Annotated in this window: 43 protein-coding genes (1 of these 43 only partly in view); 18 read left to right on the forward strand and 25 right to left on the reverse strand. The window is 60.6% G+C overall.

Annotated features, from left to right (window positions below):
• A protein-coding gene (locus AEQ67_RS27485) for a sensor histidine kinase (RefSeq protein ID WP_059406903.1) crosses the window boundary here: on the forward strand, nt 1-381 show its end. It extends 669 nt beyond the left edge of the window; the window shows 381 of its 1,050 coding nt (coding positions 670-1,050); the start codon falls outside the window, past its left edge; its stop codon occupies nt 379-381.
• Nucleotides 382-518: 137 nt separating this feature from the next.
• On the opposite strand, the gene AEQ67_RS27490 is transcribed toward AEQ67_RS27485, so the two are convergent.
• The 10 genes from AEQ67_RS27490 to AEQ67_RS27535 form a co-directional block, all read right to left on the reverse strand.
• Nucleotides 519-1,574 carry an AI-2E family transporter gene (locus AEQ67_RS27490; RefSeq protein WP_059406904.1) on the reverse strand — a complete coding sequence of 352 codons (1,056 nt, stop codon included), beginning with the start codon at nt 1,572-1,574 and terminating at the stop codon, nt 519-521.
• Between the two features lie 69 nt (nt 1,575-1,643).
• Nucleotides 1,644-2,450, reverse strand: a complete 807-nt coding sequence (locus AEQ67_RS27495) for a DUF4892 domain-containing protein (RefSeq protein WP_059406905.1) — start codon at nt 2,448-2,450, stop codon at nt 1,644-1,646.
• 8 nt (nt 2,451-2,458) lie between these two features.
• Complete coding sequence (locus tag AEQ67_RS27500) at nt 2,459-3,118, reverse strand: glutathione S-transferase family protein (RefSeq protein ID WP_059406906.1); 660 nt, start codon at nt 3,116-3,118, stop codon at nt 2,459-2,461.
• A gap of 50 nt (nt 3,119-3,168) precedes the next feature.
• On the reverse strand, nt 3,169-4,023 hold the full coding sequence (locus AEQ67_RS27505) for an alpha/beta hydrolase (RefSeq protein ID WP_059406907.1): 855 nt from the start codon (nt 4,021-4,023) through the stop codon (nt 3,169-3,171).
• Nucleotides 4,020-4,826, reverse strand: coding sequence for an alpha/beta fold hydrolase (locus tag AEQ67_RS27510; protein ID WP_059406908.1), 807 nt, complete (start codon nt 4,824-4,826; stop codon nt 4,020-4,022). Before AEQ67_RS27510 ends, AEQ67_RS27505 begins: the two co-directional genes overlap by 4 nt.
• A 257-nt stretch (nt 4,827-5,083) precedes the next feature.
• Nucleotides 5,084-5,527: a hotdog fold thioesterase gene (locus AEQ67_RS27515; protein ID WP_059406909.1), complete on the reverse strand. Its 444-nt coding sequence runs from the start codon at nt 5,525-5,527 to the stop codon at nt 5,084-5,086.
• A 32-nt stretch (nt 5,528-5,559) separates the two neighbouring features.
• Nucleotides 5,560-7,227, reverse strand: coding sequence for an AMP-binding protein (locus AEQ67_RS27520; RefSeq protein ID WP_059406910.1), 1,668 nt, complete (start codon nt 7,225-7,227; stop codon nt 5,560-5,562).
• A gap of 172 nt (nt 7,228-7,399) precedes the next feature.
• Nucleotides 7,400-7,852 carry a phosphohistidine phosphatase SixA gene (gene sixA / locus AEQ67_RS27525; protein ID WP_059406911.1) on the reverse strand — a complete coding sequence of 151 codons (453 nt, stop codon included), beginning with the start codon at nt 7,850-7,852 and terminating at the stop codon, nt 7,400-7,402.
• Complete coding sequence (locus AEQ67_RS27530; protein WP_059406912.1) at nt 7,849-8,196, reverse strand: DUF4389 domain-containing protein; 348 nt, start codon at nt 8,194-8,196, stop codon at nt 7,849-7,851. Before AEQ67_RS27530 ends, sixA begins: the two co-directional genes overlap by 4 nt.
• Before the next feature lie 43 nt (nt 8,197-8,239).
• Nucleotides 8,240-9,265: an NAD(P)H-dependent glycerol-3-phosphate dehydrogenase gene (locus AEQ67_RS27535; RefSeq protein ID WP_059406913.1), complete on the reverse strand. Its 1,026-nt coding sequence runs from the start codon at nt 9,263-9,265 to the stop codon at nt 8,240-8,242.
• A 196-nt stretch (nt 9,266-9,461) separates the two neighbouring features.
• On the opposite strand from AEQ67_RS27535, the gene AEQ67_RS27540 reads away from it, so the two are divergent.
• From AEQ67_RS27540 to AEQ67_RS27565, 6 genes are all read left to right on the forward strand, one after another.
• Nucleotides 9,462-11,585: a TonB-dependent receptor plug domain-containing protein gene (locus AEQ67_RS27540; protein ID WP_059406914.1), complete on the forward strand. Its 2,124-nt coding sequence runs from the start codon at nt 9,462-9,464 to the stop codon at nt 11,583-11,585.
• Nucleotide 11,586: 1 nt separating this feature from the next.
• Nucleotides 11,587-12,519: an ABC transporter substrate-binding protein gene (locus AEQ67_RS27545; RefSeq protein ID WP_059406915.1), complete on the forward strand. Its 933-nt coding sequence runs from the start codon at nt 11,587-11,589 to the stop codon at nt 12,517-12,519.
• Nucleotides 12,516-14,423 carry an ATP-binding protein gene (locus AEQ67_RS27550; protein WP_059406916.1) on the forward strand — a complete coding sequence of 636 codons (1,908 nt, stop codon included), beginning with the start codon at nt 12,516-12,518 and terminating at the stop codon, nt 14,421-14,423. The genes AEQ67_RS27545 and AEQ67_RS27550 overlap by 4 nt, the downstream gene beginning before the upstream one ends.
• Nucleotides 14,424-14,670: 247 nt before the next feature.
• Nucleotides 14,671-15,186, forward strand: coding sequence for a 3-hydroxyacyl-[acyl-carrier-protein] dehydratase FabA (gene fabA / locus AEQ67_RS27555; protein WP_042560484.1), 516 nt, complete (start codon nt 14,671-14,673; stop codon nt 15,184-15,186).
• A gap of 11 nt (nt 15,187-15,197) precedes the next feature.
• The gene (fabB, locus tag AEQ67_RS27560) at nt 15,198-16,418 is read left to right on the forward strand and encodes a beta-ketoacyl-ACP synthase I (RefSeq protein WP_059406917.1); all 1,221 of its coding nucleotides are present in this window, start codon (nt 15,198-15,200) and stop codon (nt 16,416-16,418) included.
• A 424-nt stretch (nt 16,419-16,842) separates the two neighbouring features.
• Entirely contained in the window at nt 16,843-17,031 is a 189-nt protein-coding gene (locus AEQ67_RS27565) for a hypothetical protein (protein WP_059406918.1), read from the forward strand.
• 69 nt (nt 17,032-17,100) lie between these two features.
• On the opposite strand, the gene AEQ67_RS27570 is transcribed toward AEQ67_RS27565, so the two are convergent.
• The 7 genes from AEQ67_RS27570 to AEQ67_RS27600 form a co-directional block, all read right to left on the reverse strand.
• Nucleotides 17,101-17,643: a DUF2058 domain-containing protein gene (locus AEQ67_RS27570; RefSeq protein WP_059406919.1), complete on the reverse strand. Its 543-nt coding sequence runs from the start codon at nt 17,641-17,643 to the stop codon at nt 17,101-17,103.
• A gap of 28 nt (nt 17,644-17,671) precedes the next feature.
• Complete coding sequence (gene mazG, locus AEQ67_RS27575; RefSeq protein WP_059406920.1) at nt 17,672-18,505, reverse strand: nucleoside triphosphate pyrophosphohydrolase; 834 nt, start codon at nt 18,503-18,505, stop codon at nt 17,672-17,674.
• A gap of 111 nt (nt 18,506-18,616) precedes the next feature.
• Nucleotides 18,617-20,860: a GTP diphosphokinase gene (relA, locus tag AEQ67_RS27580; protein WP_059406921.1), complete on the reverse strand. Its 2,244-nt coding sequence runs from the start codon at nt 20,858-20,860 to the stop codon at nt 18,617-18,619.
• A 123-nt stretch (nt 20,861-20,983) separates the two neighbouring features.
• Nucleotides 20,984-22,336 (reverse strand): 23S rRNA (uracil(1939)-C(5))-methyltransferase RlmD, encoded by a 1,353-nt coding sequence (gene rlmD, locus AEQ67_RS27585; protein WP_059406922.1) that lies wholly within the window; start codon nt 22,334-22,336, stop codon nt 20,984-20,986.
• Entirely contained in the window at nt 22,336-23,238 is a 903-nt protein-coding gene (gene cysM, locus AEQ67_RS27590) for a cysteine synthase CysM (protein WP_059406923.1), read from the reverse strand. The genes rlmD and cysM overlap by 1 nt, the downstream gene beginning before the upstream one ends.
• 368 nt (nt 23,239-23,606) lie before the next feature.
• Nucleotides 23,607-25,013, reverse strand: coding sequence for a sensor histidine kinase (locus tag AEQ67_RS27595; protein ID WP_059406924.1), 1,407 nt, complete (start codon nt 25,011-25,013; stop codon nt 23,607-23,609).
• On the reverse strand, nt 25,000-25,728 hold the full coding sequence (locus AEQ67_RS27600) for a response regulator transcription factor (RefSeq protein ID WP_059406925.1): 729 nt from the start codon (nt 25,726-25,728) through the stop codon (nt 25,000-25,002). Before AEQ67_RS27600 ends, AEQ67_RS27595 begins: the two co-directional genes overlap by 14 nt.
• A gap of 214 nt (nt 25,729-25,942) precedes the next feature.
• Between AEQ67_RS27600 and AEQ67_RS27605 the strand changes: the two genes are divergently transcribed.
• From AEQ67_RS27605 to AEQ67_RS27620, 4 genes are all read left to right on the forward strand, one after another.
• A complete protein-coding gene (locus tag AEQ67_RS27605; protein WP_059406926.1) occupies nt 25,943-28,696 on the forward strand; it encodes a response regulator in 2,754 nt (917 codons plus the stop codon).
• Nucleotides 28,697-28,870: 174 nt separating this feature from the next.
• Nucleotides 28,871-29,869 carry a 2-hydroxyacid dehydrogenase gene (locus tag AEQ67_RS27610; protein ID WP_059406927.1) on the forward strand — a complete coding sequence of 333 codons (999 nt, stop codon included), beginning with the start codon at nt 28,871-28,873 and terminating at the stop codon, nt 29,867-29,869.
• Between the two features lie 71 nt (nt 29,870-29,940).
• The gene (locus tag AEQ67_RS27615; protein WP_059406928.1) at nt 29,941-30,375 is read left to right on the forward strand and encodes a hypothetical protein; all 435 of its coding nucleotides are present in this window, start codon (nt 29,941-29,943) and stop codon (nt 30,373-30,375) included.
• Nucleotides 30,375-30,779, forward strand: a complete 405-nt coding sequence (locus AEQ67_RS27620) for an META domain-containing protein (RefSeq protein ID WP_059406929.1) — start codon at nt 30,375-30,377, stop codon at nt 30,777-30,779. Before AEQ67_RS27615 ends, AEQ67_RS27620 begins: the two co-directional genes overlap by 1 nt.
• Before the next feature lie 174 nt (nt 30,780-30,953).
• Here the strand turns inward: AEQ67_RS27620 and AEQ67_RS27625 are convergent, their stop codons facing one another.
• Nucleotides 30,954-31,421, reverse strand: coding sequence for a TlpA disulfide reductase family protein (locus AEQ67_RS27625; RefSeq protein WP_059406930.1), 468 nt, complete (start codon nt 31,419-31,421; stop codon nt 30,954-30,956).
• A 114-nt stretch (nt 31,422-31,535) separates the two neighbouring features.
• Here AEQ67_RS27625 and arsC point away from each other — a divergent pair, with 114 nt between their 5' ends.
• The 3 genes from arsC to AEQ67_RS27640 are packed head-to-tail and all read left to right on the forward strand — an operon-like array spanning nt 31,536 to nt 32,909.
• Nucleotides 31,536-31,889: an arsenate reductase (glutaredoxin) gene (gene arsC / locus AEQ67_RS27630; RefSeq protein ID WP_059406931.1), complete on the forward strand. Its 354-nt coding sequence runs from the start codon at nt 31,536-31,538 to the stop codon at nt 31,887-31,889.
• Complete coding sequence (gene wrbA / locus AEQ67_RS27635) at nt 31,886-32,482, forward strand: NAD(P)H:quinone oxidoreductase (RefSeq protein WP_059406932.1); 597 nt, start codon at nt 31,886-31,888, stop codon at nt 32,480-32,482. The genes arsC and wrbA overlap by 4 nt, the downstream gene beginning before the upstream one ends.
• A 1-nt stretch (nt 32,483) precedes the next feature.
• A complete protein-coding gene (locus AEQ67_RS27640) occupies nt 32,484-32,909 on the forward strand; it encodes a DUF2069 domain-containing protein (protein ID WP_059406933.1) in 426 nt (141 codons plus the stop codon).
• 114 nt (nt 32,910-33,023) lie between these two features.
• On the opposite strand, the gene AEQ67_RS27645 is transcribed toward AEQ67_RS27640, so the two are convergent.
• Nucleotides 33,024-33,698, reverse strand: a complete 675-nt coding sequence (locus AEQ67_RS27645; protein WP_059406934.1) for a DNA-3-methyladenine glycosylase I — start codon at nt 33,696-33,698, stop codon at nt 33,024-33,026.
• 126 nt (nt 33,699-33,824) lie between these two features.
• Nucleotides 33,825-34,649, reverse strand: coding sequence for a tRNA 2-thiocytidine(32) synthetase TtcA (gene ttcA, locus AEQ67_RS27650; RefSeq protein ID WP_059406935.1), 825 nt, complete (start codon nt 34,647-34,649; stop codon nt 33,825-33,827).
• Between the two features lie 282 nt (nt 34,650-34,931).
• Here ttcA and AEQ67_RS27655 point away from each other — a divergent pair, with 282 nt between their 5' ends.
• Together AEQ67_RS27655 and AEQ67_RS27660 are read left to right on the forward strand one after the other, a co-directional pair.
• Nucleotides 34,932-35,534, forward strand: a complete 603-nt coding sequence (locus AEQ67_RS27655; RefSeq protein ID WP_010457124.1) for a Yip1 family protein — start codon at nt 34,932-34,934, stop codon at nt 35,532-35,534.
• Nucleotides 35,535-35,680: 146 nt separating this feature from the next.
• Entirely contained in the window at nt 35,681-36,175 is a 495-nt protein-coding gene (locus tag AEQ67_RS27660; RefSeq protein ID WP_008011643.1) for a SprT family zinc-dependent metalloprotease, read from the forward strand.
• 135 nt (nt 36,176-36,310) lie between these two features.
• Here the strand turns inward: AEQ67_RS27660 and AEQ67_RS27665 are convergent, their stop codons facing one another.
• On the reverse strand, nt 36,311-37,492 hold the full coding sequence (locus tag AEQ67_RS27665; protein ID WP_059406936.1) for a CaiB/BaiF CoA transferase family protein: 1,182 nt from the start codon (nt 37,490-37,492) through the stop codon (nt 36,311-36,313).
• Between the two features lie 144 nt (nt 37,493-37,636).
• A complete protein-coding gene (locus AEQ67_RS27670; RefSeq protein ID WP_059406937.1) occupies nt 37,637-38,971 on the reverse strand; it encodes a dicarboxylate/amino acid:cation symporter in 1,335 nt (444 codons plus the stop codon).
• A 339-nt stretch (nt 38,972-39,310) separates the two neighbouring features.
• Between AEQ67_RS27670 and AEQ67_RS27675 the strand changes: the two genes are divergently transcribed.
• Complete coding sequence (locus AEQ67_RS27675; RefSeq protein ID WP_059406938.1) at nt 39,311-40,312, forward strand: AraC family transcriptional regulator; 1,002 nt, start codon at nt 39,311-39,313, stop codon at nt 40,310-40,312.
• A gap of 146 nt (nt 40,313-40,458) precedes the next feature.
• On the opposite strand, the gene AEQ67_RS27680 is transcribed toward AEQ67_RS27675, so the two are convergent.
• From AEQ67_RS27680 to AEQ67_RS27690, 3 genes are all read right to left on the reverse strand, one after another.
• Entirely contained in the window at nt 40,459-41,805 is a 1,347-nt protein-coding gene (locus AEQ67_RS27680) for an ATP-binding protein (RefSeq protein ID WP_059406939.1), read from the reverse strand.
• Nucleotides 41,802-42,479 carry a response regulator gene (locus tag AEQ67_RS27685; RefSeq protein WP_059406940.1) on the reverse strand — a complete coding sequence of 226 codons (678 nt, stop codon included), beginning with the start codon at nt 42,477-42,479 and terminating at the stop codon, nt 41,802-41,804. The genes AEQ67_RS27680 and AEQ67_RS27685 overlap by 4 nt, the downstream gene beginning before the upstream one ends.
• A gap of 208 nt (nt 42,480-42,687) precedes the next feature.
• Nucleotides 42,688-43,290 (reverse strand): hypothetical protein, encoded by a 603-nt coding sequence (locus AEQ67_RS27690; RefSeq protein WP_059406941.1) that lies wholly within the window; start codon nt 43,288-43,290, stop codon nt 42,688-42,690.
• A 146-nt stretch (nt 43,291-43,436) separates the two neighbouring features.
• On the opposite strand from AEQ67_RS27690, the gene AEQ67_RS27695 reads away from it, so the two are divergent.
• Nucleotides 43,437-44,228 (forward strand): dienelactone hydrolase family protein, encoded by a 792-nt coding sequence (locus AEQ67_RS27695; RefSeq protein ID WP_059406942.1) that lies wholly within the window; start codon nt 43,437-43,439, stop codon nt 44,226-44,228.
• Nucleotides 44,229-44,366 lie beyond the last annotated feature (138 nt).

Here is a 44,366-nt window from a genome sequence, read left to right on the forward strand (position 1 = left end):
CAGGACCAGGGCGCCGACGTCCAGGCCAGCGGCCACTGCGCACCGCTGCAAGTGCAGCCGATGGCCCTGCGCTCGTGCATCAACAACCTGCTGGACAACGCTTTGCGGTACGCCGGGCAAGCGCTGATCACGCTCGAAGACCATCGCGAATACCTGGTGATTCGGGTCATCGACCATGGGCCGGGTATCGCGGCGGACAAACGTGAAGCGGTGTTTGAACCGTTCTTTCGGCTGGAAGGTTCGCGCAATCGCAATTCCGGTGGCGTCGGGCTGGGGATGACCATTGCCCGCGAAGCGGCGGAACGGCTGGGGGGGCAATTGAGCCTGAAAGAGACGCCCGGTGGTGGGCTGACGGCAGTGATCCGCCTACCCCGCACCTGATCAATATACAAATCCCTGTGGGAGCGGGCTTGCCCGCGATTGCGGAGTATCAGATACATGGATGTTGGCTGATACCCCCTCATCGCGGGCAAGCCCGCCCCCACAGTGATTGAGGCGCTACCTGAAATGCCATCCACTCAAGGCCGGCGGTCTTCAACCCGGGCCTGCCCCTTGCTGAAATCAGTCAGCAGGCTGTACGCCACCGCCAGCAATGTCGGGCCGATGAACAAACCGATGAGCCCGAACGCAAGCAACCCGCCGAACACGCCCAACAGCACAATCACCAACGGCAAATTTCCACCGCGACTGATGAGGTAGGGCTTGAGCACGTTGTCGACGCCGCTGATGATGAACATCCCCCAGATCCCGAGGAACACTGCCATCCCGTATTCGCCCTTCCAGGCCAGCCAGGCCGTGGCCGGAATCCACACCAACGGAGGGCCCATGGGAATCAGGCTGAGCAGGAACGTCACGATGCCAAGCACCAACGCTCCCGGCACCCCGGCGATCAAGAACCCGATCAACGCCAGGACCGCCTGGGCCGCCGCTGTGCCGATGACGCCGTTCACCACCCGCTGAACCGTCCCCGCCACCAACTCGATGTAATAACCGGCGCGGTCACCGATCAGCCGTTCCAGCAACCCATGGACAAACGCCGCCAGTCGCGGCCCGTCACGGTAGAAAAAGAACACGAAGACAATGCTCAACGTCAGTTCGAGAATCCCGCCGCCAATTTGCGCGCTGCGCGCCAGCAACCAGTTACCGACCTGACCCAGATAAGGTTTGACCGCCACCATCATCGCCGCGCCTTGCTGGTCGATGCTGTTCCAGATGCCAACCAGCCGCTCGCCGACCAAGGGAATACTGCCCAGCCAGGCCGGTGCCTCAGGCACGCCATCGACCTGCACATCCTTGATGAATGCGGTCGCATCGCGCACATGGTCCGCCAGGTTGAACCCCAGCCACACCAGCGGCACGGCCACCAACAACATCCAGCCCAGGGTCAGCAATGCCGCCGCCAGAGACTCGCGGCCATTGAGCCAGCGGGTCAGCAAACGCATCAGCGGCCAACTGGCGAACGCCAGCACGGCGCCCCAGAACAACGCCGACCAGAACGGCGCCATCACCCAGAAGCTCGCGCCAAACAGCACCAGGAGCAGGATCTGCACCAACAGCCGATCGTTATTGATCATCCAAGTCTCGAAAAAAGTCAGTCAGCAAAAGAGTAGGCGAACGCGGCTCGCGCGTTCGCCGGGTACAGCTTATCGCAACAGCTCGATGTGCAGGCCAGAGCCTTCGGCGCTGCCGGTTTCCATCCGCGCCGCACGTACGCCCTGCCCGATCAGTGCCTGACGCCAGGCTTCGGCCTTGGCCCCGGAAACACTGACCCGCAACGTGGTGTCCAGGTTCAAGCCACGAGAAATCAAACGCAGCCACATGTCGTCAGGATCGGCACTCAGTTTGGGAAAATCCAGTTCGCCGGTGCTTTTAAGCTCTCGCAACAGCGTCGCCGAGGTTGGCAGCACATCGCCCAGCGGCGCGGCGGCGTCGAACTGTTCGACATGCAGATAGGCTTTGCGATTGCCGCGAGTAATGCTGTAAAGCGCTACCAGCGTGTTGTCCTGCGGCGCGGCCAGTCGCAGCAGCAAGTAGGCCTGCTGATCGTCGGCGCCATAGAGCTTGGCGTTGCTGAATACTTCATTGGCCCACAGGCTGCTTTCGCCGCAATCACGGGCCTGGCACCAGAACAGCAACTGGGCGCCCTGCTTTTGCAGGGCTTCACGTGCAGCCGTGAAGGCTTCGGTGGAGGAATGTTCCGGCGGCAGCTCGTAGGTCACCGAAGTGGTTTGCCCACGGGCGCTGACCTGACCGTCGAAACGCAACTGGCCGCTGATCTTGCGGATCGAACCCAGCGGGTAGATCCGCTCGAGCTCGGCCACCGGGCGATAGTCGACGATCTGCGCATCGGCCATACGCGGCACGATCGGCAAGTCCTGACTGCCCGGGACATCGGCGGCAAACAACAAGGGACTGAAACAACACAGCGCCAGCAGACTGAGTGAACGCATGGATAGGCTCATCGGATCAGCATGGCCTGGGCACCCTTGACGACGCTGGCATCGTCGATGCGTTCGGGTATCAGCAAACCACGTTGTACCGCCGGGCGCGCCTCCATGGTTGCCATCCAGCGCTGCAAGGCCGGCAAGCCGTTCACCTCGACGCCGGACCACTCATGGCCACGCACCCACGGAAAAGTAGCGATGTCAGCAATGCTGTACTCACCGCCGAGAAACTCGACGTCTTGCAGACGGGTGTCGAGCACTTCGTAGAGGCGACGGGTTTCATGCTGATAGCGGTCGATGGCGCCCTGGAGCTTTTCCGGGAAATAGCGGAAAAACACATTGGCCTGGCCCTGCATCGGGCCGATGCCGCCCATCTGGAACATCAGCCACTGCAACACCACCGAACGCCCCTTGGGGTCGGCGGGCAACAGTTTGCCGGTCATTTCAGCGAGGTAAATCAGGATGGCGCCGGATTCGAACACGGCGAAATCGCCGTTGGCGCGGTCGACAATCGCCGGAATCCGGCCATTGGGATTGATCTTGAGGAAGTCCGCAGACTTCTGTTCCTTTTTGTCGAAACTCAAGGCGTGCACCGTGTAGGGCAGGCCGAGTTCCTCGAGCACGATAGAGACCTTGTGGCCATTCGGGGTCGCAGCGGTGTAGAGATCTATCATGGTTGTCTCCCATTTCAACCCGCCCAGCCTCGACAGTTGCCCGGCGCAAGTCAAGGAACGGCGAAGAACCGATTGAAACAGTCTGCGACAAGGTCGGCACCGGGCTCGTCATTCAGGTGCAAATGATGGCCGCCAGGCAGCTGTTCACGGCTAAAGGGTAGACGCTCCAGCAACTCAGGATGTTTGGCGAGCATGCCGTCGGCAGCGACCACCAATTTTGCCGGACAACAGACCCGCTGGACGAAGGCCATCGCCTGTTCAGTGGTCAGACGCAGCGGCGATGGCAGCGTGAGGCGGTTGTCGGTGCGCCAGGTGTAACCGCCCGGCACCGGCATCAAGCCGCGCTGGGCCAATAGTTCGGCGGCTTCGCGACTGACTGCCACCAGACCTTTCATGCGAGCTTCGATCGCGCGGTCGAGGGTGTTGTAGACCGGTTTGCGTTTTTCTCGCAGGTCCAGCTGCGCTTGCAGGGCCATGCCCATACGCTCGGCAGCGTTTTCGCCTTTGTCTGTAGGAGGAATGATGCCGTCGATCAACGCCAGATGCGTGACTCGCTCCGGCATCGACCCGGCGATGATCAAGGACGCGATCGCCCCCATGGAGTGCCCCATCAAGGCAAAACGCTTCAAGCCCAGCTGTTCGGCGACTTGCAGCACGTCATGGGCATAGTCCCACATCGCGTAACCGGCGCCGGTCGGCCGATGCCCGGAGTGACCGTGACCGGCCATGTCCAGCGCGATGATGCGCAAGCCTTTGAGCTTCGGCGCCAGCCGGGCAAAGCTGTTGGCGTTGTCCAGCCAGCCGTGTAAGGCGATCACCGGCAAACCGTCTTCAGGACCGAACAGATGCGCCGCCAATTCGATGTGCGGCAGGCTCAGGCGGACTTCTTCAACGACGTTGCTCATGCGCAATCCTGTTGGCGACGAACTTCCCAGCGGCTGAACAGATTCTTCAGCAGCGCGGCGGTGTCTTGTGGACGTTCGAGGGGAAACATGTGGCCGCCGGGCATGCTCAGGGACTCGCCCTGCGGCATGCGCCCGACGGAACTGGCGTGATGACGCATGACCACCCGACTCTTATGCCCGCGAACCACCGCCAGCGGCACTTTCAATTGCCCTGCGCGACCAGGACTGGTGTGCGGCACGCCACGGTAGATGCTGATCTCGGTGGCCGGGTCGAAGCGCAAGCGCAGCTTGTCGCCGACCTTGTGCAAACCGTGTTGCAGGTAGGCGTCGAAACAGTCAGGGTCGAAACCGCGAAACAGGGTTTTCCCGGCGAAATAGCGGCGGGCGCTGTCGATGTCGGCGAACTCTTCCCGACGCCCCAACGTACGCCCGGCGGGCGTCAACTTGTCGATGAAGCCAAAACGCTTGGCGGCGCGAATCACCCATTGATCGGCACGGGTCAGCACCGGCGAATCGAGCATCACCACCCCGCGATACAGCTCGGGGCAACGCAACGCCGCGTGCAGGTGCAGCACGCCGCCGAAGGAATGGCCGACGCCCCACACCGGTTCGGGTTGTTGCTTGAGGTGATGAATCAGCTCATCGACCAGGTTGTACCAGTTATCGTCCGCCGGGAAACGCGGATCGTGGGCGTGCTGCTGCAGATGCGCGACCTGATACTCGGGCGCCAGCGCCGCGAACAACTTGCCGTAGGTCCCTGAAGGAAAGCCATTGGCGTGGGCGAAAAATATCTGCTGCGACATACCGGTCGATCCATCAACGAAAACAAGGGTTGATTGTCCGTAAGACGAGGTCCTGGAGCAATGACCGTAACTGCCAGGAATGATGACAGTCCGGTCAGCGTGATACTGACCCGTGTAGCAGCTGGCGCAGCCTGCGTTCGGCTGCGAAGCAGTCGTAAAACCATACGCCGCGGAGTGTCAAAAAAACCGTGCATGCAGGATTTACGACTGCTGCGCAGCCGAACGCAGGCTGCGCCAGCTGCTACAGGGGATTGTGTTTAGCGGGTGGGGGGATTCTCACCCAGCGGCACCACTGCCATGGTGAGCCGCGACACACAACTGGCCTTGCCCTCGTCGCTGGTCAAACGGATATCCCAGACATGCGTGGTTCGGCCAATGTGAATCGGCTTGGCCACCGCCGTCACCCGTCCACTGCGCAAGCCGCGCAAATGGTTGGCGTTGATTTCCAGGCCCACGCAGTAGAACTTGCTGGCGTCGATGCACAGGTAACTGGCCATGGAGCCGACGGACTCCGCCAGCACCACCGAGGCGCCGCCGTGCAGCAAACCGTATGGCTGGTGCGTGCGGTGGTCGATGACCATGCTCGCGGTCAGGGACTCTTCGTCGAAGGCTTCAAAGCGAATATCCAGCACTTCGCCGATGGTGTTTTTCTGGATTGCGTTCAACTGCTCGATGTTGGGAGTGGTACGCCACAGACTCATCGTTGCTTTCCTTTGTCGGTTTTATTCGTGACTCAATCCTGCCACAGCACCGCTTCGCTGCGCTCGCTCCATTCTTCGAAGCGGGCGCCGTAAGTGGCTTCGATCACGTTGCGTTTGATTTTCAGGGTCGGGGTCAGGAAGCCGTTTTCCACCGCCCAACTGTCCTTGACCACCACCAGGCGCCGCAAGCGCTCGTGTTTGTCGAGCACGCCGTTGACCTCCTCCAGCAGTTTTTCCAGGCTTGAATGCAAACCCGCGCGAGCGGTTCCACCCGCGTCCTGCTGACCGACTGCCGAGAGCACGCACAGCCCCAGCGGCGCACTCAAACCATCGCCAACGACGCACACCTGTTCGATCCGCGAATGCACCGCCAGACGATTTTCGATCGGTGCCGGGGCCACGTACTTGCCTTTGCTGGTCTTGAAGATTTCCTTCAGGCGCCCGGTCAGGCGCAGATTGCCTTCGGCGTCTTCCTCGCCTTTGTCACCGGTGCGCAGGAAGCCGTCCTCGGTGATGGTTTCAGCGGTTTTCCCGGGCTCCTTGAAATAGCCAAGCATGGTCGCGCCGCTGCGCACCATGACTTCGCCCGACTCGGCGATTCGCACTTCAACTTCCGGGCAAGGCTTGCCGATCCAGCCGGGTTTGTTCTGGCCTGGCAGGCAAATGTGCGAATAGCCGCAGCTTTCGGTCATGCCATAAACTTCCAGCACATCCAGCCCCAACTTGCGATACCACAGCAGCAAGGTTTGCGGCACAGGCGCCGCACCGGACAAGGCAATGCGCAGGGCATCAAGCCCCAACCCAGCAAGAACTTTATGCCCTACCCGCTTGCCGATGATCGGCAAGCCGAGCAGGAAGTCGAGGCGTTTTGCCGGAATTTTGCTGTAGACGCCCATCTGGAACTTGGTCCAGATACGCGGCACACCGAACAGCGCGGTCGGTCGCGCGCGGCGCAAATCGGCGAGGAAGGTGTCGAGGCTCTCGGCAAAGAATACGGTTTGCCCGGTGTAGATCGACGCCAGTTCGACGAACATCCGCTCGGCGACGTGGCACAGCGGCAAGTAGGAAAGCAGCCGGTCCGACTCGTTGAGGCCAAACAACTGCGTGCCGCGTGTGGTGGCAAAGCCCAGATTACCGAAGCTGTGCATCACGCCTTTGGGCAGGCCGGTGGTGCCTGAAGTGTAGATGATGGTCGCCAGCTGATCGGCGCCGGGTTTGGGGTCGTCCTGGATCGGGGAACTATGTTGCAGATCGGCCCAGCTGAAGTCGAAGGTGCCCTGCGGATGCAACGGCAGGCTGATGGTGGGCAGATCCGGGTTGACCCCGCGCGACATGCCGGGCCAGTCATCGAGTTTGCCGATGAACGCCAGCGCCGCTTCGGAATGTTCAAGCACTTGGGCCACGGACTCGGCGGTGAGATTCGGGTACAGCGGCACCGAGACATGCCCGGCCATCCAGATTGCCAGGTCGGCGATGATCCAGTGGGCGCAGTTTTTCGAGATCAGGGCGATGTGGCTGCCTTGCGGCAGTTCGCGCGCTCGCAGCCAGTGCGCAGCGCAACGGGCCTGATGGCCGACGTCGGCCCAGGTCAGGGGCCCGACCTGTCCACCGCCCACCGGCTGGACCAGAAAGCGCTGGCGCGGATGACGGGCCTCACGCTCGTAGAAGACGTCCAGCGGCAAACGAAAAGCAGCAGGCATGCGACTCGCTCCTTTGTTTTTGGTCTGGAGCAAGCGTAGTCAACCAAGCAGTTGCTTGGTTAATTATTTTGGGGTGTAACCGGACACCTGTAGGAGCGAGGCTTGCCCGCGAAGCTGTTGGCGCCCTCAAGGACGCCTTCGCGGGCAAGCCTCGCTCCTACATGAGCTGCGTTTAAGGGTGTTTGATGCCGTTGAGTTTCATGCCCCCGGCCAGCGGCAAGTCACCTTCCAGCTCGGCGAGGCCGGCGGTTTTCACTGCTTCCGGGTCCTGCACATGGCCGTGCTGTAGATAACCCAGCAGATTACCTACCAGCGGGTTATGACTGACCAACAGTGCGTGATCGACAGACACCAACTGCTCCGCCACCGCTTGCGGGCGGTTGTCGGGAGTCAGCCACTCGACGGTGCGAATATCCGGCTGGAAGCCCAGCGCTTCCCGCACCAGCTGCGCGGTCTCCTGCGCTCGCAGGAAAGGACTGGCATAGATCGCGGTAAGCGGCTTACCGATCAACACAGCGGCGGTACGTAGCACTTCTTCACGACCATGGGCCGTCAGCGCCCGCTCGGAATCAGGACGCGTACCGTGTGGCTCAGCTTCACCATGACGTAATACCCAGAGTTTCATAGTTTCGGTTCCTCATCTCGGGCCGGATGCGGGGCTGGCGCCACAACGTGCGGCGCTTCACCTTCCGGTGTACGCGGCGTCGGCCAGTCGGCGAACGGCCAGGGTTTCTGGTCGCTGTGAAACGTGCCGAAACGACCGATCTGCGCCAGAAACTGGCTCAGGCTGTCGCCGAAGTTCATCAGGCTGGCGCTTGGGGCGCCATAGAACAAACGATAGATCAACTGCACCAGCACCACCGCGCCGAGGATAAATTGCGCCACTTGCCAGACCAGCAAGAAGACAATCATCCACAACACCCGTAGCAGGATGGATTCGTACCTGGCTTCCACTTTCGGATCGTTCATGTCTCGCTCCCTGCCTCTGTAGATCGGTCGGCTGTGAATAAATTCAGTTGAAACCACTGGTGGAAATAAAGTCGACATCGGTTTTCGGTTCGCCACGCATCAACAACTCAATCACCTGATTAAGCGTGCGCCCTTCGAACAGGATCGCGTGCAGCCCGGCGACCAGCGGCATATACACGCCCACTTCCTGGGCCTTGGCCTTGAGCACCTTGAGGGTATTCACCCCTTCGGCGACTTCACCCAGGCGCGTGACGGCATCTTCCAGGCTCAAGCCCTGGCCGAGGGCGAACCCGACCTGGTAGTTACGGCTTTTCGGCGACGAGCAGGTGACGATCAGATCGCCCACGCCCGCCAGCCCAAGGAAGGTCATCGGATTGGCGCCCTGATTCACCGCAAAGCGCGTCATTTCCGCCAGCGCCCGGGTGATCAGCATGCTCTTGGTGTTTTCGCCCATGCCCAGTGCCACCGCCATGCCGGCGATGATCGCGTAGACGTTCTTCAACGCTCCGCCCAACTCCACGCCGAAGCGGTCGGCGCTGGCGTACACGCGAAAAGTGCGGCCATGCAGCGCTTCCTGCACGCGCACGCACAGCTCTTCGTCTTCGCTGGCCACCACCGTGGCGGTCAGCGCGTGTTCGGCGATTTCACGGGCCAGGTTCGGCCCGGACAGCACACCGATGCGCGCTTGCGGGGCGATCTCTTCGAGGATCTCGCTCATCAGCTTGAACGTATGGGCTTCGATGCCTTTGGTCAGGCTCACCAGCAATTTGCCGGTCAAGCGTTCGGCATGCGGCACCAGTACCGAGCGCAGCGCGCTGGACGGCAGTGCGACAAAGCACAAATCGCAGGCGTCCAGGGTCGCTTGCAGGTCGGTGACCGGTTCCACGGCCGGCAGAATCTTGATGCCTTTGAGGTAACGCGGGTTCTCGCGATTGACCCGAATGGACTCGGCCTGTTCAGGGTCACGCATCCACTGTCGGACCTGATGCCCGTTCTCGGCCAGCAGATTAGCCACGGCGGTACCAAAACTTCCGCCTCCCAGGACCGCAATTGGGCGCTGTTCAGTCATATGCAATCCGTTAATCCATACCAGTGGCGATGTCGGCATTATACGGAGCGGCCCAGTGGCGGCCAGCCCCAGCATCAATTACCGGCACTTGTATGAAGAAGACCAATAAATCCGAGGAAAATGCCGGCATCGTGACTGGAAAACTCCATCAGCTCAGTTAACATGCGCGCCAGTTAAACGCTATCAAGGATGTGTTGTGTCTTTTGGCTCTCCCTCACCTCGCTCGCCGCTGGTACTGGCGCTGATCTTCAGCCCGCCATTGCTGGCCGACGACTTGTTCCTCGACAGTGAGCCCGTGCCACAAGTGCTGACCGCTACGCGATTGAAGCAGTCGCCAGCCGCCGTGCCGGGGAGCATGACGGTGATCGACAGCGCACTGATCAATGCCAGTGGCGCCCGGGACATCAGTGAGTTGCTGCGCCTGGTGCCGGGAATGATGGTCGGCAATATCAACGGCAATCAGGCGACAGTGAATTACCACGGCACCAACGCCAGCGAAGCGCGACGCATGCAAGTGTTGATCGACGGCCGCTCGGTGTACCGCGCCGGCCTGGCCACGGTGGACTGGAGTGATATTCCGGTGGCCATGGAAGACATCGAGCGCATTGAAGTTTTCCGCGGCCCGAACACCGTCAGCTATGGCGCCAATGCGCTGATGGCGGTGGTCAACATCATCACGCGTAACCCGGCCGACAGCCACGGCACGCGGATGAAAGTCACCCGTGGGCAGCGCGGCATCAACGACTTTTACGCCAGCCAGGGCGTGGGTTGGAACGGTGGCGACCTGCGCCTGTCGCTGTCAGGTCAACAGGACGATGGCTTCGACTCGGATCGCAACGGCGACGATTATCACGACGGTCGCCGTTTGAATCGCTTCAACCTCGCCGTCAGCCAGACGCTCGACGAACAACAGAGCATCGATTGGCAATTGAATGCCAAGGACGGGACCAACCAGCGGCCTTATACCTACCGCCCGGTGTTCTCGGGGATTACCGATGCCGGGGACAATTCCGACGCCATCTCCAAGGACTACGCCGGTTCCTTGCGCTGGAATCTCGACATCAATCCCGATCACAGTCTGTATATCCAGGGTTCGGCCCAACATTGGGATCGCCAGCAAACCTGGCGCGCCTGCGATGCCGAGGTGTCGTTCAGCCCGCAGCTGACCGAACTCTGGCAGCTCAATCCGAACTACACCGAACGCCTGGCCCGCAATATCGAACGCTTCATTGGGCCTGGCGCCCCGACAGGGACTCCGGCCGAACAGGCACTGGCCAATCAGGTCCTGAGCCAATGGCAAAACGGTGCCCGGCAAACCCTCTGCGGCGACATCGACCAGAGCACCCGCGAAACGCGCTACGACCTCGAATTGCAGGACACCCTCAGCTTGTCCGACAGTCTGCGGCTGGTCAGCGGCATGAACTATCGTTACGACCGGGCAGATTCCGAGACCTACTTCAATGGCACCCTCGACGATACCACCTGGCGCGCGTTCGGCCAGCTCGAGTGGCGCGCCACCGAGCACTGGTTGCTGCAGGGCGGTGCGATGTTCGAAGACTCGCAATTGATCGGCAGCTCGCTGACCCCGCGGGTGGCGGTCAACTACCTGATCAATCCGCGCCATGGTCTGCGGGCGGTGTACTCGGAAGCCATCCGTTCGCCGGACATGTTCGAAAACAACGTCAACTGGAGCTACCAGGTAACCAACCTGCGGCCCAGCGCCTATGGCCAGTCCAGTGCCCGCTACTTCGTCAAGACCCGCGGTCCCGGCGACCTCGAACAGGAACACATGCGTTCACGGGAACTGGGCTACAACGGCTACTTCGCCGAGGCAGGACTGGCGGTCGATGTGAAGCTGTTCTACGACGAAATTACCGGCATGATCAGTGAACCGCTGCGCAACAATCAGTACATTGCCAGTAATTCGAACAAATCGCGCTTCTCCGGGGCGGAAACCCAAATGGACTGGAGAATCGGCAGCGCCGATCGCCTGCGCCTGACCTACGCCTACGTCGACGCCGAGGCGAGCAATCCACTGGACGCGCAACAGACCGCCCGTAACAGCGGCTCCGCCGGTTGGCTACGTGACTGGGGGCATGGCTGGAACAGCGCCTTCTTCTACTATGGCGACGACGCTCTCAACGGCTACCGCTTCGAACGGGTCGACACACGCATCGCCAAACGCATCGGCCTGGGCAAGGCCAACCTGGAACTGGCCGGTGTGCTCCAGCAACGCCTCGACAATCAGCCCACCACGTTCGTCGACAACAACTACGACGAGCGTCGGGTGCTTTATTTCAGCGCGGAGCTGGTGTTCTAGGATGCGGCATTGTCCGTCGCGCAAGACGCCAATCCTTGGCCGCCTGCTGGCCGGGTTGTGCCTGGTATTTGCCGGTTTGTTGTCCGGCCTGCCGGCAAGGGCCGCGGACATTTTGCTGATCGGTGCCGAAGACAGCCCGGCCGTGCAATCCTTTGCCCAAGCCCTGCGCGAAATGCGCCTCGACGACAACGTGCGCTTCCAGGCACTGACCCATTTACCTGCGCCGAACAAACTGCCTGACAGCACCCGCTTGATTCTCCTCGATTTGCCAAGCCTCGACTGGCGCCTGCAAGACGCCCAAGGCCCGGCGACGCTGGTGTTGCGCATCAGTCGCCTGCAAGCCCGCCAGCGCCTCGGCACCACCCAGCCACCGCATCTGAGCCTGCTCTGGAGCGATCAGCCCCTGGACCGGCAATTGCGCCTGACCCGAATCCTCCTGCCTCAGGCCAGGCGAATCGGTGTGCTCTACGACGGCCACAGTGAGTTCCTCTTGAAAGAGCTGCGCCAGGCCGCCCTGCCCCTGGGCCTTGAAGTCATCACCGAGCGCTGGGACGACACCAACGACAGCCGCCCATTGCAGAGCCTGCTGAAAAACAGCGATGCGCTGCTGGGCCTCGACGATCCCGACCTGTACAACCCCAAGACCGCGAAAAACCTGCTGCTCAGCAGTTATGCCCGGCAACTGGCGCTGATCGGCCCGAACGCCGGGTTCGTCAAGGCCGGCAGCCTGGCCAGCACCTACAGCGATCAGAGTGATTGGCTGGAGATTCTCGACGACCTGCTCGACCGGCCACCGGCGACATGGCCACGCGCACATTACCCGCAACATTTCAAAGTCTTGAGCAACCCGCAAGTGGCGCGTTCATTGGGGATTGAACAGATGCCTGATGCGTTTGTCGCAACACAGTTGGCCGCAGGAGAAAGCCGCCCATGACTTTCCGTCGTCGCTGGGACATCAACACCCGCACGCAAATCATCAGCCTCGGCCCTGCCCTCTTGCTGACGCTGCTGTTGATCAGCTTCTTCACCTTCGTGCGGATCCAGGACCTGCGCCAGGAGCTCAACCACACCGGCCAACTGATCGCCAACCAACTGGCACCGGCCACCGAGTACGGGGTGATCTCGGGCAACAACGAGGTGCTCGAAAGTTTGCTCAAGGCCACCCTGGCCACGCCCAATGTGCGGTTTCTGGAAGTGCAGGACAGCGCCAACCGGATTCTGGTGTACGTCGAGCAACCGTCGGAAACCCACACCCGCTCGCACCAGGTCGAAGTGTTCCAGGCGCCGGTGAGGTTGCAGCGGATCCAGTTGCACAATGATTTTTTCCAGGGCGGCAAAGTCGCCAACACGGCGCCCGCCGAGGATTATCTGGGGCGGGTGATCGTCGGGCTGTCGAATGACGCGTTCAGCCAGCGCCAACAGGAAATCCTGCTCAAGGCCGGGATCCTCGCGTTGTTCGCTTTGTTATTTACTTTTCTGGTCGCCCGGCGCCTGGCGGGGAGTCTGTCGCAACCGATCCGCGACATCGGCAACGCAGTGAAGGCAATTCAGGACGGCGACTACAAAACGCCACTGCCGATCGTCGACGACGCCGAGCTGGGTGCGCTGTCGCAACACATCAACAATCTCGCCAGCGGCCTCGAACAGGCCAGCCGCGAACAGCACCAGGCAATGGCGCAGTTGATCCAGACACGCGAAGAAGCGGAAAAGGCCAACAACGCCAAGTCCGATTTCCTCGCGATGATGAGCCATGAATTACGCACGCCGATGAATGGCGTGCTGGGCATGCTGCAACTGCTCGAAACCACCGAGATGACCGAAGAGCAGGTCGAATACGCGGCGCTCGCCTCGGAGTCCACCGAACACCTGCTGAAAGTGATCAACGACATTCTCGATTTCTCGCGCATCGAGCGTTCGGAACTGGAGCTGGAGCACATTCCGTTCAACCTCGTCGACCTGATCAGCAGCTGCGCCCATTCATTCCAGCACAGCGCCGTGCAACGCAAGCTCGACCTGGCACTGCTGATTCCCGACGACATGCACGCGCTGCAAGTCCAGGGCGACCCGACGAGAATTCGACAGATCCTGGTGAACCTGGTCGGCAACGCACTGAAATTCACCGAAAAGGGCCGCGTCAGCATCGAACCGCAGTGGCAGTCGCTGGACCACGAACTCTTGTGGTTCACCTGCACCGTGCGCGACAGCGGGATCGGGATCTCGGCCGAAAGCCTGGAATTGATGTTCAACGCGTTCCAGCAAGCCGACAGTTCTATTTCAAGGCGTTACGGCGGCACCGGGCTGGGCCTGCCGATTGCTCGCACGCTGGCTGAACGCATGGGCGGCACGTTGCGCGCCCAAAGCGAAGAAGGACGCGGCTCGGTGTTCACCCTGGAAATTCCGCTGGCGCTGTATAAACAGACGCTGCCGGTGCTGGTGCCGCGCTCACAGACTGGCAACGGTAATGACGAAGGTGAAGGCCGCAACGTGCTGCTGGTGGAGGATAATCCGGTCAACCAGACGGTCATCGAAGCAATGTTGCGTAGTCTGGGCTTTACTGTCAGCGTCGCCACCGATGGCGCGCAGGCGGTGCGCAGTGCCGAGAGTCTGATTTTCGAAGCGATTCTGATGGACTGCCGACTGCCGATCATCGACGGCTACGAGGCCACCCGACAGATCCGCCAATTGCCCGGCTGCACGGACTTGCCGATCATCGCCTTGACCGCCAATGCCTTGCAGGGCGACCGCGAAGCCTGTTTATCGGCGGGCATGAACGATTACCTGGCCAAGCCCTTCAAACGTACTGATCTGCAGCAAATTCTGCAGCGCTGGGTGCAGTAGTACAGGCCTTTCGGCTATCTGTGACTGGCGTGAAAGGCGAAAGTGCGGCAGTCTTAGGCACCCGAACAGGCCCGAAAAGGGGCTTGAATAATAATTTCAGTGCACAAGTGTACATTCATGTCCTTGGTGCTGTGACTTTCACCACAACGCAATAGTCTATGAGTAGGCTGCAGACTCGAGGCATGAACGCTTCGATCGGCCGGGAAGATTTGCCCCACCTGCCGCATGGGACTATTGAGGAGCTCGCATGACCAAACAAAACGCCTTTACTCGGGAAGACCTGCTGCGCTGCAGTCGCGGTGAGCTGTTCGGCCCAGGTAACGCGCAACTGCCCGCCCCCAACATGCTGATGGTTGATCGCATCACCCACATCAGTGAAGAGGGTGGCAAGTACGGCAAGGGTGAATTGGTCGCCGAGCTGGATATCACTCCGGACCTGTGGTTCTTCGCCTGCCACTTCGAAGGTGATCCGGTGATGCCGGGCTGCCTGGGCCTCGACGCCATGTGGCAACTGGTCGGCTTCTTCCTCGGCTGGCAAGGTCTGCCGGGCCGCGGTCGCGCCCTGGGTTCGGGCGAAGTGAAGTTCTTTGGTCAGGTCCTGCCGACCGCCAAGAAAGTTACGTATAACATTCAAATCAAGCGCGTCCTCAAAGGCAAACTGAACCTCGCTATCGCCGATGGTTCGGTCAGTGTCGACGGCCGCGAAATCTACACCGCCGAAGGCCTTCGGGTCGGCGTGTTCACCTCCACTGAAAACTTCTAAGGGTTATCCGCATGCGCCGCGTCGTTATCACTGGTCTGGGCATCGTTTCGTGCCTGGGCAATGACAAAGAGACCGTCTCCGCTAACCTGCGTGCAAGCCGCCCTGGCATCCGGTTCAACCCGGAATATGCTGAAATGGGTCTGCGTAGCCAGGTTTCCGGCTCCATTGACCTGCCACTCGAAGAGCTGATCGATCGCAAGATCTATCGCTTCGTCGGCCACGCGGCGGCTTACGCCTACCTGGCCATGAAAGACGCCATCACTGACTCCGGTCTGACCGATGAGCAAGTCTCCAACCCGCGTACCGGCCTGATCGCCGGTTCCGGTGGTGCCTCCACGCTGAACCAGATGGAAGCGCTGGACATCCTGCGCGAGAAAGGCGTGAAACGCGTCGGCCCATACCGTGTAACGCGGACCATGAGCAGCACCGTTTCCGCTTGCCTGGCCACCCCGTTCAAGATCAAGGGCCTGAACTACTCCATCGCTTCTGCCTGCGCCACCAGTGCTCACTGCATCGGTACTGCCATGGAACAGATCCAGATGGGCAAGCAGGACATCGTGTTCGCCGGCGGCGGTGAAGAAGAACATTGGAGCCAGTCGTTCCTGTTCGACGCCATGGGCGCCCTGTCCAGCCAGTACAACGAAACCCCGGAAAAAGCTTCCCGTGCCTACGACGCCAAGCGTGACGGTTTCGTCATTGCCGGCGGTGGCGGCATGGTCGTGGTCGAAGAGCTGGAACACGCTCTGGCTCGCGGCGCGAAGATCTACGCGGAAATCGTTGGCTACGGCGCGACCTCCGACGGCTACGACATGGTCGCTCCAAGCGGCGAAGGCGCCATCCGCTGCATGCAGATGGCCATGTCCACCGTTGATTCCCCGATCGACTACCTGAACACCCACGGCACTTCGACTCCGGTCGGCGACGTCGCGGAAATGAAAGGTGTGCGTGAAGTATTCGGCGACAAGGCTCCGGCCATCAGCTCCACCAAGAGCCTGTCGGGTCACTCCCTGGGCGCCGCCGGCGTTCACGAAGCGATCTACTGCATGCTGATGATGGAAGGCAACTTCATGGCGGGCTCCGCCAACATCGACGAACTGGACCCGGAAGTGGCTGACATGCCAATCCTGACCAAGACTCGCGAAGACGCCACCATCAACACCGTGATGAGCAACAGCTTCGGTTTCGGTGGCACCAACGCCACGCTGGTACTGAAGCGCTGGGCCGGTAAGTAATACCCCGCCCTTCTAAGCCGCACACAAAAACGCCCCGACTGGTTCGGGGCGTTTTTTTATGCGCCGAAAAAAATCGGGCCAAACACAAATCCTGTGGGAGCTGGCTTGCCTGCGATGACGTCGGCACAGCCGATATTGATGTTGCCTGACACTCCGCTATCGCAGGCAAGCCAGCTCCCACAGGGTTTGTGGTGTTCGATAAATCGGGGTCGAATCACTGTTTTTTTGCGTCGCGAACATGAAGCTTTTGTCATGAAACTCAGAGGCCTGCGACCAAATGCCGCGCATCTAGCGGGCTGCAGGACTTTTTCTGATTTTGCAAAAGTCCGTTACCAAACTCAGTCGTTTACATAGCAAGCTAACCAAACATATAACAGAGGCCTGCACACGCCTTGCTGCAGATAACAGAGATTGGAGCTAGCAGATGACTGTAAAAGTAACTGAACGCGACGATTCACATAAGTCCCACGAAGGCGTAGCCGCCGGTATCCGGATCTGGGACGTGCACCAACAAGGTATGTTGGTGGGGATGTTTCACTCCGAGACCGACGCCCACAGCTACAAGGCCGAACTGGAAAAACTGGAGCAGCAACGAGAGCTCCAATCCGCCTGAGCAATGACAGCATTGAAAACGACAAACCCCGCCATGAGCGGGGTTTGTCGTTGTTGCAGCCCTAAAGGCTTACCACATCAGATCGTCAGGGATCTGATAGGCCGCATACGGATCGTCTTCGGTAGCGACTTCTTCAGTCTTCACATTCAGCTGCACGATGCGCTGCGGATCGCGCTCCTGGATCTTCAGGGCGGCCTCACGGGGAATCACTTCGTAGCCACCAGCGTGGTGCACGATCGCCAGCGAACCGTTGCTGAGCTTGTTGCGCATCAGCGTGTTGACCGAGATGCGCTTGACCTTCTTGTCGTCGACGAAGTTGTAGTAGTCCTCGGTCGTCAGCTTCGGCAGGCGCGAGACTTCGATCAATTGCTTGACCTGGGCTGCACGTGCCTTCGCCTCGGCCTTCTCCTGCTGCTGACGGTTTAGCTCCTGGTCGCGCTTGACCTTCTCGGCCATGGCTTCCTGAGCGGCACGCTGCTGGGAGTCATCGAGTTCGATCTGGCCTTTGTGAGCCAGGCGCTGTTGTTTCTGTTTCTCTTTGCCGACCTGTTTGGCCTGCTTTTGGTTGACCAGCCCTGCTTTGAGCAACTGGTCGCGAAGGGAAATGCTCATGGTGCTTATTTCTCACTTAGGCAACTGCTCAACCGCAGCTGGGCAAATTCTTTTCCTGACGTTTGGCTTCGCCCCACAGGGCGTCCAACTCTTCGAGGGTGCAATCTTCTATGGGACGGTGGGTGTCGCGCAATGCCTGTTCGATAAAACGGAAGCGTCTTTCGAACTTGCTGTTGGCGCCGCGCAATGCAGTTTCCGGGTCGACCTTCAGATGCCGCGCCAGATTGACCACCGAAAACAGCAGGTCACCGACTTCATCGGCAATCGCCGCCGAGTCGTTATCGGCCATGGCTTCGAGCACTTCATCGAGCTCTTCGCGGACCTTGTCCAGCACCGGCAACGCGTCCGGCCAGTCGAAACCGACCTGCCCTGCGCGCTTCTGCAACTTCGCCGAACGGGACAACGCCGGCAATGCGGCGGGCACGTCGTCGAGCAAGGACAGCTGTTCGGGCGCCGACGATTTCTCGGCGCGCTCTTCGGCCTTGATCTCCTCCCAGCGTTGTTTGACCTGTTCTTCACTCAGTCGCGGGATATCCAGCGGCGCGTACAGGTCGCCGGTGGGGAACACGTGAGGATGACGGCGAATCAACTTGCGGGTGATGCTGTCGACGACGCCATCGAATTCAAAGCGCCCTTCTTCCCGCGCCAACTGGCTGTAATAAACCACTTGGAACAGTAGATCACCCAACTCACCCTGCAAGTGATCGAAGTCGCCGCGCTCAATGGCATCGGCGACTTCGTAGGCTTCCTCGAGGGTGTGCGGGACGATGGTTTCGTAGGTTTGCTTGATGTCCCAGGGGCAACCGAACTGCGGGTCGCGCAGGCGGTTCATCAGGTGCAGCAAGTCTTCAAGGCTGTACATCAAATATCTCGTTCGGCATCGGTGCCCTTGTAGGAGCGAGGCTTGCCCGCGAAGACGGTGTGTCAGGTATATCGCCTTCGCGGGCAAGCCTCGCTCCTACAGGGGTCGGGATCATGGTGTGCGGTTACGCCGGGTTTCGATGATGTTCGGCAACTGGGAAATACGCCCCAGCAACCGGCCCAGTGCATCCAGCCCCGGAATCTCGATGGTCAGGGACATCAACGCAGTGTTGTCCTCTTTGTTCGAGCGGGTGTTGACCGCCAGCACGTTGATCCGCTCGTTGAGCAGCACCTGGGACACGTCACGCAGCAATCCGGACCGGTCGTAGGCACGGATGATGATGTCCACCGGATAGGTGAGCACCGGCACCGGCCCCCAGCTGACCTGGATGATCCGCTCCGGCTCACGCCCGCCCAGTTGCAGCACCGAGGCGCAGTCCTGGCGGTGAATGCTCACGCCACGACCCTGGGTGATGTAACCGACGATTGCATCCCCCGGCAACGGCTGGCAGCAGCCGGCCATCTGGGTCATCAGGTTGCCGACGCCCTGGATCTGGATATCGCCGCGCTTGCCCGGTTTGTAGCCGGTGGCCTTGCGCGGAATCAGTTCCAGTTGTTCGTTGCCGCGTTCCGGCTCGACCAGTTGCTGCGCCAGGTTCACCAATTGCGCCAGGCGCAAATCACCGGCACCAAGCGCGGCGAACATGTCCTCGGCAGTTTTCATGTTGGCTTTTTCGGCCAGCTTGTCGAAATCGACGGCTGGCAGACCGAGGCGAGTCAGCTCGCGTTCGAGCAAGGTTTTACCGGCCGCGACGTTTTGATCGCGGGCCTGCAATTTAAACCAGTGAACAATCTTCGCCCGCGCTCGCGAGGTGGTGACGTAACCCAGGTTCGAGTTCAGCCAGTCGCGGCTCGGGGTGCCGTGCTTGCTGGTGATGATCTCGACCTGCTCACCGGTTTGCAGGCTGTAGTTGAGCGGCACAATGCGCCCGTTGATCTTCGCGCCACGGCAGTTGTGACCGATTTCGGTGTGCACGCGGTAGGCGAAGTCCAGCGGTGTTGCGCCTTTGGGCAAGTCAATGGCGTGACCGTCCGGGGTGAAGATGTACACCCGATCCGGTTCGATATCGACCCGCAACTGTTCAGCCAGGCCGCCGATATCACCCAACTCTTCATGCCACTCGAGGACCTGACGCAGCCAGGAGATTTTCTCTTCGTAGTGGTTGGAACCGGATTTGACGTCGGTGCCTTTGTACTTCCAGTGCGCGCAAACACCCAGCTCGGCTTCTTCGTGCATGGCGTGGGTGCGGATCTGCACTTCCAGCACTTTGCCTTCGGGGCCGATCACTGCGGTGTGCAGCGAGCGGTAGCCGTTCTCTTTCGGGTTGGCGATGTAGTCGTCGAACTCTTTCGGGATGTGCCGCCACAGGGTGTGGACGATACCGAGCGCGGTGTAGCAATCGCGCATTTCCGGCACCAGCACGCGAACGGCGCGCACGTCGTAGATCTGGCTGAACTCCAGACCCTTGCGCTGCATTTTGCGCCAGATCGAATAGATGTGTTTGGCCCGGCCGCTGATGTCGGCATCGACGCCGGTAGCGGTCAGCTCGTTCTTCAACTGGCCCATCACATCGGCGATGAAACGCTCGCGATCCAGTCGCCGCTCGTGGAGCAATTTGGCGATCTGCTTGTACTGATCGGGCTCCAGGTAACGGAAGGACAAGTCCTCCAGCTCCCACTTGATGTGACCGATCCCGAGACGGTGAGCCAGCGGCGCGTAGATGTCGAAGACTTCACGGGCGACGCGGTTGCGTTTCTCGTCGTCGGCGGTTTTCACCGCACGGATCGCACAGGTGCGTTCGGCCAGTTTGATCAGCGCGACGCGCACGTCGTCGACCATGGCCACGAGCATCTTGCGCAGGTTTTCCACCTGGCCCTGAGTGCCCAGCACCAGGGATTGACGGGGGCTCAGGCTGGCGCTGATCGCCGCCATGCGCAACACGCCGTCGATGAGCTTGGCGACCACCGGACCGAAGCGCTGGCTGACCGCCGGCAATTCGATCTGGCCTTCGCGCACGCCGCGGTACAAGACCGCCGCAACCAACGAATCCTGATCGAGTTTGAGATCGGCGAGTATCTCGGCGATCTCAAGGCCCGTGCGGAAACTCGAGGTCCCTTCGGACCATAGATTCTTCGCCGCATTGGCCTGTTGTTCAGACACACGAGCGAACTCGCATGCTTCCTTCAAGGCTTCGCGATCCAGTGCCAGATCGACACTGACCGCGTGATCGAGCCAAGCCTCGAGATTGATACTGCCGTCGGTGTTGATCGGCTGGTGTGCTCTCACCTGTACCATCTTGCTTACCTTCCCTACGACGCAGATTCAATGCGTCAAAATCGCTGACCTTCGTTGCCCATGAGCCCACGTCGGGCTGGTACGCGGCTGCATGGGCGGGCCAGTCGGACCAGACGAGCCTTCCTAGCTCGCTTCAAATAACGCCATGGCTTCGACATGTGCCGTTTGAGGAAACATATCGAGAATCCCGGCACGTTTTAACCGGTAGCCCTGCTTGATCAATTCAACCGTATCGCGCGCCAGCGTTGCCGGGTTGCACGACACATACACCAACCGTTTGGCGCCCAGGGACGCCAACTTGCGCACGACCTCGAAAGCACCGTCACGCGGTGGGTCCAAGAGTACCGCACAAAAGCCTTCGCCGGCCCATTCGGCATCCGTCAAAGGCTGGGATAAATCGGCCTGAAAAAACTTCGCATTATGAAGATTGTTGCTAGCTGCGTTTTCCGCTGCCCGCTCGACCATCGCCTGCACACCTTCGACCGCCACCACTTCGCGAACAGCTTTGGCCAGCGGCAACGCGAAGTTACCCAACCCACAGAATAGATCGAGAACGCGCTCCTCGGCTTTCGGTTTCAGCCAGTCCAGCGCCTGGGCAACCATTGCTTCGTTGACACCAGCGTTGACCTGAATGAAATCTCCCGGCCGATACGCCAGGTTCAAATCCCACTGTTCAAGACGATAGCCCAACGACTGATCGGCTTCGACCGGTTGCGGCTCGCCGTCGCCATGCAGCCACAACTGGGCTTCATGGAATGCGCAGAAATCCTTGAGGATCGTCATGTCGGCGTCGGACAACGGTGCCACGTGCCGCAGCAAAACGGCGAGCGATGAACCGCTGAACAATTCCACATGCCCCAACGCCTGAGGTTTGCTCAAGCGCCGGAGCATTTCCGGCAGGCGGGTCATGATCGGTTGCAAGGGCTGTACCAGCACCGGGCATTCGTTGATGGCCACGATGTCCTGACTGCCCGCCGCGCGAAAACCGACGTCGAGTTTTTTCGCTTTCATGTCCCAGCGCACCGCTATCCGGGCGCGACGGCGGTAACCGAATTCCGGACCGCTCAACGGCGCTGCCCACTCTTCGGGTTCGACACCGGCGACGCGCGATAATTGCTCGGCGAGCATGCGCTGTTTCAGGGCGAGTTGTTCGTTGTGCGGCAGATGTTGCACGCTGCAGCCACCACAGCGACCGGCATGCGGGCACGGTGCCGGGCGGCGTAGTTCGCTGGCCTTGAACACCCGCTCGGTGCGCGCCTCGACCACTTTGCCGTGGGCTCCGAGCACGCGTGCCTCGATGTCTTCACCGGCCAGGGCGCCGATGACGAACCAGGTGCGGCCTTCGAAAAACGCGATACCGCGACCGTCATTGGCCAGGCGCTCGATGGTCAGGCGCTGCTTTTTGCCGGTCGGGACTTGCGGGGCCTTGCTGCCACCCGTGGGCTGGAAGCGCAGGCCTCTCTCTTGCTTGGCCATCAGTTGGGCGCGTCGAAAATGCCGGTCGACAAGTAACGGTCGCCACGGTCGCAGATGATCGCGACGATCACCGCGTTTTCAACTTCTTGGGACAGACGCAGCATCGCTGCCACTGCACCGCCCGAGGACACACCACAGAAAATGCCTTCTTCGCGGGCCAGACGACGGGTCACGTCCTCGGCTTCGCTTTGGGCCATATCGACGATCCGGTCCACGCGATCGGCCTGATAAATCTTCGGCAGGTATTCTTGCGGCCAGCGACGGATGCCCGGAATCGCCGAGCCTTCCATCGGTTGCAGACCGATGATCTGCACGTTCTCGTTCTGCTCTTTCAAGTAGCGCGAGACGCCCATGATGGTTCCGGTGGTGCCCATGGAACTGACAAAATGGGTGATGGTGCCTTCGGTCTGACGCCAGATTTCCGGGCCGGTGGTGGTGTAGTGCGCCTCCGGGTTGTCACCGTTGGCGAACTGGTCCAGCACCTTGCCACGGCCTTCGGCTTCCATTCGCTGGGCGAGGTCGCGGGCGCCCTCCATGCCCTCTTCCTGGGTAACCAGAATCAGCTCGGCGCCATAGGCCGTCATCGCGGCCTTGCGCTCGGCGCTGGAGTTGTCCGGCATGATCAGGATCATCTTGTAACCCTTGATCGCGGCGGCCATGGCCAACGCAATCCCGGTGTTACCCGAGGTCGCCTCGATCAGCGTATCGCCGACGTGGATCTGCCCGCGCAGTTCGGCGCGAGTGATCATCGACAGCGCCGGCCGGTCCTTGACCGAACCCGCCGGGTTATTCCCTTCGAGCTTGAGCAAAAGGGTATTGCTGGTGGCGCCAGGCAGGCGCTGCAAACGAACCAGCGGAGTGTTGCCGACGCAATCGGCGATAGTTGGGTACTGCAAGGTCATGGCGTATTCGCAATCCAGACTGCGGGGGCGCCTATCATACCGGCAAACCTTCGCAGGCCATATCACGCAAAGTGTGGTGCTTATGGCTTATGGGAATAAGCGGCTCATTCAGTAATCTCTCCTCTCAGCAAATCGGTTTCGACATTGCCGCCGAGCGGGTCTGGAAACTCGACCAGGTAGGCATCGCGGAATCTCTCAAACGCAGTTGAATGTGTGTCAGCACTGCTGACACTTTTACCGAGTGAGTAGCACGAGCCAATTGTCCCACCAGTGGTGCGACTTTCTCTTCGCCCCAGAGAAATCAGAGCGGCGGTGGCTATTAGGGCCCCTTCGCGGGCAAGCCCGCTCCTACATTTTAACTTTGTCGGTCACACATTCTGTGTTCGCAGCAGATCCACTGTGGGAGCGGGCTTGCCCGCGAAGGCGTCATCAGCCAACAAACGCATATTCAACCGCAACCCCTCTCCGGTGTTTTCAGCCCAAAGCCCCCCACCCTGGCGCTGCACTGCATTCCGGGCAATGCTCAACCCCAAGCCAAACCCACCATCCCCTGGCCGAGAACCGTCAAGGCGAATGAACGGACAAAAAATCCGCTCCAGATCCGCTTCAGCCACCCCGCCGCCCTGATCCTCCAACCATAGGTGCCAGAAGTCGCCATCGCGCCGTCCGCCGAGACTCACGACACCGCCGCTCGGCGAATGACGAATGGCATTGCGCAGGATATTTTCCAGGGCCTGGGCCAGGGTGTTGAGATTGCCGCGCACCCAACAGGACGCATCAACCCCGCATTGCAACTGCGTCGCCGGCCAGCCACTTTCATAGCAGGCGTTTTCCGTGAGCATTTCCCACAGTGCCTGGATCTGGATCGCCTCGTCGGGCAATGGCGCGCGCTCGGTGTCGAGCCAGGCCAGTTGCAACGTGTCCTCCACCAGTCGCTGCATGCCATCGACTTCTCGGCCGATGCGTTCGCGCAATTGCAGCAAATCCTGCTCGCTTTCGCTGGCCACCCGCAGTCGACTCAGTGGCGTGCGCAATTCGTGGGAAAGGTCGCGCAGCAATTGTTGTTGCAGGGCCACCGTGCTTTGCAGGCGTTCGGACATGTGATCGAAGGCTCGGCCCAGCTCACCCAATTCATCGGAACGGTTGGTGGTGCGGCTCGACAGGCGCACGCCCAATTGGTCGGCGCGCCAGGCATTGGCTTGTTCGCGCAGGTTATTGAGGGGCACAACCAACAACCGATACAGCCCGACGCACAGCAGCAACGTGAACATCCCGGGAATCACCCCGTTGGTGATCACGCGCCAGAACACCCGGTAGCGCCCGGGCATGAATCGCTGGGGCAGCTCGATCACCAGGCTGCCGGCGGACGCGTCGCTGGGAAACGGTATCCGCAGCCACGGCAAGCGTTTGCGGTGGATGGGCCAGTCCAGGCCGCGCAGAAAGGTCAGGTGCTCGATTTCCGGATCGGTCAGCGACTGGCTGCTCAGCGACTGTAAATCACCGCCAATGACACCCACCCAGCCCGCTTCACGCTGACGCATGCTTTGCAGCCAGGCATCGACACCCTCATGCTGTTGCTGCTGCCACGCCTGCTCGGCCTCGGCGGCATAGCGCGTCAGGGTGCTTCGGGCGTCATCCGACAGGAACTGGTTCCGTTCCTCCATGTAGCGCCCCCAGGACCAGCTCAGCCAGATCATCAGCAGACAGAACGCGACTAACAAACAGGCCAGCTTCCAGAACAGCGAATGCCGGCCCGGCAGATCAGACCACTTCATCGACAGCACTCAAGACGTAACCCTTGCCCCAGACCGTGCGCACTTCACGCTCGGTGTAACCGATGGCCTTGAGCTTGCGGCGGATCTGACTGATGTGCATGTCCAGGCTGCGGTCATGGGCGGCGTAACCCCGCTGCAACACATGCTGATAAAGGAAGGCCTTGCTCAGCACTTCATCGCCGTTGCGGTTCAGCGTTTCCAGGAGTCGATACTCGCTGCGGGTCAGGCCGGCAGCGTGCTCGGCATAAAAGACATCACCGCGTTCATCATCGAAACGCAGGCTGTCCGCCGACGGGGTGATCGTTGCCGGTGCAGGTGCGGGTCGGCGGTCAAGCGCCACGCGCCGCAGGATCGCTTCGATGCGCACCCCCAACTCAACCATGCTGAAGGGTTTGGGCAGGTAATCATCGGCGCCCAGTCGAAAACCACTGATGCGATCCGCCTCGGCACCGAGCGCCGACATCAGCACCACCGGGGTCGAATGGCTCTGGCGCAACTGGGTCAACACGCTCAAGCCGTCCAGGCCCGGCAACAGAATATCCATCAGCACCACATCGAACGCTTGCTCGCGAGCAATAGCCAGGCCTTCCTGACCGTTCTGGCACCAGGTCACCTGAAAGCCGCTACGGCCCAGATGCTCGTGTACATAAGCACCGAGCACGAGGTCGTCTTCGATGGAAAGGATGCGGGGATGGCCAACAGCGATGGGAGTCATGACTATCTGCAAATAATTCTCAGTTGGCGATTATTCAAGATTGCTTCGCCAGGGGCAACCCAAGGTTTGCCCACGATGCAAAAGCACTGGCCCGACCGACGAATGACGACATCAATTTTACGAAGATTGCCCGCCTGCAAATCGCTACACTGCGCAAGTGGTGCGTGCCGGATGTGCGTGCAGGTTATTCAATAGCTGGATGCAGGAGAGATGCGTGCTCAAGAAACTGGGGATTAAAGGCCGCGTGCTGTTGCTGACCCTGTTGCCGACCACCCTGATGGCGTTGGTGCTGGGCGGTTATTTCACCTGGATGCAGCAGTCCGACCTGCAAGCCCAACTCATGCAGCGTGGCGAGATGATCGCCGAACAACTGGCACCGCTGGTGGCCCCGGCCATGGGTCACAAGAACACCCAACTGCTGGAACGCATCGCCACCCAATACCTCGAAGAACCGGACGTGCGCGCAGTGACCTTCCTCGCGCCCGACCGTACCCTGCTGGCCCATGCCGGCCCGACCATGCTCAATCAGGCCCCGATCGGCAACAGCTCGCAAATGTTGCGCCGCAGCGGCAACGACGCCACGCGCTACCTGCTGCCGGTGTTCGGCAGGCACCGCAACCTGGCCGGCGACCTGATTCCCGATGAAGCCGACCGCCTGCTGGGCTGGGTCGAACTTGAACTGTCCCACAACGGCATGCTGCTGCGCGGTTACCGCAGCCTGTTCGCCAGCCTGTTGCTGATCGGCGCGGGCCTGGCCGGTGCGGCGCTGCTGGCGTTGCGCATGGGCCGGACCATCAATCGGCCGATCAGCCAGATCAAACTGGCGGTGGCGCAACTCAAGGACGGTCATCTGGAAACCCGCCTGCCGCCCCTCGGCAGCCAGGAGCTGGATGAACTGGCGTCCGGCATCAACCGTATGGCCAGCACGTTGCAGAATGCTCAGGAAGAACTGCAGCACAGCGTTGATCAGGCCACCGAAGATGTGCGCCAGAATCTGGAAACCATCGAAATCCAGAACATCGAACTGGACCTGGCCCGCAAGGAAGCCCTGGAGGCGAGCCGGATAAAGTCCGAGTTCCTGGCTAACATGAGCCATGAAATCCGCACCCCGCTCAACGGCATTCTCGGTTTTACCCATCTGCTGCAAAAAAGCGAACTGACCCCGCGCCAGCTCGATTATCTGGGCACCATCGAAAAATCCGCTGACAGCCTGTTGGGCATCATCAACGAGATTCTCGACTTCTCGAAAATCGAGGCCGGCAAACTGGTGCTCGACCATATTCCGTTCAACCTGCGCGACTTGCTTCAGGACACCCTGACCATCCTCGCCCCGGCCGCCCACGCCAAGCAGCTGGAGCTGGTGAGCCTGGTGTATCGCGACACGCCGCTGTCACTGGTGGGCGATCCGCTGCGGCTCAAACAGATCCTCACCAACCTGGTTAGCAACGCCATCAAGTTCACCCGCGAGGGCACCATCGTAGCCCGAGCCATGCTTGAAGAAGAGCATGAAGACAGCGTGCAACTGCGCATCAGCATTCAGGACACCGGCATCGGTCTGTCGAGCCAGGACGTGCGTGCGCTGTTCCAGGCCTTCAGCCAGGCCGACAACTCGCTGTCGCGTCAACCCGGCGGCACCGGCCTGGGGCTGGTGATTTCCAAGCGCTTGATCGAACAAATGGGTGGCGAGATCGGCGTCGACAGCACGCCGGGCGAAGGCTCGGAATTCTGGATCAGCCTGAGCCTGCCCAAGACCCGCGACGACGCCGAAGACCTGCCCGGGCCGCCGTTGCTCGGACGCCGGGTGGCGGTACTGGAAAATCATGAACTGGCGCGCCAGGCGTTGCAGCATCAACTGGAAGATTGTGGCCTCGACGTCACACCGTTCAATACCCTGGAAAGCCTGACCAATGGCGTGACCGGCGCCCATCAGACCGATCAGGCGATCGACCTCGCCGTGCTCGGCATCACCAGCAACGACATGCCGCCGGAGCGCCTCAACCAGCACATCTGGGACCTCGAACACCTGGGCTGCAAAGTGCTGGTGCTGTGCCCGACCACCGAACAGACGCTGTTCCACCTCTCGGTGCCCAACCCCCACAGCCAGCTCCAGGCCAAACCGGCGTGCACGCGCAAGCTGCGGCGGGCCCTGTCCGATCTGGTCAACCCGCGCCAGCAGCGCAGCGACCCCGGCGAACCGGTATCCAGCCGTGCGCCGAAGGTCCTTTGTGTCGACGACAACCCGGCCAACCTGCTACTGGTGCAAACCCTGCTCGAAGACATGGGCGCCAAGGTGCTGGCGGTAGAAAGCGGTTACGCCGCAGTGAAAGCGGTGCAGAACGAGACGTTCGATCTGGTGTTGATGGACGTGCAGATGCCCGGCATGGACGGGCGCCAGAGCACCGAAACGATCCGTCAGTGGGAAAGCGAGCGGCATTGCACACCATTGCCGATCGTCGCCCTCACCGCCCACGCCATGGCCAACGAAAAACGCGCCTTGCTGCAAAGCGGCATGGACGACTACCTGACCAAACCGATCAGCGAACGGCAACTGGCGCAGGGGGTGTTGAAGTGGACCGGCCTGGCGCTGCGCAATCATGGGCCGGAGCGTTCCAGTGACAGCCACGGCGGTGGCCATGAGTTGCAGGTGCTCGATCACGAAGAAGGCTTACGCCTGGCCGCCGGCAAGGCCGATCTGGCGGCGGACATGCTCGCGATGTTGCTGGCCTCGCTTGAAGCCGACCGCGAGGCCATTCGCGCAGCCCGCGAAAGCAACGACCAGAATGCCCTGATCGAACGCGTCCATCGCCTGCACGGTGCAACCCGTTATTGCGGCGTACCGCAACTGCGCGCCGCCTGCCAACGCAGTGAAACCCTGCTCAAGCAGCAGGACGCCAAAGCCTACGGTGCACTCGACGAACTCGATCGAGCGATCAATCGCCTGGCCGCCCAGGCGCGTATTAACGCTTGATGCCGCGCAATGGCGTTGATCAATATCGACGCTAAGCTCACCGCCCCCCCGTAGGAGCTGGCTTGCCAGCGAAGGCGGCCTCAAGAGCAACGTAGAATTTGAGGGCCCCTTCGCTGGCAAGCCAGCTCCTACAAGATCGGGTTCAATTCAGCGTGAATTTTCCAGGAGGATGCCATGCGCACGATTCTTTTCAGCAGTCAGACCTACGATCGCGACAGTTTCCTGGGTGCCGGGTTGCCGTCCGGCATCGAGCTGCAGTTTCAATCGGCGCGACTGAGCCTCGACACGGTCGCGCTGGCGGAGCATCACGAGGTGGTTTGCGCCTTCATCAATGACGACCTCAGCGCCCCGGTGCTCGAACAATTGGCGGCGGGCGGCACACGCCTGATCGCCTTGCGCTCGGCCGGTTACAACCATGTCGACCTGGCGGTCGCGAAACGGTTGGGGCTGGCGGTTGTGCGGGTCCCGGCCTACTCGCCGCACGCGGTGGCCGAACACGCAGTGGCGCTGATCCTGGCGCTCAACCGGCGCTTGCACCGTGCCTACAACCGCACCCGCGAAGGGGATTTCAGTCTGCACGGGCTGACCGGCTTCGACCTGGTCGGCAAGACGGTCGGCGTGGTCGGCACCGGGCAGATTGGCGCGACGTTCGCGAAAATCATGAACGGGTTTGGCTGCCAGTTGCTGGCCTACGACCCCTACCCCAACCCACAGGTCGAAGCCCTCGGCGCGCGTTACCTGAGTTTGCCCGAACTGTTGGCCGAGTCGCAGATCATCAGCCTGCACTGCCCGCTCAACGAGCAGAGCAAACACTTGATCAACCGCGAGTCACTGGCGCACCTGCAACCCGGCGCGATGTTGATCAACACCGGGCGTGGCGGTTTGGTGGACACACCGGCGCTGCTCGACGCATTGAAGGACGGCCAATTGGGGTATCTGGGACTGGATGTGTATGAAGAAGAGGCGCAGCTGTTTTTCGAGGACCGTTCCGACCTGCCGCTGCAGGACGATGTGCTGGCGCGATTGCTGACCTTCCCCAACGTGATCGTCACGGCGCACCAGGCCTTCCTGACTCGCGAGGCGCTGGGCGCAATCGCCGAGACCACCCTGCAAAACATCGCCGCCTGGACGGCCGGCAAACCGCAGAACCTTGTGGATGCCGGTGGAACCTGATCGAAGGTCACATGCCCGCGCCATACTGCGCCGATGTCCGTGCTAGCATGCCGCGCATATTTGGAGGACCCATGGTCGAACACGATTTCCGCTATAGCCTGATGAACCCGCAACACACCCTCACCGAATGCCGCGCCCTTGTGCCGGGGCGTTATCAAGTCACCGGCAACGGCGGCTCGATTCGTAACAACGACGTGCTGATCGTGACCCTTAAAGGCAGCAAGGACTTGTCCATGCGCCTGACCGTCGAAACCGTTCGCCACCTGATCAACCCGCCCGGCCAATGGGTCGCAGTGGCCAGTGGTCCGGTATTCGGCGAATTGGCGATCCACACCTGGAAAGTCAACTGCGACAGCTGTGCCAAAGAGCTGAGTTTCGAATTCGCGGTCGACGCCAAGCTGGGCAACAAGGCTGAGAAGCCTGCGGCCACGGCACGGATCAGCGAGTTGGGCTGGACCACCGTTGGCGAGAAACACCTGTGCCCGAAATGCCAGGAGCCTGCGTGATGAAACACCTCGCTTTGGCCGCGATGGCTGGCGCCAGCCTGTTGGGCTGCGCCGCCGACCCGGTGCAATTGCAACAAAACCGCAGCTACATTCTGGAGTGGATCGGCGAACGTCCATTGATGGATTACAGCCACCTGACCGTCACCCTTGGTGAAGACGGTCGGGCCTACGGCAACGGCGGCTGCAACCACTGGTTCGCACCGTATACCCTGGAAGGCGACAAGCTGAGTTTCGGCAAGGTCGGCAGCACCCGCAAACTCTGCGCGCCGGCGCTGATGGAACAGGAAAAGCGCTTCCTGCAGGCTCTGGAAAACGTGCAGCGCTGGGACGTTTCGCCAATCGACCAGATGCGCTTCTGGCCGGCCGAAGGCAAGCCACTGCGTTGGTGGCTTGAAGAGGGTTGATGATCGCACCGCACTTTTGTAGCAGCTGGCGCAGCCTGCGTTCGGCTGCGAAGCAGTCGTGAAATCAGGCGATGCGGTGCTTCAGGTAGTCCGCGTGCACAGGTTTTACGACTGCTGCGCAGCCGAACGCAGGCTGCGCCAGCTGCTACATGGATCGCGTTACGGTTTGACTGCTCAGTTTTTAGCCTGCAACGCCTCAAGCTTGGCCATCACCCCCGCCGCCGTCTGCTCGCCCATCAGCTGTTCACGCACTTTGCCCTTGTTGTCGATGATGTAGGTCACCGGCAATGCCTCACTGCGTGGCAATTCGAACAGTTCCGCCGGATCCTGCGCCAGCACGGTGAACTTGATGCCCAGTTTCTCGCTGGCGCTTTTCAGCTCTTCACCCTGCACATTGTCGAAGTTGACCCCGAACACCCCGATCTTCTTGTCCTTGAGTTGCTCGGCCAGGGTGTTCAATTCGGGGATTTCGGTTCGGCACGGGCCGCACCATTCGGCCCAGTAATTGAGCACCAACCATTGTTTGTCCAGACGCTCGGCGGCGACTTTGTGGCCGTTCTGGTCGATGCCATAGTCGTTACCGCAGCCCCCCAGCATCAACGCGCCCATGATCGCCAATGCCGCTGCCAGTCGTCTTGTCATGTCGTGATCCTTGTCAAAAATAGAATACTGCCGCGACCCATTGCCTCCCAAGGTTCTGGAATACGCGCCGCACGGTTAGAATAGCCGCCACCTTACGCAAGATGCGACCCGCACATGACCGATCTGACGCTTTATCACAACCCGCGCTGCTCGAAATCCCGCGGTGCGCTCGAACTGCTTGAAGCCCGTGGCCTGGCCCCGACCGTGGTCCGCTACCTGGAAACCCCACTGGATGCCGCGCAAATCAAGAGCCTGCTGAGCAAACTCGGCCTCAGCGCCCGGCAACTGCTGCGCACCGGTGAAGATGAGTACAAGACCCTCAACCTGGCCGACAGCAGTCTGAGCGAGGCGCAATTGATCGCGGCCATCGCGGCGCATCCGAAACTCATGGAGCGACCGATTCTCGAAGTCGGCGACAAAGCCATCATCGGCCGCCCACCGGAGCAAATCCTGGAGCTGCTGCCGTGAGTGCGCCGTACATTCTGGTTCTGTATTACAGCCGCAGCGGCTCGACCAATGAAATGGCCCGGCAGATTGCCCGTGGTGTCGAGCAGTCGGGCATGGAAGCGCGGCTGCGCACCGTGCCGGCGATCTCTACCGAATGCGAAGCCGTGTCCCCGGACATTCCGGACGAAGGCGCGCTGTACGCCAGCCTCGACGACCTGAAGAACTGCGCAGGCCTGGCACTGGGCAGCCCGACCCGTTTCGGCAACATGGCGGCGCCGCTCAAATACTTTCTCGATGGCACCAGCAATCTGTGGCTGACCGGCGCCCTCGTCGGCAAACCTGCTGGCGTGTTCACCTCCACGGCCAGCCTGCACGGCGGTCAGGAAACCACGCTGCTGTCGATGATGCTGCCGTTGCTGCATCACGGCATGCTGATCACCGGCCTGCCGTACAGCGAGTCGGCGTTGCTGGAAACCCAGGGCGGCGGCACCCCGTACGGCGCCAGCCACCACGCGGGCGCCGATGGCAAAAGCGGTCTGGACTCGCATGAAGTGGCGCTGTGCCGCGCGCTGGGCCTGCGCCTGGCGAAAACTGCGCAGAAACTGGAGAGCTAACGTGGCCAAGAAGCCAAAAATCCTGCCCTCCATCGAATGGCTCGAACCTCGGGTCCGGGCGATGCGTGTCATCAGCCTGTTGTGCTTTTTCGCGCTGGTGGGACTGCTCTGCGCCTACTACCTGGTGGTCGCCGACCTGCATGGCGCGCGGCCGTGGGTGATTCTGCTGATCGAACTGGTGCCGCTGCTGTTGCTGGCGCCGGGGATGATCGTCGGCAGCGCACGCGGGCATTCGTGGATGTGTTTTGTGGTGAACCTGTATTTCATCAAGGGCGCATTGGCCGCGTATGACCCGAACCGGCAACTGTTCGGTTTGCTGGAGATGGCCGCGAGCCTGGCGGTGTTTTGTTCGGCGTTGTTGTATGTGCGGTGGCGGTTTCAGTTGAATCGCAAGTTGGCGGGTGAAGGCGAGACCTCCGTCGCCTGACCCGACGCCATCGCGGGCAAGCCCGCTCCCACAGGTTTGGTTTTGAACACAAGATTTGTGAACGACTCCGCTCACTGTGGGAGCGGGCTTGCCCGCGATGGGATCGACGCGGTCTTAATGGTTGACGGTGTAAGCCAGCATCATCGAAATCTGGCTCATCGGCCGCCCGCCACTCTGTTCATGCCACTGATTGAACACATCCTGTACCAACGCCAAATCCCTCTGGCTGGTCGGCACCTTGTCGACGATCTTCTGTGCATTCAACCCCGCAACCACGTCGTAGCTCGGCACAAACGTGTCCTTGCCGACCATGCGCAAGAAGCGCGGCGCCGACAATCCACCCAATTGATGACCGTGTTTCTTCAAATAGGTCCACAACCCGACGATGTCGGTCACCGGCCAGTCAGCGATCAACGCGCCGAAGCTGCCCTTTTCATGGGCGACGTCCAGCACGAACTGCGCATTGCGCGGCACGCTCTTGAGCTTGCCCAGGTGACGGATGATCCGCGCGTCCTGCATCAAGCGCTCAAGGTGTTCGGCGCTCATCAGCACGACTTTTTCCGGGTCGAACTTGAAAAAAACCTCTTCGAACGACGGCCATTTAGCGTCGACCAGGCTGTGTTTGAGCCCGGCACGAAACACTCGCAGCGCCATGGTCGAGAGGTAACGGTCATCGCTGATCTTGCGCAATTGCGCCGGGGTCTTGGGAACGGGCAGATGGGCTTCCAGTTCAGCCGCCGAACCGAAGCGGTTCAGACAGTATTCGTGCAGCCACTTGTAATCGCGCATGCCCTCTCCTAGGGATTGAAACAAAAAACCTGTGGGAGCGGGCTTGCTCGCGAAAGCGGTGTGTCATTCAACATTGATGTCGGCTGACACTACGCCTTCGCGAGCAAGCCCGCTCCCACAGTTTGTTCAGAGGTTGACGATATTGACGAAGCGCGACGCGGCGGTTTCATCGATACGCAGGTTGGTGAAGTCGAACAGGTTGCGGTCCGCCAATTGCGACGGGATTACATTCTGCAAGCTGCGGAAAATGCTCTCGGTGCGGCCCGGGGTCTTGCGCTCCCAGTCCTGCAGCATCTCCTTGACCACCTGGCGTTGCAGGTTTTCCTGCGAGCCACAGAGGTTGCACGGGATGATCGGGAATTGCTTGAAGTCCGAGTAGGCCTGGATGTCTTTTTCGTTGCAGTACGCCAGCGGGCGGATCACCACGTTGCGGCCGTCGTCGGCGCGCAGCTTCGGCGGCATGGCCTTGAGCGAACCGTTGAAGAACATGTTCAGGAAGAACGTTTCGACGATGTCGTCGCGGTGATGACCGAGGGCCATTTTGGTCGCGCCGATTTCGTCGGCAAAGGTGTAGAGCGTGCCGCGACGCAGGCGCGAGCACAGTGAACACGTGGTCTTGCCTTCAGGAATCAGCTCCTTGACCACCGAATAGGTGTCTTTCTCGACGATGTGGTACTCGATGCCCAACGTCTTGAGGTAGGCCGGCAGCACATCCTCAGGGAAACCCGGCTGCTTCTGGTCCATGTTCACGGCCACGATCTCGAACCGGATCGGGGCAACCTTCTGCAAGTGCATCAGCACATCGAGCATGGTGTAGCTGTCCTTGCCACCGGACAGGCAGACCATGACCTTGTCGCCGTCTTCAATCATGTTGAAATCGGCAACAGCCTCCCCGGCCTGGCGGCGAAGGCGCTTTTGCAGTTTGTTCTGGTTGACCGTAAGAGTGCCCATGACGCGAAATCCGTGAGGTGTGACGAAAGGCCGGCATTTTACGCAAAAACGCTTCGTGGGCGAAGTCCTCCACACCGGATCATAGATGACAGACCCTGCGGCGATTAACAAAAGGGTTTACAGCGCGATTTGCTCTAACGCCCTGCAACCTGCGCCGTTAAGTCCTTTCTATACTGCGACATAAGGTCGCACACATAGATCCAGACCTTTCCCTTACTCGGCCACTTTGGCCTGTAGGCGCTCCACTGGGGGGCGACGGTAAAAACAAGAGGAGTGACTGGCATGATCCATCACGTAGTGGGGCTCTTCACCCACCCTGACCAAGAATGGAAAGAGATTCGTGGCGATCAGGAGGAAAGTATCAGCCACATGTACCTCACACACACGCTGATTCTGGCAGCGATCCCGGCGGTGTCGGCGTTTATCGGCACCACGCAGGTCGGCTGGGTCATCGGCAATCGAGCGCCGGTGATGCTGACCCAGGAAAGTGCGCTATGGATGACGATCATGTCGTACCTGGCGATGCTTGGCGGTGTTGCGGTCATGGGCGCGTTCATCCACTGGATGGCCCGCACCTATGACGCCAACCCGAGTCTGGCACGCTGCGTTGCATTTGCGACCTATACCGCGACCCCGCTGTTCATTGGCGGTCTGGCGGCGCTGTACCCCCACATGTGGCTCGGGATGATCGTCGGCACCGCAGCCATTTGCTACACGGTCTACCTGTTGTACGTGGGGCTACCGACGTTCATGAACATTCCATCAGACGAGGGGTTCCTGTTTTCAAGTTCGGTACTGGCCGTAGGTTTGGTGGTGCTGGTAGCCATCATGGCGTTCACGGTCATTGTCTGGGGACTCGGCGTGGGGCCGGTCTATACCAATTAGCAACACACCACCCAAAAACAAGATCTGCCAATACAGGCCGCCGCAAGGCGGCCTTCTAATGCAGGGGCGACGACCATTCGGCGCCCGGGCGATTCGCAAGTCCCGAGGGTTGCGGCATACTCGACGTCTCTGGAGATCCATCAAGCATGCCCGAGCAACTCAATACCCGCGTCGAAGACTGTTTCCAACAAGCTGAATCCTTTTTCAAACGACCTTTCAAACGCCCCGTGGTGAGCCTCAAGCTGCGCGGCCAAAAAGCCGGTGTCGCGCATTTGCACGAGAACCTGCTGCGCTTCAACCCGCAGCTGTACCGGGAAAACACCGAAGACTTCCTCAAGCAAACCGTCGCCCACGAAGTCGCGCACCTGATCGCTCATCAACTGTTCGGCGACCGCATCCAGCCCCACGGTGAAGAGTGGCAACTGATCATGCGCGGTGTGTACGAACTGCCGCCCAATCGATGCCACACCTACGACGTCAAGCGTCGCAGCGTGACCCGCTACATCTACAAATGCCCGTGTGCCGACAGCGATTTTCCGTTTTCAGCCCAGCGCCATGGTTTGGTAAGGCAGGGACGGCGGTATTTGTGCCGGCGGTGTCGCAGCACATTGGTGTTTAGTGGGGAAATGCGGGTCGAATAGGCGGATTTGTGTTGATTCGACTGGCCTCATCGCGGGCAAGCCCGCTCCCACAGGTATCTGCTTTGAATGCAAAATTTGCAAACGACTCCAACCACTGTGGGAGCGGGCTTGCCCGCGATGACGGCCTGACAGGCGCTACACAACCACCTTGGCACGCCGCAATGCCTCGATCCGCTGCGCGCTAAACCCCAACTCCCCCAACACCTGATCCGTGTGCTGTCCCAGCGCCGCACCGACAAACCGAGGCTCAGGCAACCCGTCTGAAAACTTCAACGGACACGCCATCTGCGCCTGACTCGTCCCATCCCCCCGCGGCACTTCAGTCACCAGTTCCCGCGCCTGCAACTGCGGATGCTGCAGCGCTTCGCCTAGGCTCAACACCGGTTCCACACACGCATCAACCCCGGCAAACAGCTCGCACAGTTGCGCAAAGTCATGCTTTTCGAATTCAGCCTTCAATTCATTCTTCAGCGCCTGCTGCTCGGCGGGTTTGGGTGACAGGCCCTTGGCCGCCAGTTCCGGCCGTCCCAGCGCCATACACAGTTGCTGCATGAACGCCGGTTCCAGGCTGCCGACCGACAACCAACGCCCATCCCGCGAACGGTAGTAGTCGTAGAAACTGCCGCCATTAAGCATCTGCTGCTCCCGGCCCGGTTCCTCGCCACAGGCCAGATACCCGGCACCGGCCATTGCATTCAGGCTGAACGCGCAATCGGTCATGCTCACGTCCAGATGTTGCCCCTGCCCGCTCTGCTGCCGAGCGATGACCGCCGCCAGCAGGCCGATCACCCCGTGCAATGAACCACCGGCGATATCCGCCACCTGCATCCCCAACGGCAACGGCCCGCTGTCGGCGCGGCCGGTGTAACTCGCCAGCCCCGCCAGCGCCAGGTAATTGATGTCGTGACCGGCGCGGTCCTTGTAGGGGCCGGTCTGGCCGTAACCGGTGATCGAGACATAGATCAGCTTCGGATTGATCGCCTTCAACGCCTCATAACCCAGGCCCAGTCGCTCCATCACGCCGGGGCGAAACTGCTCCAGCACGATGTCGTAGTCCTTGAGCAACTGCTTGACCACGTCCAGCGCCGCCGCTTGCTTGAGGTCCAGGGCCAGGCTGCGCTTGTTGCGATTGAGGTAGGCATGGCTGGCGGAAACGCCCCGGTCGTGAGGCGGCAGTACCCGCAGCAGGTCCATGCGGCTCGGCGATTCGATACGCAGCACCTCGGCCCCCATGTCTGCCAGCAACAACGAGGCAAACGGCCCCGGAAGCAGTGTCGAGAAATCCAGAATCTTGAGTGATGCCAGTGGACCGAGCATGGGTGATCTCCGTAAACGATGCACTCAGCCTAGGCAGCCAATGGCATTGCAGCAATCACCTGATGCGTCAGATGCGCTGACCGTTGCGCTCAAATCGCAGGCATTAAAAAACCCGCCGAAGCGGGTTTTTCATGACAACGAAGCTTACTTGACGTTCTGCGGGGTTGGGCCTTCGGCCACACCCAGGTCGTCTTCTTCACGTTCGTCGGCGATACCACGGCCGCCCGAAGCCAGCTCGGCGTGCATCACGTCAGTGTCCAGTTCCTTGACCCACTTGGCCACCACCAGGGTCGCAACAGCGTTGCCGACCAGGTTGGTCAGGGCACGGGCTTCGGACATGAAGCGGTCGATACCGAGGATCAGCGCCAGACCGGCAACCGGCAAGTGGCCAACAGCCGACAGGGTCGCGGCCAGCACGATGAAGCCACTACCGGTCACGCCAGCAGCGCCTTTGGAGGACAGCAGCAACACCACCAGCAGGGTGATCTGGTGAGTGATGTCCATGTGGGTGTCGGTTGCCTGAGCAATGAACACGGCGGCCATGGTCAGGTAGATCGCCGTACCGTCGAGGTTGAACGAGTAACCGGTCGGGATCACCAGGCCTACCACGGATTTCTTCGCGCCCAGACGCTCCATTTTGATCAGCATGCGTGGCAGCACCGACTCCGAGGAGGAAGTACCCAGCACGATCAGCAGCTCTTCACGGATGTAGCGAATCACTTTCAGCACGCTGAAGCCGTGAGCGCGAGCGATGCCGCCCAGTACGACCAGTACGAACACCAGGCATGTGATGTAGAAGCACAACATCAACTGGCCCAGTTGCACCAGCGAACCGACGCCGTAGGCACCGATGGTGAAGGCCATGGCGCCCAGAGCACCGAGTGGCGCAAGCTTCATGATCATGTTGATGATGTTGAACATCACGTGGGCAAAGCGATCGATGAAGTCCAGGATCGGCTTGCCGTAGGCACCCAGGCGATGCAGGGCGAAACCGAAGATCACCGAGAACATCAGCACTTGCAGGATATCGCCGGTGGCGAACGCACCCACGATGGTCGACGGGATCACGTTCAGCAGGAAGCCAATTACGCTTTGATCCGCACCGGCCGCGACGTACTGAGCGACTTTGGAAGCATCCAGGGTGGTGACGTCGATGTGCATGCCGGCACCCGGCTGCACGATGTTGACCACTACCAGACCGACCAGCAAAGCGATGGTCGAAACGATTTCGAAATACAGCAGCGCGTAACCGCCGGTCTTGCCGACCGACTTCATGTTCTGCATGCCGGCGATACCGCTGACCACGGTGCAGAAAATGATAGGGGCAATGATCATTTTGATCAGTTTGATGAACCCGTCACCCAGCGGCTTGAGGGCCACACCGGTCTGCGGGTAGAAGTGACCGAGCAGGATGCCGATGGCGATAGCAACGATCACCTGAAAATACAGGGATTTGTACAGTGGCTGACGAGTCGTCATTGCAAAGTTCCTCAAGAGTGCCCGGTGACAACATCCATCTGTTGCCCAAGACACTTCAATTGCGAACCCTCCTGCACTGGAGGGATTTGTTTTGTCGAGCTGCGCAACGGCAGGCATCTGCTCGTTGTATCGCAAGGCCCGTGCCACCTTCGCCAAATTGCCTGCAAGCCTTTTGACATCAAGGGTTACAGGCTTTTTTTTGTCACCGAGCGGTTACAGCGCAGTGGCGGATTTCCGCCCATCGGCCAAATCGCGTCCTACAATTTGGCGGATATCCGCCTTGTTCATCGCCAGCCACCCCGGCTACCATCCGCCGTTCAATGGACGGACCTGCTTTTCATGAGAGAACGCACCATCGCCAGTCATTTCGCCCGTGCCGCCCTTGGTGGCGCGCGCCGGCTGGGTTACGACTATTCAAACCTGTTGCAGCAATTGGGGATCAGCCCCGAATTGCTCGACGAGCCACGTGCGCGAATCGCGCCTGAGCAGTTCACTCGGTTGATTCAGGGTTTGTGGTTGGCACTCGACGACGAATACCTTGGCTTCGGGCCTGCACCGAGCAAAACCGGCACCTTCGCCATGATGTGCCACGCGGTGATTCACTGCCGCACTCTGGAGAAAGCACTCCATCGCGGCTTATTGTTTTATAGCCTATTCCCCGAGGGTCCGCGCCTGACGCTGACCCACGAGGGCGAAATGATCCGCTTGAGCCTGGACGATTCGAAATTCCACGACCCGGACCATTTTCTCACCGAAAGCCAGTTGATGGTCTGGCATCGACTCGGCAGCTGGCTGATTGGCCAGCGCATTCGTCTGGAGCAAGTGACGTTCAGCTACCCGAGACCCGAACACGGTGCCGAATACGATTTGCTGTTCCCTTGCCCGATGGCGTTTTGTGAAACGGCGCAGAGCAGCCTGCTGTTTCACAGTCGCTACCTGAACATGCCGCTGTTGCAGGACGAACGGACGCTCAAGCATTTTCTCGAACACTCCCCCGCCGACCTGTTGTCGCGCCCGGACGATGGCGACAGTTTGAGCAGCCAGTTGCGGCGCTTGCTCAGCCGCGACAGTTCACGCTGGCCGGACCTGGAAGCGGTGGCCGCGCACCTGCACATCAGCCCGCAGACGCTGCGTCGGCATCTGCGTGAAGAGGGTTCGAGTTTTCAGGAATTGAAGGACCAGTTACGCCGCGACATCGCGATTTATCACCTGAGCCGCGCGGACTTGTCGTTGCAACAGATCGCCGAGCAGTTGGGGTTTTCCGAGCCTTCGGCGTTTCACCGGGCGTTCAAGAAGTGGACCGGGTTGACGCCTGGGGCTTATCGCGCGCAGGAGAATTGATTTTTAGGGTGTATCGACTGGCCTCATCGCGGGCAAGCCCGCTCCCACAGGGGCTATGTCGTTCACAAATGTAATGTTCGAACCGAAAACCTGTGGGAGCGGGCTTGCCCGCGATCAGGCCCGAAAAAGCACCCTCAAACTCCCGGTCAAACCGCAGGAAAATGAATCCGGAACGCCGCCCCGCCCATGGGCGAATCGCCCAGCGTCAGTTTGGCGCTGTAGCTCTCGATAATGTCCTTGACCACCGCCAACCCAATGCCCTGCCCCGGGTGCTGGCGGTCCAGCCGTTCCCCGCGCTGCAAAATCCGCGCACGCTGATCCGGTGGCACGCCAGGGCCATCGTCCTCGACGCACAATTCGATACCGCTCAAGCTCTCGCGCACGCTGATGCGTACTTCGCCGAGGCACAGGCGATAGGCGTTTTCCAGCAGGTTGCCCATCATCTCCAGCAACGCGCCCTGCTCGATCGGCACGTAACACTGCTCCGGCAGATCGAAGGCGACCCGCACACGCTTGTCGCGGTAGACCTTGTCCAGCGTGTCGCACAAGCTTTGCAGCACCGGGCGCAGACGCACCTGATGGCGGACCAGACCGCTTTTGCGCAGGCTGGCGCGTTGCAACTGATAGCTGATCTGCTGGCTCATGCGCTCGATCTGGGTTTGCAGCACCCAGGCCTGATCGCGATCCGCCGGGCGCTGGGCCAGGTCTTCGCTGACGCCTTGCAACACCGCCAGCGGGGTTTTCAGGCTGTGGGCCAGATCGTCGAGGGAATCACGGTAGCGGCTGCGCTGTTCGCGCTCGCTGTGCAGCAAGCGGTTGAGGGAGCCGGTCAGGCGCAGCAGCTCCCGTGGATGTTGTTCGCTGAGGCTTTCGCGGGTGCCGCTTTCGATCTCGTCCAGTTCCTGGCTCAGTCGGCGCAACGCCTGCAAGCCCCAGGTCAGGCCGATCCACAGCAACGCGAGCAGCACCAGCAAGGCTGCGCCGAAGCCCAGATAGAGATTTTCCCGCAGGCCTTCAAGGGTCAGTTCGTATTCACGCACCGGTTGCAGCGCGACGATGCTGAACGCTGCACTTTTGCCCCCCAACAGTTTGACCTCGACGTCATAGACGAAGAACTCCTGGCCGTTGGCTTCGCTGATCCGCGCGAACTCGTTGCCGCGTCCGTCGTAACGCGGCTTGTAGTTGATGTGCTCTTCCTGGGTGCCATTCGAACGCCAGACCAGATGGCCTTCACGGTCGTAGATGTAGCCGAGCAAACGGCCGTCGGTGAGGTTGAAGCGCTCATCGGGCAACTGCGCCGGCATCTGCAAGCGGTTGCCGTCCACCCGGGCGGCGGAGATCAGCGTGGTGACGTCCGACGCCAAACGCTGCTCGATGGAATCCTGCAACGCCAGGCTGAACGCACCCTGCATCGCCGGCAGCAAGGCCAGCATGAACAATACCGCCAGGATCGTGGCGGCGAGCATCAACCGGACACGAAGCGAGCGAATCAAGTGCAGCGCTCATTAAACAGGTAGCCGAGGCCACGCACGGTGTCGATCGGCTTGAAGCCGTTCGGGCCCTCAAGTTTGCGGCGCAGGCGGCCGACCAGCACTTCGATCACATTCGGATCGCGCTCGTCATCGTCCGGGTAGAGCTGTTCCATCAAGCGGTCCTTGGCCACCACTTGCTGGTGATGGCGCATCAGGTACTCGAGGATCCGGTACTCGTACGCGGTCAACGCCAGCGGTTGTTCATCAAGCGACGCCTGCTTACGATTGAGGTCCAGCAACAGCGGCCCGGCGACAATCGTCGACTGGGTAAAACCGCTGGAGCGGCGCAGCAAAGCGTTTAGCCGGGCGTCCAGCTCTTCGAACTGGAACGGTTTGACCACGTAGTCATCGGCGCCAGCGGCGAGGCCTTCGACCTTGTCCTGCCAGTTGCCGCGCGCGGTGAGGATCAGGATCGGAAACGTCTTGCCCCGCGAGCGTAGCTGACGGATCAGGTCGAGCCCGCCCATCCCCGGCAGGCCGAGGTCGATCACCGCCAGGTCATGGTTGAACTGCTCGGTCTGGTACAACGCCTCCTCGGCGTTGGCCACGGACTCGACCACGTGGCCGCTATCCGTCAGGCGGGTTTGCAGGTGATGGCGCAGCAGCGCTTCATCTTCGACGACCAGCAGTTTCATAACGCTCTCCAGGGCAAAATCATCATCTCCAAAGCCACAACGGCGCACCTTGATGGCGTGCCAGTCAGTTAAGCGCAAACCCTGTGGGAGCGGGCTTGCCCGCGATTGCGATCTGACTGGCACATCAACGGTGAATGTGCCCCCGTCATCGCGGGCAAGCCCGCTCCCACAGGGTTTGCGCTTAACTGACTGGCAGCGAAACGTTTATTTAAAAAGCGTAGTTGGCCGACAGGTACGTCTGGGCGCTGCTGGTCAGGTCCAGCGAGCCCTGTTTGCTGCCACCGCGCTCGCTCATCTCGGTGCTGGCGTTGCTGCGCAGGTAACGGTAACCCAGTTCAACCGAGGTGTTTTGCGAAACCTGTTGCAGGACACCCATCTGGCCGCCGATGGCGTAACCGATGTCGCTGTCGCGGCTGAAGCCTGGGGAGTCCTGGGTCAGTTTGGTCAAACCGGCCGTGGCGCCGCCAAACAGCTTGGTGCTGCCGCCCACCGGGTAGAACAGATCGTAGCTGCCCAGGAGGTTTTCCTGACGCAGTTTAATGCCATTGTGCGAGCCCGACACGTTGTCGTAAGTGGCGTAATAGCGGCCCTGGCTGTTTTGCTGGCCCAGACGCACACCCCAGGTGTTGTCCTTGCCGATCACGCCGTCGGCGTTCGGGTGGTTGAGGTTGTCGTTCAGGGCGTGGGACTTTTTGACCTTGTCGCTGGTCTGTCCAAAAGTAAGGCTGGCGAAATTGTCGTCGGAGGCGAACGCGGCGGTACTTGCGCCCAGGACGGTGAAAGCCAGAAGCAGATTTTTGAAACCAGTCATAGGGGAGTTTCCTTATGCGCTATTTGCTTTTTGGGTACGGGGCAAGGTTACGCACCCGGCCCTGAACTCCCCCTGAACGCACTCTGAACCTGAGCTGAATCAAATCGACTCGGCGGGTTTAATGACTTTGATCAGGAGATTCGACCATGCGCGTGTTTCTCGCTGTCCTGTTACTGGCCCTGAGCGGGCTGACCCAGGCCGCCATCAAGACTCAGGAAATTCCCTACCAAAGCGCCGATGGCACCCAGCTGATCGGCTATTACGCCTACGACGACGCCATCAAAGGCCAACGCCCCGGTGTCGTGGTGGTGCATGAATGGTGGGGGCTCAACGACTACACCAAGCGCCGCGCCCGTGACCTCGCTGGTCTGGGCTACAGCGCACTGGCCATCGACATGTATGGCGATGGCAAAAATACCGAGCACCCCAAGGACGCCATGGCGTTCATGCAAGCGGCATTGAAAGACAGCGCAGCCTCCAGTGCGCGGTTCAAGGCGGGGCTCGATCTGTTGAAGAAACAGGCGCAAACCGATCCGAATAAAATCGCGGCCATCGGTTACTGCTTTGGCGGCGGGGTGGTGCTGAATGCGGCGCGTCAGGGCGTGCCATTGGATGGCGTGGTGAGTTTTCACGGTGCGCTGGCCACCAACACGCCCGCGACGCCGGGCAGTGTGAAGGCAAAAATACTCGTCGAGCATGGTGCGCTGGACAGCATGGTGACGGCGGATAACGTGGCGGCGTTCAAGTCTGAAATGGACAAGGCTGGGGCCGACTACACATTCGTCAGTCTTGAGGGCGCCAAGCATGGCTTCAGTAATCCTGATGCAGATCGTCTGAGCCATGGCGATCACGCCGGGCCGGACATTGGTTACAACAAGGCGGCGGATGACAAGTCCTGGGCGGATATGCAGGCGTTTTTCAAGAAGATTTTTGGTTAGGCCGTTAGACCGAGGCGCGGCCTTCGCGGGCAAGCCTCGCTCCTACAAGAGCGAGGCTTGCCCGCGAAGAACGATAACTCGGTCCAACTGCCACTACCCTCACACGTGGCAACCCGGCAAAATGCCCACCATGAATCC

Origin of the sequence: Pseudomonas sp. RIT-PI-q, assembly GCF_001297125.1 — a bacterium.
Taxonomy (GTDB): domain Bacteria; phylum Pseudomonadota; class Gammaproteobacteria; order Pseudomonadales; family Pseudomonadaceae; genus Aquipseudomonas.

Bases quoted from the DNA above. Each gene is read 5' to 3' on its own strand.
- cysM (WP_059406923.1), bottom strand. From the start codon at position 23,238: ATGACCTTGCAGTACCCAACTATCGCCGATTGCGTCGGCAACACTCCG.
- AEQ67_RS27645 (WP_059406934.1), bottom strand. From the start codon at position 33,698: ATGCGCGATTACAAGTGGCTGCACGAATACTGTCTGAACCGCTTCGGT.
- AEQ67_RS27545 (WP_059406915.1), top strand. From the start codon at position 11,587: ATGCGGCATTGTCCGTCGCGCAAGACGCCAATCCTTGGCCGCCTGCTG.
- AEQ67_RS27685 (WP_059406940.1), bottom strand. From the start codon at position 42,479: ATGAAACTGCTGGTCGTCGAAGATGAAGCGCTGCTGCGCCATCACCTG.
- AEQ67_RS27625 (WP_059406930.1), bottom strand. From the start codon at position 31,421: ATGACAAGACGACTGGCAGCGGCATTGGCGATCATGGGCGCGTTGATG.
- AEQ67_RS27535 (WP_059406913.1), bottom strand. From the start codon at position 9,265: ATGACTGAACAGCGCCCAATTGCGGTCCTGGGAGGCGGAAGTTTTGGT.
- AEQ67_RS27500 (WP_059406906.1), bottom strand. From the start codon at position 3,118: ATGATAGATCTCTACACCGCTGCGACCCCGAATGGCCACAAGGTCTCT.
- arsC (WP_059406931.1), top strand. From the start codon at position 31,536: ATGACCGATCTGACGCTTTATCACAACCCGCGCTGCTCGAAATCCCGC.
- fabA (WP_042560484.1), top strand. From the start codon at position 14,671: ATGACCAAACAAAACGCCTTTACTCGGGAAGACCTGCTGCGCTGCAGT.
- AEQ67_RS27570 (WP_059406919.1), bottom strand. From the start codon at position 17,643: ATGAGCATTTCCCTTCGCGACCAGTTGCTCAAAGCAGGGCTGGTCAAC.
- AEQ67_RS27655 (WP_010457124.1), top strand. From the start codon at position 34,932: ATGATCCATCACGTAGTGGGGCTCTTCACCCACCCTGACCAAGAATGG.
- AEQ67_RS27520 (WP_059406910.1), bottom strand. From the start codon at position 7,227: ATGCCTGCTGCTTTTCGTTTGCCGCTGGACGTCTTCTACGAGCGTGAG.
- AEQ67_RS27505 (WP_059406907.1), bottom strand. From the start codon at position 4,023: ATGAGCAACGTCGTTGAAGAAGTCCGCCTGAGCCTGCCGCACATCGAA.
- sixA (WP_059406911.1), bottom strand. From the start codon at position 7,852: ATGAAACTCTGGGTATTACGTCATGGTGAAGCTGAGCCACACGGTACG.
- rlmD (WP_059406922.1), bottom strand. From the start codon at position 22,336: ATGGCCAAGCAAGAGAGAGGCCTGCGCTTCCAGCCCACGGGTGGCAGC.
- AEQ67_RS27670 (WP_059406937.1), bottom strand. From the start codon at position 38,971: ATGACGACTCGTCAGCCACTGTACAAATCCCTGTATTTTCAGGTGATC.
- AEQ67_RS27490 (WP_059406904.1), bottom strand. From the start codon at position 1,574: ATGATCAATAACGATCGGCTGTTGGTGCAGATCCTGCTCCTGGTGCTG.
- AEQ67_RS27565 (WP_059406918.1), top strand. From the start codon at position 16,843: ATGACTGTAAAAGTAACTGAACGCGACGATTCACATAAGTCCCACGAA.
- AEQ67_RS27665 (WP_059406936.1), bottom strand. From the start codon at position 37,492: ATGCTCGGTCCACTGGCATCACTCAAGATTCTGGATTTCTCGACACTG.
- fabB (WP_059406917.1), top strand. From the start codon at position 15,198: ATGCGCCGCGTCGTTATCACTGGTCTGGGCATCGTTTCGTGCCTGGGC.
- mazG (WP_059406920.1), bottom strand. From the start codon at position 18,505: ATGTACAGCCTTGAAGACTTGCTGCACCTGATGAACCGCCTGCGCGAC.
- AEQ67_RS27695 (WP_059406942.1), top strand. From the start codon at position 43,437: ATGCGCGTGTTTCTCGCTGTCCTGTTACTGGCCCTGAGCGGGCTGACC.
- AEQ67_RS27610 (WP_059406927.1), top strand. From the start codon at position 28,871: ATGCGCACGATTCTTTTCAGCAGTCAGACCTACGATCGCGACAGTTTC.
- AEQ67_RS27510 (WP_059406908.1), bottom strand. From the start codon at position 4,826: ATGTCGCAGCAGATATTTTTCGCCCACGCCAATGGCTTTCCTTCAGGG.
- ttcA (WP_059406935.1), bottom strand. From the start codon at position 34,649: ATGGGCACTCTTACGGTCAACCAGAACAAACTGCAAAAGCGCCTTCGC.
- AEQ67_RS27615 (WP_059406928.1), top strand. From the start codon at position 29,941: ATGGTCGAACACGATTTCCGCTATAGCCTGATGAACCCGCAACACACC.
- AEQ67_RS27595 (WP_059406924.1), bottom strand. From the start codon at position 25,013: ATGAAGTGGTCTGATCTGCCGGGCCGGCATTCGCTGTTCTGGAAGCTG.
- relA (WP_059406921.1), bottom strand. From the start codon at position 20,860: ATGGTACAGGTGAGAGCACACCAGCCGATCAACACCGACGGCAGTATC.
- AEQ67_RS27620 (WP_059406929.1), top strand. From the start codon at position 30,375: ATGAAACACCTCGCTTTGGCCGCGATGGCTGGCGCCAGCCTGTTGGGC.
- AEQ67_RS27600 (WP_059406925.1), bottom strand. From the start codon at position 25,728: ATGACTCCCATCGCTGTTGGCCATCCCCGCATCCTTTCCATCGAAGAC.
- AEQ67_RS27675 (WP_059406938.1), top strand. From the start codon at position 39,311: ATGAGAGAACGCACCATCGCCAGTCATTTCGCCCGTGCCGCCCTTGGT.
- AEQ67_RS27550 (WP_059406916.1), top strand. From the start codon at position 12,516: ATGACTTTCCGTCGTCGCTGGGACATCAACACCCGCACGCAAATCATC.
- AEQ67_RS27660 (WP_008011643.1), top strand. From the start codon at position 35,681: ATGCCCGAGCAACTCAATACCCGCGTCGAAGACTGTTTCCAACAAGCT.
- AEQ67_RS27515 (WP_059406909.1), bottom strand. From the start codon at position 5,527: ATGAGTCTGTGGCGTACCACTCCCAACATCGAGCAGTTGAACGCAATC.
- AEQ67_RS27690 (WP_059406941.1), bottom strand. From the start codon at position 43,290: ATGACTGGTTTCAAAAATCTGCTTCTGGCTTTCACCGTCCTGGGCGCA.
- AEQ67_RS27495 (WP_059406905.1), bottom strand. From the start codon at position 2,450: ATGCGTTCACTCAGTCTGCTGGCGCTGTGTTGTTTCAGTCCCTTGTTG.
- AEQ67_RS27530 (WP_059406912.1), bottom strand. From the start codon at position 8,196: ATGAACGATCCGAAAGTGGAAGCCAGGTACGAATCCATCCTGCTACGG.